Here is a 57,671-nt window from a genome sequence, read left to right on the forward strand (position 1 = left end):
CGGGAATTCCGGTTCGACGTCGAGCAGTTCGAGCGTGCCTTCGTGCAGTTCGCGCCCGATGATCGCAGGCGGCAGCGCAGCCACGCCGAGCCCGTCGGCGACGAGGCGGATCATCGCGGCGACCGACGTGATGCAGTTGATGCTGGCCGGCCGTTCGACCGCCGCGAACAGCCGCTCGATCGTCGCGTGCGGCGCCGAGTGACGCGAGAAGCTGATGATCGGAAACCCGGCCAGGCGCGCGACGTCGAGCGGCTGGCCGCCGAGCCCGAGGCGCGGGCTCGCGGCCCAGCGCACCGGGAATTCGCCCAGCGGCAGGTTCGTGAAGTCCGGGCCCGGCACCGGATCGGTCTGCAGGATCAGGTCGACGCCGTCGGTGCTGAGCAGCCGGATCAGGTGCAGCGTCGTGTCGCTCGTGATCTCGACGTCGAGGCGCGGATAGCGTTCGCGCAGTTGCGCCATCAGCGCGGGGAACCAGCTGTGCACGATCGATTCGATCACGCCGATCCGGATCAGGCCGGCGTCGCTCGCCGCATCGATGTCGCGCCGCATTTCGCCGTCGAGCCGCACGATCCGCTCCGCGTAGGCCAGCATGCGCCGGCCCGCGGGCGTGAGCGTGGCCGAGCGCGTGTTGCGGTCGAACAGGCGCACGTCGAACGCTTCCTCGAGCGAGGCGATGCGGCTCGACACGGCGGCCTGCGTCGTGTGCAGTTTCTCGGCCGTGAGCCGGAAGTTTTCCAGCTTCGCGAGCCAGACGAAAGTTTCCAGAAACCGGATGTTCATCGAATCCCGAACGGTGAGGCGGTGCCGCGCCAGGCGGCGGATCGGGACGATGTTAATGGATTCGGAAGCGGGCAGGCACGCGTGACGCCTTCCGGTGGCGTCAAAGCCGGTCGAACGCGAGCGTCGGCACGTCGACGACCATCGCGCCGCCGTCCGCGACGAGCGTCGCGCCGGTCACGAACGACGCGTCCGGCGACGCCAGGAACGCGCAGACGGCCGCGATCTCGTCGGGATCGGCCGCGCGCCGCAGCGGCACGTCGGCGCTCACGCGGGCGTACGCATCGTCGAGCGAATCGCCGTGCGTGGCCATCAGCGGTTCCATTTCCGCATCGGCCATCGGCGTGCGGACCCAGCCCGGGCAGACGGCGTTCGCGCGCACGCCGTGCGGGCCGTAGTCGCGTGCGAGCGATCGTGCCAGCCCCAGCAGCGCGTGCTTGCCGACCGTGTAGCCGCATACGCCGGGCCCGGCCGCGAGCGCCGCGATCGACGCGACCAGCACGATATTGCCGCGCTGCACGATCAGGTCGGGCAGGCATGCGCGTGCGCTGACGAATGCGGTATCGAGGTTCGCGTGCATCGCGTCGCGCCATTGCGCGTCGTCGGTTTCGTCCGCGCGGCCGATGCCGTGGCCGCCCGCGCAGGCGACGAGCGCATCGACGCGGCCGAAGCGTTCGGCGATGCGCGGCAGGAAGCCGGCCCAGTCGGCGGGGCTGGCGGCGTCGCCGGCCAGCGCGAGGCCGCCCGTTTCCGCAGCCAGTGCGTCGAGCGGTGCCTGGCGGCGACCGATCAGCACGACGCGGTTGCCGCGGTGGGCGAAGCGGCGCGCGCACGCGGCGCCGATGCCGGTGCCTGCGCCGGTAATCGCGATCGTGCGGGGTGGCGGGTGCGTCATGTCGTTCTCCGGGAGGATGCGTTCCAGCCACTTTAGGCGGCGCCGGCGCGCACCGGTATCCGCCTAAAGGATGAACGCGGGTCGTCCGGACGGCCGAGCCCAGCCGGCCGAGGCCCATTTTGCAAAGGCTGACGATGTCCGCCGCCGAATCGCTCTATCCTCCACATTTTTGCGATAAGCCGCGAAAGCCCGGCAAAATAGCGTGAGCGGGCGCGTGCAACGACGCGCGGCGCGTCGGCGGTCGATTCCGTCGTACGAATGGTGCGGCCAGCAAGGGTGCGGCCAGCAAGGGTGCGGCCGGCAAGGGTGCGGCCGGCAAGGGCGCGGCAGGCAAGGGCGCGGCAGGCCGGATCGGTGCGACCGGGCGCCCGAAGCGCAGGTATCGCGTCCGCCGACGGCTCGTGTCGCCACGGCATATCGCCCGGTTGCGCGCTGGCGCGGCCGGACCATCGACAAGAACAGGGAGGGGCCGGCAATGAGGCTGGACGACGAAAGAGAAAGCGCCAACGTCGAGGATCGACGCGGCGGCGGCGGGTTCGGCGGTGGGCGCGCGACGATCGGCATCGGCACGATCGTGGTCGCGCTGGCCGCATCGTATTTCTTCGGGATCGACCCGCGCGTCGTGCTCGAAGGCGCGTCGGCGCTGCAGGGCAGGCAGCAGCAGGCGCAGCCCGCGCCGACCCAGCATCAGGGCGCGCCGGCGAACGATCCCGGCGCGGTGTTCACGCGCAAGGTGCTCGGCAATATCGAACGCACGTGGACGGGCGTGTTCAACACGCAACTGCATGCGCAGTACCAACCGCCGAAGCTCGTGATGTTCACGAACTCGACGCCGACCGCGTGCGGCACCGGCCAGACCGCGATGGGGCCGTTCTACTGCCCGGGCGACCGCAACGTGTATATCGATCTCGGCTTCTACGACGAACTGCGCAAGCGTTTCGGCGCGGGCGGCGATTTCGCGCAGGCCTACGTGATTGCGCACGAAGTCGGCCATCACGTGCAGAACCTGCTCGGCATCGCCGACAAGGTCGACGCCGCGCGCCGGCGGTCGAGCCAGTCGCGTGCGAATGCGCTGTCGGTACGGATGGAGCTGCAAGCCGACTGCTTTGCCGGCGTGTGGGCGAACAACGCGCAGCGCGCGAACCAGCGGCTGATGGAGCCGGGCGATTTCGAGCAGGGGCTGAAGGCCGCAGCCGCGATCGGCGACGACCGGCTGCAGCAGCAAGGGCAAGGCTACGTCGTGCCCGAAAGCTTCACGCATGGCACCAGCGAGCAGCGCGTGTACTGGCTGCGGCGCGGGATGGAGTCGGGCGAGGTGAGCGCCTGCGACACGTTCGCCGCGAACGCGCGCTGAACCGAGGCGCGCGCCCCTTCGCGCGCCCGTATCGTCCCGGTTGAACCGGCCGCCCTGGCCGGCCCGGGACGAATTGCCGATTTGTGCTCACCGGCGCTGTTCGGCGTCGGTACGCTGGCCCGGACGTCCAGATTCGATGCATTCGCGCGCCAGCCGATTCCCATGTCTACCTTGTCCGCCCCCACCGACCACGCTCCCGCCGATTGGCGACGCGCGTTGCGCGCATGCGTGGATGCATTCGACGCGTTCGCGAGCCCGTCGGCGATCGTGTTCTACCGGCTCGACCAGAGCGGCGAGCCGGCCGATTTCGAGCTGTTCGGGATGCCGGAATCGATGCACCGCACCTATGTCGCCCGCTACCGGATGCTCGATCCGCTGCATCCGTCGCGCTGCGCGGCGGGCGAATGCGCGGTCGTCACGCTCGCGTCTCAATTGCCTGACGAACGACGCGCCGCGTCCGCGTACTGGACCCGTTTTCTGCGACGGCACGACGTGGCCGACGTCGTCGAGATCTGGCTGCGCGACGACGCGGGCCGGACGGTCGGCGCGTTCTCGCTGCTGCGCTTCGGCATCGGCGATGCGAACGGCAACGGCACCGCACGACGGTTCGCGCCCGGCGAGATCGACGCGCTCGCGCGGCTGCAGCCGGTCGCCGAAGCCGCGCTGAGTCCGCTGCTGCGTGCGCGGCGCGGCATCCACCGGATCGATTGCGCGGAGCGGCTCACCTATCGCGAGGAACAAATCGCGCGACTCGTGCGCGACGGCCGCTCGAACAAGGAGATCGCGCGCGATCTCGCGCTCGGGCCGCCGACGATCAAGACGCACCTGATGCGGATGTACCGCAAGCTCGGCGTGTCGAATCGCACGGAGCTGGTCGGGGCGTTGTTCCTGTAATCGGGATCGCGCGGCACGCTGCGCGATCGTCTTGCCGATCACGCGCTGCCAATTTGCGCTCACCCGGCGTGATTCCTCGTCGATACAGTGGTCCGACGCCCGCGTGCCTCAGCGGCACGCGGTCCAGCCACGACAATCAACGAGACGCCCATGAGCAACACGAACTTCGTCGCCGTCAGCGACACCGTGCGCACCTTCGTTGCGCGCGACTTCGGCCTCTTCATCGACGGTGCCATGCAGCCCGCGCACGCGGCTGCCCGGCTCGACGTGTACGACCCCGCCACGGGCGAGCGGCTCGCGACCGTCGCCGATGCAGATGAACACGACGTCGACCGAGCGGTCGCCAGCGCGAAACACGCGTTCGACACGCGCGTGTGGAGCGGGCTGCGGCCGGCCGACCGCGAACGCATCCTGCTGAAACTCGCGGACCTGATCGAAGCCGACGCCGAAACGCTCGCGCAACTCGAAACACTGAACCAGGGCAAGTCGATTCACGTGTCGCGCGCGGTCGAAGTCGGCGCGAGCGTCGAATACGTGCGCTACATGGCCGGCTGGGCGACCAAGATCACCGGCCAGACGCTCGACGTGTCGATCCCGTTCCCGCCCGGCGCGCGCTATACGGCCTATACGCGCAAGGAGCCTGTCGGCGTGGTCGCCGCGATCGTGCCGTGGAATTTCCCGCTGATGATCGCGGTGTGGAAGCTGATTCCCGCGCTCGCGGCCGGCTGCACGATCGTGCTGAAGCCGTCGCCGGAAACGCCGCTCACCGCGCTGCGCCTCGCCGAACTCGTGCGTGAAGCCGGCGTGCCGCCCGGTGTGTTCAACGTGGTCACGGGCGGGCGCGTCTGCGGTTCGGCGCTCGCGAGCCACCCGTCGATCGCGAAGATCTCGTTCACGGGGTCGACCGCGACCGGCAAGCTGGTTGGCGCGGCGGCCGTGCAGAACATGACGCGCTTCTCGCTCGAACTCGGCGGCAAGAACCCGCTCGTGATGCTCGACGACGTCGACGTCGCGCAGGCGCTCGATGGCGTCGCCGCCGGCGCGTTCTTCAACCAGGGGCAGGTGTGCGCGGCCGCGTCGCGCATCTATGTGCATCGCAGCAAGTTCGCGCAACTCGCGGACGGCCTCGCCGGCGTCGCCCAGTCGATGAAGCTCGGTGCGGGCCTCGATACGACCGCGCAGATCAATCCGCTGGTATCCGCGCACCATCGCGACAAGGTCGTCCAGCATATCGAGGGCGCGCGCCGGGCGGGCCTCACGTTCCTCGCGGGCGGCACGCCGGCCGACGATTTGCCCGGCTACTACGTGAAGCCGGCCGTGATCGCCGATCCGCACCCGGACAGCGCGATCGTCCACGACGAGGTGTTCGGCCCGGTGATCGTCGTCGTGCCGTTCGACGACGCGGCCGATGCGATACGCCTCGCGAATGCGTCGCCGTACGGCCTCGCCGCGAGCATCTGGAGCAACGACCTGAAGCGCGTGATGAACCTCGTGCCGCGGATCGAGGCCGGCACCGTCTGGGTGAACTGCCATATCCCGCTCGATCCGTCGATGCCGTTCGGCGGCTACAAGCAATCGGGCATCGGCCGCGAATTCGGCCAGTACGCGATCGAAGGCTTCACCGAAACCAAATCCGTCTGCATCGCGCATTGACGCGCGGGCCCATCCAAAAACCGCAAAAACCGATCCGACAGTGGAGATTGCAATGAGCTACAACGAAGCGAAATTCTGGCATCCGATGCTGCACCCGAACGAAATGAAACAGCGCAAGCCGATCCGCATCGTGCGCGGCGACGGCTGCTACGTGTTCGACGAACAGGGGCGCAAGCTCGTCGACGGCGTCGCGGGCCTGTGGAACGTGAACGTCGGCCACAACCGCCAGGAAGTGAAGGACGCGATCGTGCGTCAGCTCGATGAGCTCGAATACTTCCAGCTGTTCGACGGCATCTCGCATCCGCGTGCGGAGGAGTTGTCGAAGAAGGTGATCGACATGCTCGAACCGGAAGGGATGCGCCGCGTGCTGTACAGCTCGGGCGGCTCCGATTCGATCGAGACCGCGCTGAAGATCGCGCGCCAGTACTGGAAGGTGCGCGGCCAGGCCGATCGCACGAAGTTCATCTCGCTGAAGCAGGGCTATCACGGCACGCATTTCGGCGGCGCGTCGGTGAACGGCAACACGGTGTTCCGCCGCAACTACGAGCCGAACCTGCCCGGCTGCTTCCACGTCGAGACGCCGTGGCTGTACCGCAACCCGTTCACGCAGGACCCGGAGGAACTCGGCCGGATCTGCGCGGAAATGCTCGAACGCGAGATTCAGTTCCAGAGCCCGGACACCGTCGCCGCGTTCATCGCGGAACCGATCCAGGGCGCAGGCGGCGTGATCGTGCCGCCGGCCAATTACTGGCCGCTGGTGCGCGAGGTGTGCGACCGCTACGGCGTGCTGCTGATCGCCGACGAAGTCGTGACGGGCTTTGGCCGCAGCGGCAGCCTGTTCGGCAGCCGCGGCTGGGGCGTGCGCCCGGACATCATGTGTCTCGCGAAGGGGATTTCGTCGGGCTACGTGCCGCTCGGCGCGACGGTCGTGAACGCGCGGATCGAGGACGCGTTCGCCGCGAATGCCGATTTCGGTGGCGCGATCATGCACGGCTACACGTACGCCGGCCACCCGGTCGCATGCGCGGCCGCGATCGCGAGCCTCGACATCGTCGTGAAGGAGGACCTGCCGGCGAATGCGGCGAAGCAGGGCGCGTATCTGCTCGAAGCGCTGCAGCCGTTCGCGGAACGCTTCGCGGCGGTCGGCGAGGTGCGCGGCAAGGGGCTGATGCTCGCGCTCGATCTCGTCGCGAACAAGGACACACGCGAGCCGATCGATCCGCTGTCGGGCTATGCGAACGCGGTCGCGGAAGTCGCGCGCGAGAACGGCGTGCTGGTGCGCCCGGTCGGCACGAAGATCATCCTGTCGCCGCCGCTCGTGATCCAGCGCGAACAGCTCGACCGGATCGTCGACGCGCTCGCGGCCGGCTTCGAGGCCGTGCCGTTCGCGTGACGGCGTGAGCGCATGGCGGCCAGCCCGCGGCGGCGGGTAAACGCCAGCGCGGGTTTGCCGATTTGCGCTATGACCGGATTATTTTGCCTGCGTATTTTTTCGACATCGGATCACGCCGTGATCGACGAGGGGCCCCGGGAATCGACGCGCTGAAGCACCGCCCGGGGCCGACCGCACAGCATCTGGCCCCGGCCGCCGACGAAGCACCGGTTCGGGCCAACCCACGAAGGAGACAACGATGTCGGGATGGTCGGGAATGACCGGCGCCGCGGGCGATACGCCCGCCGGTGCGTCGGCTGAAGCAGGCGGCGGCGCCGCATTGAAGGCCGGTGCGGTCGGTTTCCCGACCGCGCTGGCGAGCGCGGTCGGGCTCATCATGGCGAGCCCGGTGATCCTCACCGCGACGTCGGGCTTCGGGATGGGCGGCTGGGCGTTCGCGGTCGCGATGATCATCGCGTTCGTGATGATGCAGGCGCAGGCCACCACGTTCTCCGAAGCCGCCGCGATGCTGCCGACGGCCGGCTCGGTTTACGATTACCTGTCGTGCGGGCTCGGCCGCTTCTGGGCGATCACCGGCACGATTTCCGCGTATTTCCTCGTGCACGTGTTCGCCGGCACCGCGGAGACGATCCTGAGCGGCATCATGGCGCTCGTGAACTTCGAGTCGCTGAACGCCGCGTTCGAGAAGCACAACAGTTCGTGGCTCGTCGGCGTCGGCCTCGTGGTCACGTTCGCGATCACCAACATCATCGGCATCAAGGTGTTCAGCAAGCTCGAGATCGTGCTGACGGCCGGCATGTGGCTGTCGCTGATGATCTTCGGGATCCTCGGGCTCGCGGCCGCGCCGGCCGTGCATCTCGACGGCTGGTTCGGCGGGTCGGAAGTCGGCACGTCGATCCCGGCCGTGCTGTCGCTGGTCGGGATGGCGATGTTCATGTTCGTCGGCTGCGAGTTCGTCACGCCGCTTGCGCCGGAAATGAAGGCGCCGGGCCGCACGATCCCGCGCGCGATGGCGCTCGGCCTCGTCGGCGTCGCGATCTGCATGTTCCTGTACGGCGCGGCGATCCGTCGGCAGGTCCCGAACGTGCCGGTGAGCCCCGACGGCCTCACGCATCTGCTCGACACGCCGGGCGCGATTCCCGCGTTCGCGCTGCAGGTGCTCGGGCCGTTCGGGCGGATCTGGTTCGGCATCGCGTTCCTGTGCGCGGGCGCCGCGACGATCAACACGCTGATGGCCGGGCTGCCGCGCATCCTGTACGGGATGGCGATCGACGGCGCGCTGCCGCGCTGCTTCGCGTACCTGCATCCGCGCTTCAAGACGCCGGTGGTCGGCATCGTCGCGTCGGCGATCGTGCCGATCTTCCATGCGTGGCTGATCAACGGCAATCTCGACAGCATCCTGCATCTCGTGCTCGCCGCGACCTGCGCATGGGGCACCGCGTACCTGCTCGTCACCGCGTCGGTCGTGATGCTGCGCATCCGCCGCCCGGACTTGCCGCGGCCGTACCGTTCGCCGCTGTTCCCGCTGCCGCAGATCGTGTCGAGCGTCGGCATCCTGCTCGCGATCTGGTACATCACGCCGCCCGGCATGAATCCGCGCGACATCTACGTGCCGTTCGGCGCGATGCTGGGGCTCACCGCGCTGTATGCGCTGTTCTGGACGCTCGTCGTGCAGCGCCGGCATCCGTTCAGGCCGGTGCCGGTCGAGGACGTGCTGCGCAACGAGCACGTCGCATCGTGAGGGCCGCGCTCGCCCGGTGGCGCGCGGCGCCCGATGCGCTGCCGCCCGGCCATCGGCCCGGCGCGATCGCCGCGCGCGTGCTCGCCGATCTGCGGGCCGTGCGCGATGCCGGTGGTGCCGATGGTGGTGGAGTCGGCTGCGTCACGGCGCGGCTGCCGAACGGCGTGCGCGTCAGCATCGACGAGCGCGTCGAGCGCCAGTTCCTGATGCATACGGTCAGCGTGACGGTGACGACGGCCGCCAACGGCCCGGCCGCGCGCGGCGGCGCGCGCGTGCGGCAGACCGGCTGGTTGCGCTGCACGGGCATCGATGCCGCGTCCATGTCCGGATGCGACCCCGTATTCATCGACACGCTGGCCGCGCTGCTTGCCGAGCCGTCGCTGGCCGACGCGCTGCGGCCGCTGCACTTCACCGACTGCGCGATCGACGCACGCGACGGCCGCTGGACGCTCGCGATCGTGCCGTTCGGCGGCAGCGAGGTCGTGAACCGGATGCCGTCGTTTCGCCGTTACGTCAGGCTGATCGACGCGCAGGCCGCCGCGCTGTCGGCGGCCTGTCTTGCATTCGAAACCGCACTACGCAGGATTTTGCGAGGGTAAGCTGTGGCGATGCGTGCCGCGCGAACCCGGCGGCCGCATCGAGCACCCCAGGGTTTTACCGGAGACGCCGATGCTGTTCCAGTCCCGCTCACACGAAGACGTGCACGATCACGGGCTCGCGATCGCGGGCTGGCATCAGGTCTACCGTCAGATGACGCCGGGCCGCTTCAAGGGCACCGTCACGCAGGTGCTGTACGACGATTTCCACTTCTTCCGCGAGACGACCAACCGCCGCGTCGCGCAAACCGGGCTCGCGCCGGTCGGGCGCACGTCGCTCGCGGTGCCGTTGTCCGTGCCGCTCGCGGGTACGTTCCAGGGCCAGCCCGTCGACGGCTATGCGCTGCTTGCGCTGCGGGCCGGCGAGGATTTCGAGTTCCACACGCCGGAAGGGATGGGGCTCGTCGGGATCAGCGCGGCGTCCGACATGATCGACGAGCTGTGCGAAGCCGAATTCGGCGCGGCCGCCGCGCGCAGGCTGCGGCACGTGACGCGGCTGTCCGACGCGCAGGGCGTCGCGCTCGGCGTGCGGCTGTCGGCGCTGATCGACGATGCGCAGCGCAACCCGGGCTGCCTCGAATATGCGGCGACCCGCAAGATGTTTCGCGACGCGATGCTCGGCATGTTCCTCGATGCGCTGGAACACGGTATCGGCGTCGAGCGCCCCGACATCACGCACGCCACCTATAGCGATATCGTGAGCCGCTGCGAGAAGCATCTGCGCGAGCGGCCCGAGGAACCCGTCACCGTGCTCGAACTGTGCCGTGCGCTGCGCTGCAGCCGCCGCACGCTGCAAACGAGCTTCCAGCGCGTGGCCGACGTCACGCCGGTCGGCTACCTGCGTACGATCCGGCTGAACGCGGTGCGTCGCCTGCTGCGCACGACGCCGGTGCAGCAGCTCGGCGTCGGCGAAGCCGCCGCGAGCTGGGGGTTCACGCATCTCGGCTATTTCGCGCGCGAGTATCGCGACCTGTTCGGCGAGTTGCCGTCGCAAACCTTGCGTCCCGAATGACGCCTTCCCGCCGTGGCGCCGCCGCCGGGCGCCGTCGTGTATTGCCCGTCCCCATCACCATTTGCTGATTTGGGATAGAGGTCCGGAATTTTCGCTGGATAAAGTCCTGCCACCCATATCGACAACACCATCGGTTTGCACTGCGAATCGATGACCATTGAGGGGCGGGACATGAAGAACGGACGACGACTGACCGCAGCCGCGGCCATGCTGGGTTGCATGCACGCACATGCGCAAACCTCCGGCAGCGTGACGCTGTACGGCACCGTGGACACCGGCATTATCTATTCGACGAACCAGCAGTTCACGCGCGCCGACGGCAGCACGGGCGGCGGCCATGCATGGCAGATGGGCGGCGGCAACCTCGTGCCGTCGCGCTTCGGCTTCCAGGGCGCCGAGCCGCTCGGCGGCGGGCTCAGCGCGGTGTTCTCGCTCGAGCAGCAGTTTCTGTCCGCGAACGGGCAGGCGCTGCAAGGCGGCGCGGCGTTCAGCCGGCAGGCATGGGTCGGGCTGCGCCAGGATTCGATCGGCACGCTCGGCCTCGGCCGGCAATACGACTCGTACACCGACATGCTTGGCGCGTATGTGTCGAGCAACAACTGGGCGACGCCGTACGGCTCGCATCTCGGCGACGTCGACAACCTGAATGCCGCATTCAACTTCAACAACGCGGTGAAGTTCACCAGCGCCGATTTCAACGGGCTGACGTTCGGCGGCACGTTCAGCTTCGGCGGGCAGGCCGGCGATTTTTCCGCGAAGCGCGGCTATGCGGTGGCCGCGACGTACACGCGTGCGCCGGTGGCGTTCTCGATCGGCTACCTCGATCTGCATCAGCCGCTCGACGCGGCGCTCGGCGGCGCGAGCGGCTATATCGGCGATTTCGCGTGCAGCAACCCGGGCGCGATGTACTGCCTGCTGCAGGATGCGGGCTCGATGCGCGCGTTCGGCGCGGGCGGGTCGGTCACGTTCGGCGCGGCGACGGTTGCGCTGACCTACACGCACACGCGCCTCGGCGACAGCCGCTATTTCTCGACCGCCGCGCAGCCGCGCACGCAGGCGTTCACGTTCGACGTCGGCGAGCTGAACGTCACGTACATGTTCACACCGGCGCTGCAAGGCGGCGTCGCGTACATCTTCAACGCCGCGCACACGGACGGGCGCGGCACGACGCGCTTCCACCAGCTGAACGTCGGCACGAACTACAGCCTGTCGAAGCGCACCGCGCTGTATGCGGTTGCGATCGGCCAGATCGCGAGCGGCACCGGGCTCGGCACCGACGCGGCGGGCAACGCGGCGAACTATGCGCAGATTCCGGTGCTCGCGAACAGCAATTCGAGCCGGCAACTGGCGGTGATGGGGGGGATTCGTGTGAACTTTTGATGTTGAATGCGGCTGGCGGCGGCACGTTGGTTGCGTGCCGCCGCGCGACCCTCACGCGCATGGCCCGGCGCCGGTCGATTGCTGGAAAGCGATGCTTGAAAAAAGCCGTCCGTATGCTTGACTGAATGGACCCGGATTGACGGAACGCGCGCGTCAGGTCGCCCGGCTTTGCGCGTTGCCACAATACCTTCACGGTCTGCGTGAACAATGGCGACGCTTCACGCGACCCGACGTGTCGCCGGCGTTGCACACGTGTGCAACGCATGACCGTTCCGCTCCATACGCCGATCGAGAGAGACCACATGACCTTGCTGAGCCGCCTGCGCGCGCTGTCCGCCGCCGTTGCGCTGTCCTTCGCCGCCACGCACGCTTTCGCGGCGGATCTCGTCATCGCAGGCCGCGACGACATCTACGGCAAGGGGCTCGCCGACGCCGTCGCCGGCTTCACCAAGCTGCATCCGGGCACCGAGATCGAGCTGCTCAAGCTGCCGAACGCGAACCTGTACCAGAAACTGAAGCTGTCGATGCGCGAAGGCACCGGCGCGTACGACCTCGTGATGATGGACGATACGTGGGCGCCCGAATTCATCGGCAACGGCTGGCTGAAGCCGCTGCCCGCATCGCTCGCCGATGCCGATCTCGTACCGTCCGCCGTCGCGCTCGGCCGCAACGCGGCCGGCGCGCTGTACGCGCTGCCGATCGTCGGCAACGTCGAGATGTTCGCGTATCGCAAGGACCTGCTCGCGAAGTACAAGCTGCAGCCGCCGCGCAACTGGGACGACGTGCTGAAGATCGCCCAGACCGTCGGCGGCGCGGACAAGAGCGTGTCGGGCGTCGTGTTCCGCGGCACGAAGGGCAACCCGGTGGTCACGGGCTTCCTGCCGATCCTGTGGGCATACGGCGGCGACGTGTTCGACCGTGCCGGCAACGTGACGATCGATTCGCGCGAAGCGCAGGCCGCGCTGAAGACGTTCCTCGCGCTGAAGGCGTTCGCGCCGAAGGACGTCGACGTGTACGGCGCGGCCGAAGTGCGCGACGCGCTGCAACGCGGCACGGCCGCGCAGTCGATCGAGGTATGGCCCGCGTGGGTGCCGGCGCTCGACGACGCGAAGCAGTCGCGCGTGGTCGGGCAGATCGCGCTGCAGCCGCCGCCGGGGCAGACCGCGGGCCCGGCCCCGATGCTCGGCATCTGGCAGATGGGCATTCCGAAGGACGCGCCGCACGCGAAGCTCGCGCAGGACTTCCTCGCTTACCTGACCGCACGCGATACGCAGACGCGCCTCGCCGGCATCGGCATTCCGCCGACCCGCCGCAGCGTGTTCAACGATCCGGCGCTGGTGCACCAGTACCGCTGGTATCCCGATCAACTGAAGGCGCTCGAGGCCGGCCGTGCGCGGCCGCGCGTGACGGACTGGCAGCAGGTCGAGAGCATTCTCGGCGACCAGTTGCAGCTGGCGCTGACGGGGCAGGCCACGCCCGACGCCGCGCTGCGCCAGGCGCAGCAGAAGATCGCGCAGGCGACGGCCGCGGCCGGCAAGTGACCGCGCGCGTCAACGTCGACCCGACGACCGGAGGCCGCGGATGAAAGCGTTCGGTCGCAGCCTGCCGTTCGTCGCGCTGCTCGGGCCCGCGTTGCTGGTGCTCGCCGCGCTCGCGCTGTATCCGGTCGCGCAGGTGCTGATCGACTCGTTCTGCCGGGTCGATTACTCGGCCGGCCGCCGCGCGTTCGCGGGGCTCGCGAACTATCGCACGGTGCTCGGCGACGACGCATTTACCGCCGGCTTCGGCAACACGCTGCGCTTCACGATCGTCGCGTCGCTCGCCGAAGTCGCGCTCGGCTTCGGCCTCGCGCTGCTGTTCGTGCGCGCGTTTCCGGGCCGGCGCATCGCGTTGCCGCTCGCGATCCTGCCGATGATGCTGTCCACGCTCGTGTGCTCGGCGATCTGGCGCAACTGGCTGAACTTCGACGGCTTCCTGAACGCGCTGCTCGCGGCGTTCGGCATCGAAGGCGTGCGCTGGCTGTCCGATCCGCATCTCGCGCTGTGGTCGCTCGCGCTCGTCGACGTATGGCAGTGGACGCCGATGGCGTTCCTGATCGTGCTGGCCGGGCTGCAGTCGATCCCGCAGGAACTGTACGAAGCCGCACGCACCGACGGTGCGAGCGAGTGGCAGTGCCTGCGCGACGTCACGCTGCCGCTCGCGGCGCCGCAGATCGGCCTCGCGCTGCTGTTGCGCTCGATCGACACGTTCAAGCTGTTCGACAAGGTCTATGCGCTGACGGGCGGCGGCCCCGGCAATGCGACGCAGACGCTGTCGACCTATATCTACGACACGGGCTTCCGCTTCTTCAACGTCGGGCCGGCGAGTGCCGCGTCGGTGCTGATGCTCGCGGCGTCCGCGCTGCTGGTCTCGGGGTACGTATGGCAGACGGTTCGCAAGCGGCGCGCATGACGACGCGATCGGCGGGCATCCCGCGCACACGATCGAGTGCTGCATTCGGTCACGCGATGCCATGGGCGCTGCGCGTCGTCGCGCTCGTGCTGTTGCTGCTGCCGTGCCTGTGGATGGCGGGCGCGGCCTTCATGCCGACGCTCGAACGTCTCGATCATCCGTTGCGGATCTGGCCGGCCGCGCCGACCTTCGCGCATTTTGCGTCGGTGTGGTCGAACGGCATCGGCGCGCCGCTGTTCAATTCGCTGCTGGTCGGCTTCGGCACGACGCTGCTCGCGCTGGTGCTCGCGTTTCCGGCCGCGTATGCGCTCGTACGGCTACGGTTTCCGGCGCGGCTCGACCTGCTGTTCCTGATGCTCGTGCTGGCGTTGAAGCTGATGCCGCCGATCACGATCGCGGTGCCGCTGTTCGCGCTCGCGAAGCGGCTGCATCTGCTCGATTCGACGCTCGGCCTGATGCTCGCGTACCAGATCTACGCATTGCCGATGGCGATCTGGATGCTGCTCGCGTTCGTGCGCGACGTGCCGATCGAATACGAGGAAGCGGCGTGCATCGACGGCGCGGGGCTCGCACGGCGGCTCGTGCAGATCGTGCTGCCGCTGTGCGCGCCGGGGCTGATCGCGACCGCGATCTTCGTGTTCATTGCGGCGTGGAACGAATTCCTGATCGCGCTGCTGTTCGTGTCGACGCCGAGCCGCTTCACGCTGCCGCTCGCGATTGCCGGCTATGTGACGGAGAACGGCATCGACTGGGGCGACCTGATGAGCGCGGGGCTGATGGCGTCGCTGCCGACGCTGGCCGTGGCCGGTTATGTGCAGCGCTACCTGTTGCGCGGGTTCGCGGGCGGGTTGAAGTGACGCGCGGCTTGGCCGCGCCCCGTCCTACGTCGTCACGCGCAACTGTTTCGCACCACCTGCGCGACCGGCACGACGCGCGTGCGCGACGGGCCGTCGAACGTCTGCATCCGGTCGGCGAGCAGGTCGATCGCCGCGTGCGCGAGGCCGCGTGTGTCCTGCCGCAGCGTCGTCAGCCGATACGCATCGTATTCGGCGGCGGGGATATCGTCGAAGCCGATCACGCGCAGGTCGTCCGGCACGCGCAAGCCGAATTCGCGGCGCGCGACGTCGATCACGCCGAGCGCAAGCAGGTCGGACGAGCAGAACACGCCGTCGGGCCGCTCGCCGGTCGCGAACAGTTGCCGCGCGGCGTCGATTCCGCAGGCGTGGGTGTCGGACGGCGTGTCGAGCACGCATACGAGCGTCGCGTCGAACGCGTCGCGTGGCCCGATCGCCTGCTCGAACGCCGCGGCGCGCGACCGCGCGCTGTAGCTCGTGCCGCGCGGCCCGACGAACGCGAGGCGGCGCGCGCCGGCCTGCATGAGCCGCTGCGCGGCGTGGGTGGCGCCCGCCGCGTTGTCGCTGACGACCACATCCGCGCCCGGCAGGTTCGCTTCGCGGTTGATCATCACGACCGGAATCCGGTGTTCGAGATACTGCTGCGCGACCGACAGCGGCGGCGATGCGGACGTCATCACGAGCCCCGCGATCCGGTAGCTGAGCAGTCGTTCGAGCGATTGCCGGATCTGGCGCGGATCTTCCGCATTGGTCACGAGCGGCGTGAGCGCGCGCTGCCCGAGCGCGGCCATCAGGTCCGACAGCAGCCGCGCGCGGAACGGGTTCTCGAAGCCGGCCGTGACGACGCCGATCATGCTGCTGCGCTGCGTGATCATGTCGCGCGCGATCAGGTTGACCTGGTAGCCCAGCGCACGCGCGGCGACCATCACGCGTTCGCGCGTTTGCGGCGCGATGCTTGCCGTCGGCGAGAACGCGCGCGACACTGCCGAGCGCGAGACGCCGGCCCGCGCCGCGACATCCGACGCCGTGACCCACGGTTTTCTTTCCTTGTCATTCATCGATTCATGATCCCTTCGCGCCACGATACGTGCATGCCGCCTGCCGACTGGATGTCCGCGCTCGACGACGCGCGGCCACTGCATACGCTGACCCTACCGGGCAGCCATGACACCTGTGCGTATACGGTCGACGATTCGCTGGTGCGCACGCAGCGTGCGCCGCTCGATGCGCAGCTCGCGCATGGCGTGCGGCTGCTCGACATCCGCTGCCGGCACGTGCGCGATGCGTTCGACATCCATCACGGCGGCATCGCGCTCGGCATGACGTTCGACGACGTGCTGGCAAGCTGCACGCGCTTTCTCGATGCGCATCCGCGCGAATGCATCGTGATGTCGGTGAAGGACGAGTGGCCGGCGCATGCGTGCACGCGCGGTTTCGATGCAACGTTCGACGCGCATCGCGCGCGGCACCCGCGGCTGCGCTGGCATGCCGGCGGCACGCTGCCCGCACTCGGCGACGTGCGCGGCGCGATCGTGCTGTTGCGGCGTTTCCGCAGCGGCCGGCCGCTCGGCATCGATCTGACCGCGTGGCCCGACAACGCGACGTTTACGATCGATCATCCGGACGGCGCGTTCGTGATCCAGGACGAGTATCGCGTGCCGGTGGCCGCGTCGATCGCGTGGAAGTGGCGCGCGATCGACGCGCTGCTGACGCATCTGCCGCTGCCGGACAGCGGCCGCTGGGCGCTCAATTTCTGCAGCGGAACGGGGATGGGCGCGAATCCGTCGGTGGTCGCACACGGCGATGGCCGCGTGCAGGGCATTCATGCGCGGCTCGCCGAGCGCTTGCGCGAGCAGCCCGGCCCGTACGGCGCGATGCTGCTCGATTTCTGCGATGACGACGACTGGGCGCTGGTGCGTGCGCTGATCGAATGCAACGACTACACGCCGGAGCAGGGCGTCTGGCGCAAGGCGTTTCGCTGCTAGTGAGTGGAGCGTTGCCGGGACTACCGCGTCGCGATCGCCACCGCCGCACCGGCCATCGCGGTCGCGCTCGTGCGGTTGGCGATCCGCTTCGCACGCGCCGATGTCAGGAAGGCCCGTGCGCGCGATGCGAGCAGCGACCAGAAGCAGTCGGCCAGGATCAATACCGCGAGCATCGTGCCGACCAGTTCGGCCCATGCGGCGACGCCGACGTGCGTAAGATCGACGATGGTCGGCAGCAGCGCGAGATAGAAGATCATGATTTTCGGATTACCGAGCGTGACCAGCATCCCCGCGACGAACATGCGCCACGGCGACTGGCCGCGCGGCAGGTCGTCCGCGCCCGTGCCGGTCGGCGCGGTCCACATCTTCCACGCGAGGAACAGCAGGTACGCGACGCCGAGCAGCTTCAGCACGATCAGGCCGGTCGCGAACGTGTGCGCGAACGCGGACAGCCCCGCGACCGCGAGCGTGAGCCACAGCGCCTCGCCGAGCCACATGGCCGCGAGGAACGGCAGCACGTCGCGCACGCCGTTCGTCAGCACGCGCGCGACGAGCGCGGCGACGCTCGGGCCGGGCGTGCCGGCGGTGACGAGTAGCGCGAAGGCGAAGACGGCGAGTGCGGACAGCGTCATGACGGACCTCGTGGATCGGGCGTTCGAAATCGTTCGAAACGATACGTATGAAGTTTCGATTATAGTGACGGCCGTTCCAGACTGCCTGCCCGAAATGCCGTCATGCCTGCCTCGATCCTGATTCGCCCCGCCACGCGGGAAGACGCGGCCGCGATGGCCGCCGTGGAAGTCGCCGCCGCGCAGCGGTTTCGCGAAATCGGCATGGCCGACATCGCCGATGCCGAGCCGACCGATGCGGCCGCCGTGCTCGAGCGGATCGATGACGGTCGCGCGTACGTCGCGGTCGATCCGCAACGCACGTGCGTGGGGTTCGCGTTCTACCGGCTGCTCGATGCGCGGCGGCTGTATCTGGAGGAACTGGATGTCGCGCCGTCGCACGCAGGGCAGCGGATCGGTGCGCGTCTCATCGAGCAGGTGATCGCGCGCGCGGCGCGGGAGCACGTCGAGCAGGTGGTGCTGTCGACGTTTCGCGATGCGCCGTGGAATGCGCCTTACTATGTGCGTCTCGGGTTCCGGATCATCGACGATGCGGCGCTCGACGACGCGCTGCGCGCGATCCGCGCGCACCACGTCGCGCTCGGCCTCGACGAAACGCGGCGCGTGTTCATGCGTGCGGACGTGCCCGCCTGAACCCGCGCCGTTCCACCGTCAGGCCGCGTCGCTCAGCGCCGGGTAGTCGGTGTAGCCCGTTTCGCCTTCCGCGTAGAACGTCTCCGGCACCGGCTGGTTGAGCGGCGCGCCGATTTCGAGGCGGCGCGGCAGGTCCGGGTTCGCGATGAACAGCTTGCCCCAGGCGATCGCGTCGGCGCTGCCGTTCGCGAGCGCGGCCTGCGCGGTGTCGAGCGTGAACTGCTCGTTCGCGATCAGCGGGCCGCCGAACGCTTCCTTCAGGCGCGGGCTCAACTGGTCGCCCGAATACGATTCGCGCGTGAAGATGAACGCGATCTTGCGGCGGCCGAGTTCGCGCGCGACGTAACCGAACGTTGCCGCCGGATCGGAATCGCCCATCGTGTGCGCGTCGCCGCGCGGGGCGAGGTGCACGCCGACCCGGCCGGCGCCCCACACATCGATCGCCGCGTCGACCACTTCGAGCAGCAGGCGTGCGCGATGCTCGATCGGGCCGCCGTATGCGTCGGTGCGGCGATTGGTGCTGTCCTGCAGGAACTGGTCGAGCAGGTAGCCGTTCGCGCCGTGGATCTCCACGCCGTCGAAGCTCGCCGCCTTCGCGTTCTCGGCGCCCTTGCGGTACGCGGCGACGATGCCCGGAATTTCGTCGAGTTCGAGTGCGCGCGGCGTCACGAACGGACGCGGCGGACGCACGAGGCTCACGGTGCCGCCCGCGGCGATCGCGCTCGGTGCGGCCGGCAGCTCGCCGTTCAGGAACATCGGATCGGAGATCCGGCCGACGTGCCACAGTTGCAGCACGATGCGCCCGCCGGCCGCGTGCACGGCCTGCGTGATCTGCTTCCAGCCCTCGACCTGCTCGTCGGACCAGATGCCCGGCGTGTCGGCATAGCCGACGCCTTGCGGCGTGACCGACGTCGCTTCGGTAATGATCAGGCCGGCCGACGCGCGCTCGGTGTAGTAGCGCGCCATCAGCGCATTCGGCACGCGCGCCGCGCCCGCACGGGAGCGGGTGAGCGGCGCCATCACGATGCGGTTCGGCAGGGTCAGGTCGCCGAGCGTAACGGGATCGAACAACGTGGGCATGGCAGATAACCTCTTCACGAAAAGCGGGGAAGCCTGCGCGTCATGCGCGACGGCGCCCCGGATGGCCGGTTCGGCCGTTGGCTAGAGTTCGCGGCGCAGGGCGTCGTGAAATGCGTCGATGACGGCCTCGTTGCGCCGAAAGAACGCCCACTGGCCGATCCGCGTCGACGTCACGAGCCCCGCGCGCTGCAGCGTCGCGAGGTGCGCGGAGACGGTCGACTGCGACAGCCCGCAGCGCGCGTCGATCTGGCCCGCGCAGACGCCGTGTTCGTACGGCAGCGTCTGCTGCGGAAAATGCTCGCCGGGCGTTTTCAGCCAGACGAGGATCTCCCGGCGCACGGGGTTCGAGAGCGCTTTCAGGATCGCGTCGATGTCGAGTTCGGTCGGCATGGAAGAGCTGGGTGTTTCGATCGGGCAAACGAGTATCGTCGATGGGCGAATCTTATATCGTATTTTGACGATATGTTTGAAAGCACTGCCGGCAATGGGGTTGATAGGGAGTCGTAATCTCGGGGTCGGATGCGCTGCGATCTGAGCGCTGTCGACGGAACTGCCGATTTCAGTTCGTCTTGTCGGCAATCTCACACCGCCGCACGCGTAACATACGTGGCGTCGCGCTTTGTTCACGGAGTCCTTTCATGTCTGTCCGGGCCGTCATATTCGATTTCGACCTGACGCTCGCGGATTCATCCGCCGCGATCGTCGCGTGTACCGAATACGCGTTGCATCAGCTCGGCGCCGCCCGCTCGACGCCTGCGCAGATCGGCGCCGTGATCGGGCTGCCGCTGCCGGACATGTTCCGCTCGTTGACGGGCGAAACCGGAACGGCGCGGGCCGATGCGTTCGCGCGGCACTTCGTCGCGCGCGCCGACGAGATCATGGTGCCCGGCACGCGCATCTATCCCGAAGTGCCGCCGCTGCTCGCGGCGTTGCGCGAGCGAGGGCTCGCCGTCGCGATCGTGTCGTCGAAGTTTCGCTACCGGATCGACGCGATTCTCGCGCGCAACGGCTTGCAATCGCTGGTCGACGTGCTGATCGGCGGGGAAGACGTGCAGCGCCACAAACCGGACCCGGAAGGGCTCGTGCAGGCGCTCGCGCGGCTGGGCTTGCCTGCCGCCGCGGCAATCTACGTCGGCGACCACGCGGTGGACGCACTGGCAGCCGAGCGTGCCGGCGTGCCGTTCGTCGGCGCGGTGAGCGGGATGACGTCGTTCGACGCGTGGGCGCGCGTCGGCAAGCGCGCGGTGCCGACGCATATCGGCGAACTGGTCGCGATCGTGCAGCAGATGCAGCGTCGCTCGGGCGAAGGGTGCGTCGGCGCGGAACGCGGTGCGCAACCGGCCGGCTGATCGGTCGTTCGCAACGGGCCGGCGGCGCGCGACGGATTCTGCGACCATCGCCGTTCAAGTCATATCTGCCTCCCGAGCCGCCGCCATGTCCGTCCTTTCCGTCGCGTTTGCCAGTCTCCGACGCTCGTGTGCGCTGCCGGCCGCGCGCGCCCGGTCTTACGCCGTTTCGCTCGCGGTAGCCAGCGCCGCCGCCGGCACGCTGGCCGGCGCGCTGCAGGCCGAAGCCACCACGCCCACGCAGCGCGAACGTCTCGAAGCGCCGGTCAAGGCCGTGGCCGACCAGCGCGTGGCCGTCGATACGCCGCAGGGCAGCGCGATGCTGCCGGTCTACGCCGATCATCCGCTCGACCGGGCCGCACCCGACGTCGCGCGCGTGTTCATCGTGATTCACGGCACGCTGCGTAATGCCGACGCGTACTACGCATCGGGACGCACAGTCGTCGAAAAAGCCGGTGCGGCCGGCGCGGGCACGATGGTCGTCGCGCCGCAATTCCTGACACGCGCCGACGTGCGCGCGTTTTCGCTACCCGCATCGACGCTCGCGTGGACGCAGGAAGGATGGAAGGGCGGCGAACCCGCGCGCCAGCCGGGTCCGATCAGCTCCTTCTCGGCGCTCGACGCATTGCTCGCGCATTTCGCCGACCGCGGCCTGTACCCGTCGTTGTCGACGGTTGTCTTGATTGGTCACTCTGCTGGCGCGCAGTTGCTGCAGCGTTATGCGGTCGCAGGGCGCGAGGGGGACGCGCTCGCGCGTACCGGCATTGCCGTGCGCTACGTGGTCGCGAATCCGTCGAGCTACCTGTATTTCGACGACGCGCGACCGAATGCCGACGTGCTGGCAGGCGGCGTCTGCCCGCGCGCGACCGAATGGAAGTACGGGCTGAAGTCGGCGCCGCCGTACGTTGCGTCGCAGGACGTGCGCGATCTTGAAACACGCTACGTCGCGCGCCATGTCGTGTACCTACTTGGGCAGGCCGACACGAATCCCTATACGCATTTCATCGACCGTTCATGCGCGGCGATGGCGCAGGGGCCGTACCGGCTGGCGCGCGGGCTTGCGTATTTCGATTACCTGAAAAAGCGGCATCCGGACGATCTCGCGCAGCAGGTCGTCGAAGTGCCGGGTGTCGGGCATGACGGTCTCGGCATGTTCGCGTCCGCTTGCGGGCTGGCCGTGCTGTTCGGGCATGCGTTGCCGCAGTCGTGTCCGGTCGTTGCGGGCACCGCAACGGACCTGCGCGCAGCGGGGCAGTGAGCCTGCATGCAAGGCCCACCCGCGACGAACGTCGATCGACCGGAAAACGCAGGAATCGTGTGCATTGCGGGCGAAGGGGCGACGGTCATTGGAAGCGGCAGCCGCCCGTCGTTCGCCCGCGCGTTGCGTGGCGAGCCGCGTCATTCGACGGTGATCGTCTCCTTCATGTACGGATGAATCCCGCAGAACACCTTGTAGACGCCCGGCTTGTCGAAGCGGAACGAATACGTCTCGTCCTGATCGAGCGCCTTCGAATGAAAGATGCCGGCGTCGTTGACGACGGTGTGCGGCTCCGCGTCGAGGTTCTTCCACGTGATCGTCGTGCCGGCCTTGATCGTGGTCGACATCGGCGAGAACATGAAATTGCGGATCGTCACGAGCGGGCCGTTCGGGCCCTGCGCGAACGCGGCCAGCGGCGTACCGGCAGCCGCGCCGAACAGCATCAGCACGGCGATGATTCGAGATGGCTTGAAGCGGATCATGTCGGTCTCCTTATTTTTGTCACGCGAGCGTCGCATCGCGCAGCGACGACGCAACCGGATGGCCGGCGAATTCGACGGTCGTCACGCCGAGCATCGACGGCAGCCGGTCGTGCGGCACCGTGAGCGGCACGGGGCCCGGCCCGTTGCCGGCCGTCGGCTGCGGGAACGCGGTCGAACGGGCGGTATGAAACGTCACGTTGCCCTCGACCTTCGACACGATCTGATGGATGTGCCCGTTCAGCACGGTGACCGAGCCGAAGCGGCGCAGCAGCGCCATCGTCTGCGGCGCGTCGCCGGTGCCCCAGCCCCACGGTTCGTAGATGGTCCACATCGGCATGTGCGAGAACACGACGATCGGCGTGCTCGACGAGCGGCCTTTCAGGTCCTGCGCGAGCCACGCGAGCTGTTCGTCGCCGAAGCTGCCGAGCCCGTTCGGCTTGAAGTGCATCACGTTGACGAGCCCGATGAAGTGCACGCCCGCGTGATCGAAGCTGTAATAGCCGCGGTTGTCCGACGCCTTGCCGAACCGGCCGAAATATTCGGCGCCCGAACCGTCGGTGACGTCGTGCTCGCCGGGCACCGTGTGCAGTTCCGGCACGCTTAGCGCGGACAGCAACTGCGACGCGTGGTCGAATTCCTCGGGCTTGGACAGATGCGTGATGTCGCCGGTGTGGATCGCCAGTGCGGGCAGCGCAGGCATCCCGTTGACGAGATCGATCGTCTGCTTCAGCGTGGCCGACACGTCGGGATTCGCGTCCTTGTTGAAGCCGATGTGCGTATCGCTGATCTGCACGAACAGCGGTCGCCCCGCGTTGGCCGGGCGCGCGTCGCCGGTCTGCGCGAGCGCGAGGTCGAACGGCGTGAGGATGCCGCCCGACAGCGTAAACAGCGTGCCGAGGCCGCCGAAGGCCATGCATTGCAAGGCCTTGCGGCGCGACGGGCAGGTGGGAGTCGATGAAGACATGTAAGCCTCGCATTCGTGTGACGAAACCGGACGGCCGGATCGTCCTGGAATAAGCCGGCGCCTTCGCATGCGATACCGGCGAAGCGGCGGATTTATTCCCGCGCGTGGCGAGATCGAATCCCCGTGCGCGCGGCCGACGGCGCGATGCGCGACGCCCGCCGGATGACCCGTCAATGTCCTGTAAGTGACACGTCACATTTGCGTCACGGCCGCCCGATAGCCTCCCACTCCGAATACCCTCTCCGGAGCCCTTCATGCCGAACCTCGCGGCAACGGAAACGGGCGGTGCGGTCGGTCACCGCATGCGCACCGCCAGCTTCGCGCTGTTTTTTTCGATCATTGCCGGCGGCATCGTCGATGCCGGCACTCATCTCGGCGTCGATCTACGCTTTGTCAAGGAAGGCTCGGCGCTGCCGTTCGCACTGCACGGGCTGTCCTGATTCGCCCCGCGGCTGCGAGCGGGCTGCGCGGCATGCGTCCGGCCCCATCGATTTTTAATTCAACACAAGACACAAGCCGCTACCGATGGATATCCGTTTCTTCGATCCGAATCGCACCGCCAACGCGTCCGCGTGGCGCGTGCTGCCCAACCGCTGGGACGCGGTCGCGTTTCCGCTGATCATCGGCATCCTTGCGATGGCGATCGTCGGCTTTCACGAGACGATGGCGCCGATCGGCGTGCTGCAGACGCAGAAGATCTCGCTCGATCCGTCGAACCTGCTCGAATATGCACTGCGCACCACGCTGCGGATGCTCGCCGCGATGGTCGCGTCGCTCGCGTTTACGCTCGTCTACGGCACGCTCGCCGCGAAAAGCCGCCGCGCGGGCATGGTGCTGATTCCGATCCTCGACATCCTGCAGTCGGTGCCGGTGCTCGGCTACATCTCGTTTACGGTCACGTTCTTCCTCGCGCTGTTTCCGGGCCGCGTGCTCGGTGCGGAGCTGGCCGCGATCTTCGCGATCTTCACGAGCCAGGCATGGAACATGACGTTCAGCTTCTATCAATCGCTGCGCACGGTGCCGCGCGACCTGAGCGAAGTGTCGCGCGGCTTTCATCTGACGCCGTGGCAGCGCTTCTGGAAGCTCGAAGTGCCGTTCTCGATGCCGGGCCTGATCTGGAACATGATGATGTCGATGTCGGGCGGCTGGTTCTTCGTCGTCGCGTCGGAGGCGATCACCGTCGGCAACCAGACGATCACGCTGCCGGGCATCGGCGCGTATCTCGCGCAGGCGATCTCCGACAAGAATCTCGGCGCGGTCGGCTGGGTGATCGTCGCGATGTCGGTCGTGATTCTTGCCTACGACCAGTTCCTGTTCCGCCCGCTCGTTGCGTGGGCCGACAAGTTCCGGATGGAGAACACCGCGTCGGGCGATGCGCCGCAATCGTGGCTGCTCGACATGATGCGTCGCACGCACCTGATTCATCAGTTGCTCGTACCGGCCGGCTGGCTGCTGTCGCAGGCCGCGCGGATTCCGCTGCGCGTGCCGTCGCTAGCGGGCACGCGCGCTCGCGGCGCATCGGCGCGCCGTTCGTCGCGCATCGGCGACATCGTGTGGGCCGCGTTCGTGATCCTGCTGACGGTGTACGTCGCGTGGCGCGTCGTCAGCTTCGTCGCGACCGGCGTGACGATGGCCGAGATCGGCCACGTGCTCGTGCTCGGGCTCATCACGCTGCTGCGCGTGCTGGTGCTGATCGCGATCGCATCGGTGATCTGGGTGCCGCTCGGCGTGCTGATCGGGCTGCGCCCGAAGCTGGCCGAGAAGATCCAGCCGCTCGCGCAGTTCCTCGCCGCGTTCCCGGCGAACCTGCTGTTTCCGGTGTTCGTGATCGTCATCGTCCATTTTCACCTGAACGCGGACATCTGGCTGTCGCCGCTGATCGTGCTCGGCACGCAGTGGTACATCCTGTTCAACGTGATCGCGGGCGCGATGTCCTATCCGAACGATTACAAGGAAGCGACGAAGAATTTCCGCATCCGCGGCTGGCAGTGGTGGCGCCAGGCGATGCTGCCCGGCATCTTCCCGTACTACGTGACGGGCGCGATCACCGCGTCGGGCGGCGCGTGGAACGCGAGCATCGTGTCCGAGTTCGTGCAGTGGGGCGACACGAAGGTCGTCGCGCACGGCCTTGGCTCGTATATCGCGCAAACGACCGCCGCCGGCGATTTCCCGAAGATCATCCTGGGCATCGCCGTGATGTCCCTGTTCGTTACCTTGTTCAACCGCCTGCTGTGGCGTCCGATGTACGCCTATGCGGAATCCCGGCTCCGTCTCGATTGAGAGTAAGCGCGATGCAAAATTCGACCGTTATCAACGCCCCCGTCAAGACGTCCCAGCCGCTGCAGCCGCCGCGGCTCGGCGAAGAAATCCTGCGCGTCGAGCACGTGAACCGCGGCTTCAACAAGTCGCAGGGCGAACTGCTCGTGCTCGACGATGCGAACCTGTCGCTGCGCGAAGGCGAGATTGTCGGCCTGCTCGGCCGGTCGGGGTCGGGCAAGTCGACGTTGTTGCGGATCATCGCCGGGCTGATCGAGCCGACCGGCGGCGAAGTGACCTATCTCGGCAAGCCGCTGCGCGGCCCGGCCGAAGGCGTGGCGATGGTGTTCCAGACCTTCGCGCTGTTCCCCTGGCTCACCGTGCTGCAGAACGTGGAAGCCGGGCTGGAAGCGCTTGGCGTCGGCGCGCGCGAGCGGCGCGAGCGTGCGCTCGCCGCGATCGACCTGATCGGCCTCGACGGCTTCGAGAATGCGTACCCGCGAGAATTGTCGGGCGGGATGCGCCAGCGTGTCGGTTTTGCACGTGCGCTTGTCGTCGATCCGACGATTCTGCTGATGGACGAGCCATTCTCCGCGCTCGACGTGCTGACGGCCGAGACGCTGCGTACCGACCTGCTTGATCTGTGGACGCAAGGCCGTATGCCGATCAAGTCCGTGCTGATCGTTACGCACAACATCGAGGAAGCGGTGTTCATGTGCGACCGGATCCTCGTGCTGTCGTCGAACCCGGGCCGGGTGATCGCCGAGATCAAGGTGCCGTTCAAGCACCCGCGCAACCGGCTCGACACCGATTTCCGCAAGCTCGTCGACGACATCTACGCGAAGATGACCGCCCGTCAGACCGGCGAAGCGACGAAGAAGGGGCTGGAACTGGGTAGCTGGATGCCGCGCGTGTCGACCAACCTGATGGCTGGCCTGATCGAGACGCTCGCGATGGCGCCGTACCACGGCCGCGCGGACATGCCGGAAATCGCGCGCTCACTGCATCTGGAAGTCGACGAACTGTTTCCGATCGCGGAAGTACTGCAGCACCTCGGCTTCGCGGACGTGCGCGAAGGCGACGTGTTCCTGACGCCGCCCGCACGCGTGTTCGCGGAATTCGGCACGCAGGAGCGCAAGCTGATGTTCGCGGATCATCTGCTGAAACATGTGCCGCTTGCCGCGCGGATTCGGAAGGTGCTCAACGAACGTCCGGGCCATCGCGCGCCGCGCGTGCGCTTCGAGCAGGAACTGGAGGATTTCTTGTCCGACGAAGCGGCGGAGGAGACGCTCGATGCGGTGATCGACTGGGGGCGGTACGGGGAGGTCTTTTCGTACAACGACAAGACGGAAGTGTTCAGTCTGGAGGATGTCGAGTCGTAAAGTCGAAAAGTAGATATGTAGGGCGCGACATTCCTCCGTCACCGATGTCGCGCCGACGTTGGGCGTGACAATTTTCTACATTTCAAAATTCGGTTATTTATCAGAATGGTGGCTTGATAGCGTTAGACGTGTCGAGGGTTTATAGGGGATTTTTAGGATATCGTCCTGTATGAAATCTACTTGCGTTTCGATAGGAGTAGCTGTCTCCTGTGGTGGCTGAGAGTCCTGATTATGGCACATGAAGACCTGTATTTTTCATTCGATTGTTATATTTTAACGATGCTTGTGGATATCGCGGTTTGAGGTAATAAGAGATAAGAAAAATAGAAATTTGATTAGAATTAAATAAAAATTTATAAAATAAACAAGTGATTTATATGATTCTGTAAAAATTCCGAATTTCCGGATATGTGACCGGTGCGTGTTCATTTTCGTGAACACATGCTTCACTGGCGAGAGCGTTGTGGCACTGCGTCCCTGAGCGTGAATGGGAGAACGTGCCGGTGTAAAACCTCTCGTTCAACGGCAACCATGCGAACCATTCAGGATGTACTGAAACACCCCAATTCGGTCGTTACCCAACCGCTGCATCTCGAGATCGCGGCGCTCGATGCGCCGGTCTCCGTTCTGTCATTCGTTCTGACCGAGGAAATGAATACGCGATTCCTCGCGGACATCATCGTGACCTCGCAGGACAAGCGGATCGACGGTGCGACGATTGTGGGCCAGCCGGCAGTCTTCACGATCGAGGAACACGCTTCCGTGCCCTCGATGGCGGCTGTGATCGATCCTGTTCGGCATGCGGCGCGTACCGTGCACGGTGTCGTAACGCAATGGACTCGCGTCAAGACGTCTCGCGACGAAGCGACCTACCAAGTCCATCTGAAGCCGCGTTTCTCGCTGCTTGAAGAGGTGCACGATTCGGCCGTATTGCTGGACAGGTCGTTTCGCGAGTTGCTGAGCGACATGATCGTCGATCGCAATCTGTTCCAATCCTTCGACGTCGAGTTCGAACTGGAAGGGCTCGACGGGAAGCTCGAGCAAACCGTGATGTACGAAGAGACGGTCGCGAACTTTATCGACCGGCATTGCCGTCGCGCGGGGGTCTATTACTACTTCAAGCAGGCGAAGAAAGAGGAAGGCCCGCAACGCGACACGTTAGTGTTCGGCAATACGCCTCGGGGCTATATGCGAGCGCTCGAGGTGCCGTTGATGCCGCATTCCGGTCTGACGAGTTGGCACGAGGCGATTCTGACGCTGGAAGTCACGCGCGCGCTGGTGCCGCAGACGGTGCGCGAATGGGATCGCAACTACCGCAGACCCGACGATCCGCTGCAGGTCGAATCGATCGTGGCCCATGACGACCGCTCGGTATACGGGAGCGTCAACTGCAGCATCGAGCATTTCCATTCGGTCGAGGAAGGGCAGGCGCTGGCTGACGCGCGGCGTGACGAACTGCTCACGCGGCAAGTGCGGCTCACGGGCACGAGTAACGTCATCGGCATGACGCCTGGCATGGTGGTGCGGATCACCAATGACGAGGTGCACGAGGCGCCGCACGGGATGGTGATCACGAAGCTCGTCACGACCGGTAGCCGGAGCCAGTCGGTGGTCAACACCTTCGAAGCGATCCCCGCGCATCAGACCTACCGGCCCGAATACGTTCCTGAAAAGCATTGGCGATGGATCGCCGGCATGCTGATCGGTGTGGTCGAGTCCGGCGATGACGAGCCGTACGCATGGATGGACGAATATGGCCGCTATCGCGTCAGGCTCCTGTTCACCCGGCACAGCGGCAAGCGCGGCACGAACAGCATGCCGTTGCGTGTGCTGCGTACGTCGGCGTCGTATCAGGGCGGCCTGCACATCCCCTTGCTGCCGCGGTCCGAAGTACGCGTCGTCGCGACCCAGGGAAATTGCGACCGCCTGCTGATCGCAGGGGCGCTGCATGACCATGCGCGTCGCGACCTCGTCCACGGCAAGGAAGGGTGGTACAGCCGCGCCGTGTTTCGCTCGCCATTGCTCGGCAACAAGTTGCGTTTCGAGGATCTGAAAGACCACGAGGGCATCCGGTTGGCGACGGTATTCGGGCAGTCGTCGCTCAACATGGGCCATCTGGTCGACCGGGACAAGAACAAGCGCGGCCAGGGTTTCGAATTGACCACGCAGAACTGGGGCACGTTGCGCGCGCCGAAGGGGCTGTTCGTTTCGGCAGACGCAGCAGGTGGATCCGAGACACCGCATCTCGACATGCCCGCCGCTATCGCGCAACTCAAGACAGCATTGCAGCGCGTAACGGACCTCGCGGCTGCGACGACGCAAGCCAAGGCCGACCCTGCGGACCGCGCGACGCAGACGGCGCTGCTCGAAGGCCTCGATCAGCTTCGCGACGCGGGGCTGCTTGCGAGTGCCCCCGGCGGCATCGCATTCGTGACACCGAAATCACTGCAGCAATCGACGGGCGAGAACGTGATCGTCACCGCAGGCCGGGACATGGACGTGAGCATCGTCAGGCGGCTGCGCATGGTGGCGGGTGACCTGATCTCGCTGTGTGCGCACAAGCTCGGGCTGAATTTTGTCGCAGCGAAGGGCAAGGTCATGATGGCGGCGCTTACGGACGGGATGGACTTGTTCGCGAAGCAGCAGTTGCGCGTCGCGAGCCAAAGTGCGGACGTCCAAGTGTCGGCCAAGTCGAAGATCACACTCAACAGCGGTGGAGCTTCGCTGGTAATCGAGAACGGCAACATGACATTTCACTGTCCCGGCGCCTTCACGATAAAGGCGGCGTCATTCTCGTTTCACGGGCCGAACAACGTCACGACACCATTGCCGTCGCTACCGCAGGCCAACCTGAAGATTTCTGACCGGTACTCGTCGTCCCACTGAAGCCATGATCATCAGCCCTCCCTTCCTTCCCGTATCGGGCGCGACGTCTGGTGATGCGTCAAAGACGGACCCTATGATGGACGTCGTCGATCAGTTCGAGATTGGTCATCATGGGGTCTATCCCGTTGCCTTCGACCGGCGCTTTCACTGTGGCATTCACCTGGATCCGGGCGAGCAGCACGAACCGGTGCGGGCAATTGCTGACGGCGAGGTGGTCGCGTATCGCGTTTGCAAAAGCGCTCTGTCTGATGGCGCGAAAGATCCGACTGGACAACCGGCGCTGAACTCGAATGCGGGATTTGTCTTACTCAGACATAAGACCGAGACAGGACATGGGCGAACGATCACGTTCTACTCACTATATATGCATTTGCTGGACATGACCGGACAGGAGTGGCTTGCTCCTCAGCCAACCGATCCGCCGGCCGAGGGATCGATGCATGTCCTCCCCAAATGGCTGCTCGATACGGCGGGCGGCAAAGACGGAGTCGTTCAGCCGGGCGGCACAAAGAAGGTGTACCGCAAGGACATGCTCGGGTACGTCGGTCAGCATCAGGGGGTGCGGCATCTGCATTTCGAAGTTTTCATGTCGGATGCTGACTTTACAGCCTGGTTTGATCAGGAGGGCCACCAGGTTCAATTGGGTGAGAAGGATCCTGTTCAGCCTGCGTCGAGTGACTACTGGGGACATTCCTATTTCATCATTAAGGGTCCGCAGGATTTTGTCGCGCAGCCGGCGGGTATGACGGACGACTGGTTTCCGCGACTGCCAGGCGGCTCAATTGGTGAGCAAGACATCCTTTATGTGGAAGCGTGGTTCAACAAGGGGCGGCGCTATACATGCGCGTGGATCGACCGTGGTAGCAGCGGCGACGTTATCCTGCTTACACAAGTTCCAGTTGCTGACCCGTACGACGGAGAAACGGAACAGTATGAATATGATCTGTATGATCGAGCGGTAGCACTCTATTCAGAGTGTCCGAGCGATGGTTACGAAATGCTGCGCTTTGGGCGAATTCTTTCAAGTACGGTGGTGCCGGGAGAGGCTCCTGCTACTTGGGTCGCAGTGCCAATCGATGAGAGTGGCACGCAAGGATATGTCAACATCGCTGCTGACGAGATCATCAAATTGTCGGACGCCGACTTTCCATTCTTCAAGGGCTGGAAAAAAGTTGATGAAAGCAATACACCGTTTAATCAGGATGGGTTATGCGGATACGATGAGCTTTGCCGTCTGACCGGCGTTGCTGATCCGCAGGCAACGTCCGGAATGATCCAGCCGCTCGAATACGACAATAACAACGACGATAATGCCAATCAGTTGCTCGCAGGCTATGTGCGGAATGCAGAGGGTGTGCGCACAAAGCTCAGAGGGTTGGTGTTCAACGCGCGCAGTGAGTGGGATCCGTCGCACAACGACGATCGCTATAAAGGTCTGAATGAACCAGATGGATTCTTTGGCAAGCAGAAAGATACCAACCCAGATGGCTATGCCTCGTTTATTAATTTTCTCGGAAACTTTCAGTTTCTGGACAAGTTGTCGTCCGAATCGTCGCTAGCAGATCAGAAGTTCTGGTATTTTCATCCGCTTGAATTTATCCGGCACTTCAGGAAATGCGGGTGGCTGAGTAAGAAGGAGATGCTTCGGCTTATACCGGATCGCGTTATTAGAAAGCCCGGGTCGCATAATTCGCCCTCTCAGGGAGTATGGGAATCGCCGAATCCAGATTATGCTTCATCTTTGCTTGATAGATTTGGACTGGGTTTGAACAATTCGATGAGGAAGTTCAAGCTTGATACCCCTGGCCGACAGGCGTGTTTTATGGCAAATGCTACACAGGAAACGGGGTGGTTCCGCTATCTTACGGAAGGGAATCGCAATGATGGCGCGACAGATCTGCACGGCGGTTGGTTTGGTCGGGGTTTTTTGCAATTGACAAATCCTAACGGAAATATGGGTGGTGGAAATAATAACTATTATAAATATTTTAAATTCATTGGTCGAAACCCGAGTTTGCCACCGGGGGAGCAGGAGTTGCGGTGGCGAAATGAGGTTGCAAGAGATGTTTGCCATGCGAGTCATAGTGCAGGTGCTTATTGGGTTTGGTCCGGAAAATCAATGCCAACGGCGAGCAATCCGTCGCGACCACGGGTGGATAATGCGAATAAATATGCGGATGAGATGAGTGTGAGCGAAAGAAGGACAATTCGAACAAATGCCGGTGTTAAGGTGTGGTATTACAACCAGTCCTTTGCGAATTGCGCTGCAGCAGTGAATTATCCGGGGGCTACTGGCAAAAATCCACCAAACATGAATGGTCTAGTAGATCGATCGACGTCGTTCACTAATGCGATAATGGTTCTGACTGATATTGCGGTTTTCAAGGGCCCAAATCAAGAGGATCTAACGTGGCCGGAAAATTTCACAAGGCGGAAGTTGTCGTGAGAAATTTATTTTTAGCGTTGGTGGCATTTTTGGGGCTCGATGGGGCTGCGATAGCTGAGTTGGCTCCTGATGGTCGATCCAATTATAGGGATAATATATTTCTGTTGGAGAGTCGGTGTGGGTATATTCTCGGTGAAAATATATCATCAAAAACCGTTGATTCGTCTGTGAATGTAAATAATGGGATTATATCGTTTGATTTTTATATTGTGATGAAGCTGGATAGGTCGGCTATACGCGGGAAGCTATCGTTTAGTTGCTTTGTGGCTGGGCCGAGTGTGTCAGGTTCGAGTGTTGCGAATAAAACTACCGCAGTCGACGAAATTGCTTTGGAAGATTCTGGTGGGCGATATGCGCGCAATATCGTATGGCAAAGGAAATATGAAGGAAAAGGATGGGATGGAACCGTTGCCTATGTTAATTCAGTATATGGCGATCGAGAAAGGGTGCGTGTTCCTGATTATTTTTTAATATGTCCTAATGCAATATATTTTCCGTGTTTCTCGTTTGAGGTTATAGGGAGGGGGCTTGCAAAAAAGGAAAGCGATCGAGTTCCTGTGGTGCTTGGCGGAATTGAAGTTGTTGCCTTGCGATCGACAGTTCCTGAAACAAATGAAGGGGGTCGATAGACTTTAATTCGCTATTAATTTGTCCGTGCGCTTGGGCGCGCGGTGTGCCGGGAATTCCAAAAAACCCTACTCAACTAGATAGCCGATATATGCAATCTCTCATTCGCAAAGGTGACAAGCTCGAACATGGCGGCGAAGTCACCAGCGGCTCGCCATGGACGATGTTCATGGACAGGCCACTTGCACGTAAAGGCGATAACGCGACCTGCGACTTGCATGGTCCGACCGTCATTGACGAGGGCGCCGACAAGTATTCCGATCGCGACGAGAAGCTGTTCGCGCTGGACGGCCATCGATGTGCATGTGGTTGTCGATTGATTTCGTCGCTAGCGAACGTCCACTTCGAGTAATGCCGGTCGATCTTTCTCCTGCCGGACGCCCCAGCGCGTATCCACTCAGGATGCGTTTCTGGCCGTGGGCATTAACTTGGTTCGTTTGTAATGTGTTGGGCCCGGTAGTCGTTTTGCTGGCATGGCCGAAAAGCGAGCCTGCGAGTGGCCTTAGGTTTTGGGGCTTGATTATTGGGGTGCCGAACGGGCTGTTTCTGGTCCTGCTCGGCTTTGGCCGCGCAGGCTACGAGGGGCTGTGGTATCGCGCATACTGGCGCAACCATCATCGTGACCGCTGGCTCGCTAAGAAGATCGGGTTCGCGCAGCGACCGCTTTATGTACTCGGCGCAGGCTATTGCCTGCCTCTTGGTGGGACATCTCTGTCCGACGTTCTGATGGGGAAACGCTCCCTCATGAAGGTGCAAGCCCCACGGCACGGCTCAGGAAAAGTTTTGTGCAATCGCTTTGAGGACAACGACCCGCTACTGGACGACCCGTCGAATGATCCGCCACTGGACGCTTCATTCATGGCGGATGAAGAGGAAACCCCAACTGACAATGCTGCCGTACCGAAGAAGGCCGATCCAGTTGTGCAGATGATCCGCGTTGCGCTTGAGCCTCTCGCTGGAAGCATTCACGCATTAACTCGATACGAAAGGGCATATTGGCCCCAAGTACGCGTATTGGCCGAGTCGGACGTCGCGAACATGCGTTTGACCCAGGTTCGTGCTGCGATGCATCTGGCGGCGCTTCCGCCCTTGGAAGTCCGGGCCGTTCCGGCTGCCGACGGGTTGCTTGTGGCCGATGTATGGCTCGATGTGCATGAATCCCGTCCGCTCCTCGTCATCGCTACGGCGTGGTACGACGATGATATCGATGAGAGCCTCGCCGAAGGATGTGTGGCTGCGTTGCTCGATGCCGGCTGTTTCGGGCTCCCGCACGAGGTCAGCCGAAAGGCTGCGCTACATAGGCCCGTTGCAGGTGATTCCGCCGAATCAGAATATGGTTTCGCGAACGCCGCGATCTGGGGCAAAGCCGATCCCGCGTCGGTGACGCGCGCGTGGATAACGCGGCCGGTTGAAAATTTCGACCGCGCTTTGAACGCTGCAGGGTTTGTGATTGCAGCAAAAGACGCTGCGCAGAGTCGGCTGGATCGTATTGTTGGCGACATGCGGGCAGCGAACGGTCTGCTGGCGATCGCTGCGGCGATCGAGTCCGGTGCCAGTGACGGACCGCAACTCGTCGTCGATGGTTCGCAGTCGGCCATCCTCCATGTCTTACCCCAAGATCAAACGGCTTCAACGCATGTCGATATCTAAAAATAACCTGCATAACGCGCAGCCTCAAGCGGCGTTAACCGAAGAAGCTCACAGCCGGGTCGCAGTCTGGGGGCTGCCTCTTGCCGCGTTGGTTATTGCCGTTGCAGCGCTTGTGCTGGCTTGGTTCCAGGGCGAGCGCCTCGGCGTCCCCGATGGCACGCCTCGCACACTGGCATTGATCGGTATTCCGGTATTGCTGGTTGTCATCGTGATCATTCATCTGATTGCGATATCGACTGGCGCATATGTGGGCGCTGCCAAACTATTTCGTCTGCAAACCGGCGAGAAGGAGGCTGCGACGGGACAGCAGATCAAACGCGATGCCCGTCTGCAACGCCTGTTCGAGGAACTACGGGTATCGCAGGGCCGGCGCTGGCGATACCGCTCACCGTGGCTGATGGTGCACGGCGCGGACACATTGCTCGATCAGGTTGCGCCGGGCCTGAAGCGCGCGGGCGCGATGCCGGTTGGCAATACGATCCTCGTGCACGCAGCACCGGACGGCATCGACGCGGGCGTGTGGCGCCGGCAGATCCGTAAGCTGCGGAGCAGACGGCCGGTCGACGGCGTGGTGCACGTCACGCACGTGGACGAGCGCGATATCGAATTGCCGCGCGTCCTCGCCGCGCTGGCCGCCGACATTGGCTGGGCCGCGCCTGTCACGGTGCTGCACGCCGTGCCGGCGCAGGGCGATCGACCCGAGACGTTCGAAGCGATCGGTGCATTTCCGCGGGCGGCATACAAGGGGGAGCAGCCGGCGCTGGTCCTGCGCGATCAACTTGCCGCGATCGAGCGTGGTACGGCGGACGCGGGCGTGCAGCAATGTACAGCGCCCACTCGGGTCAGCTATCTAGCCGAAATCTCGCAATACATCGGGACACAGCTCGAACACATCGTTACCGGCTGGCAAGCGCTTCGTGCATCGCAGTGGCTGCGCGCGCCGCTGGCGGACGTGATGTTCGCCCCCGTATTTACGGCGACAGCGGCGATGCCGACGCCAGTGCCGATCGCTGCGGACGCGAGCACAACGGTGACCAACATCCCGATCGAGGTCCCGCAGCAACCGCCTGCACTGCTACCCGCGTGGCGCGCAATCGCCAGCCGGCGACGCATTGGCCGGCGGGTCGGATTCTACTGGCCGGATGCGCTGGCGATGGGCGTGACCGTTGCGGCGATCGCGTGGTGCGCATGGATGACCGCATCGTTCGTCGGTAACCAGCAACTCATGCGCGAAGCGAAGGCGGCAGCGCGCGCGGCGGTCGATGCGCGGCCGCAGACCGCAGCCGCCTGGCGCGCGCAACTGGCGTTACAACAGTTGATGGAAAGGCTCGAATACCGGCAGCAGCATGGCGCACCGTGGCACCTGCGGGCGGCCCTGTCTCGCAATGACGATATCCTCGCCAGTCTCTGGCACCCGTACCGAATCGCTGCGACCCGCAACTTGCAGGCGCCTGTCGTCCAAACGATTGGCGAACTGTTGAAGGCAGCAGATCAGGCGCGCGCCGATAGCCTGCAATCGCAGGACACGCGACGTAGTACCTACAACGCGCTCAAGACTTATCTGATGCTCGGCGAGCCATTGCGCGCCGAACCCGCATTTCTGAAGCGCACGCTCGTCACCCTATGGGCGCGGCCGGTCGAGATGCCGCTCGGCGAGCGTGACGATACCGGCAGACGGCTTGCAGGCTTCTACGCCGATCACCTGAAAGCGCATCCCGAATGGCGGATAGCGACGGACGACCGCATCGTGACCTCGACCCGCAACATGCTGATCACGCAGATGGGACTCGCGTCGGCGGACGACACGGTGTACCAACGTATCCTCGACGAAGTCAAAAACAAATACGCCGACGCGTCGCTCGAAACGCTGCTGAATGGCGCAGATGTGCATGGAATGTTCAAGGCATCACAGACCGTCCCGGGGATCTATACGCGTGCGGCGTGGGACGGCATGGTTGCATCGGCAATCGACAAGGCGTCGCACGAACGCCGGATCAGCGGTGACTGGGTGTTGTCCGGTTCGCAGACTTCGCAGAGGATCGGCAATACGCTCGCGAACGGTATGACCCAAACCACGGCGATCGACGATGAGAAACGCGCGGCCGAGGAACTGAAGCAGCGATTGACGGCCCGGTATTTTGGCGAGTACACGGCGGCATGGCAGCGCATGCTCAACAGCATGCAGTGGCAACCGACGTCGAACCTCGGTGGCGCGGTCGAACAGCTTTCTCGACTGGCAGACGCGCAGACGTCCCCGTTGATCGCGTTGATGAAATCCGTGCAGTATCAGGCGCACACGGGCCGACCGTCGCAGGCGCTGGCCGCCACCCTGGTGAAAAAGGCGCAAAACCTGATCGGGGCTGACGAGCAGGCAGGTGCGACCGTCGTCAACCCGCTCGACAAGGCGTTTGGCCCGCTGCTGGTGCTGATGGGCGACACGGGCGCGTCGCCTGCCGCGGGAAATGGAAAGCGTGCCACGTCAGCCGACATCGCGCTAAGCGGTGTCAGCTTGTCGCGCTACCTGACGGCGGTCACGACGATGCGGCTGAAGCTGCAGCAGGTCGCCGGCAGTCCGGACGCTCAGGTAATGGCGCGCTCGCTCGCCCAGGCCGTGTTTCAAGGCAAGTTGTCGGAATTGTCCCAGGCGCGCAACGACGCGGCGCTCACGGCCGCGAGCCTGGGTACGGGGTGGGCGGGCTTCGGCGATACGGTGTTTGCGCAGCCGCTTGAAACCGCATGGCAGATGGTCTTGCAACCGGCCGCCGCGAGCTTGAATGACGCATGGCGAGCCGGTGTTGCCGCACCGTTCAACGCAGCGATGAGCGGCCGCTATCCGTTCTTCGATACGCAGGCCGATGCGTCCTTCGCCGAACTTGGCCGCTATGTACGACCCGATACCAGCTTGATTTCGCGCTTCATCACGACGCAACTGGCCGGCGTGATGAAACTCGAGGGCGATCGTTGGGCGCCCAGCGAACTTGCACCGCAGGCCTTGCAGTTTGATCCGACATTCCTGAGTGCCGTCCGGCAGTTGTCGACGGTTGGGGCACAGCTCTACCCGCAGGCCGATGCCGGGGAGAAATTCGACATGATGGCGCTGCCGACGCCGAACGTGACGCGATCGGAACTGTCGGTCGACGGCATGCAGATCGTCTATTTCAATCAGCAGGAGCGCTGGATCCCAGTGGCATGGCCCGGCAACGGCCTGAACGGGCACGCGAGGCTCACATGGCAGACGCGCGACGCAGGCGTGCGACAGGCATTTGATTCGGCCGGCGATTGGGCATTCCTGCGTCTGTTGAGCGAGGCTGAGATCAAGCCGCTCGATGGCACGCGCTATCGGCTCACGTGGAACACGGGGAGCAGCGAGCCGTTGTCGTACGTATTGCGTACGCGGGTCGGCGCCGGGCCGATCGACTTGCTGAAACTGCGCGGATTCCGCATGCCGGATCGCATTTTCGTCGTCGGCAAGGCGGGGGCCGTGCCGACGCCGCCGCTTCTGCCGCCGCTGCCACCGGATTTCCAGCCATGAGTGAAGACAAGAACAATCCGACGAAGCCTGCAGAGAGCGGTTTCGGTGCGGATGATGATCGATACCTGCGCTACTTCGATGCGGAGATGCGTTATCTGCGCGAGGCGGGGAGGGAATTCGCGCGGTCCCAGCCACAAGGCGCCCGCCGTGTGGGAATGACGATGCCTGGCGCGCGCCACGACAGTGTCGAGCAGACCTACGAGGGTTTCGCGTTTCTCACGAGCCGGCTGCGGATGAAGCTCGACGACGCAGCGCCGGAAATCACCGATCCACTGCTCGATCATCTGTGGCCGCATACAGGCCGCACGATTCCGTCGCTGACCATCCTCGAGTGTGTGCCGCGTACCGGCGAGGCACGGATACTCGATACGTTACCGCCCGGGTTGCAGGTACGTTCGACACCGGTCGGACCGGACGGGACGATATGCGTCTATCGAACCACTCGGGCGATACACTTGCTACCGCTCAACGTGCGCGAGGCGGGCGCGCGCATGCGCGAGGACGGCCGTACGGTAATCCGGCTCGCGTTCGACCTGCTGCACCGCGAGCAGCGATTGGTGGACGACCTGTCGCGTATCCGGCTATACCTGCATGGCGACCGCCCGACTGCATCGGCGCTGTACGCGGTTTTCACGCGCCAGGTGGAGTCGATCGGCGTGCGCATGCCGCGCCTGCTCGACGGCCAGCTACAACCGCGCCCGGCGATGACGATCGAGGCGGCGGGCTTCGGCGCGCAGGCGCGACTGTGGCCGACCGACCTCGATGTACGCGACGTCGATCTCGACCGCGAGCAGACGATGCTCGAATATTTCGCGTTCCCCGAAAAGTTCCACTTCGTGGATTTGTGCGGTTTCGACGCGGCCAGCGTGCCGCCGGGCGAAACACGTCTTGAATTCGAAATCGTGATTCGAGACCGGATCCCCGGTGACGTCACGTTCTGTGCGGACAACATCCGGTTGTTCTGCACGCCGGTGATCAATCTGCTCGAACTGGACGCGCAGGCAATCCGCCCCAATGCGCATGACCGCGACTATCCGGTGCACGCCCCGGCCTCCGCAGGCGAGCACGTCGAGCCCTACGATGTATTGTCGGTGGTGGCGACTGATCCGCGTACCGCGAGGCAATACCCGTATCAGTCGATCAAGGCATTCCGGCACCGCGGCGGGATGATCCGGCACGAGTCGCCGGATCGGTACTACCACGCTTCGATTCGGCAGGGCGTAACGGGCCAGCGCGAGATGGTCGTGACGTTGGGCGGGCATCTGTGGGCGGAACCGGGCAGCTTGCCGGACGGACACGTAACGGTCCGGGTGCTGGCAAACAACGGGCGCCTGCCGCGCATGGCGCTGCGTGAATCGATGGTTACCACGCCTGCTTCGACCTTCAATGGCGTCGAGCGCGTGCACAATTTGACGGCCCCGACGATGCCGCTGTATCCGCCGCGCGGCGGCGATTATGACTGGCGGGTGATTTCTCACTTCAATGGGGCCGGCACAACCGAGCTGAACATGATGGACGCGAATGTGCTGCGCGGCGCGCTGTCGTTGTACGACTGGACGCGAGATGACGATAACCGGCGACGCATCGACGCGATTCATTACGTTTGGCTCGATGAGGAAACGGAACGGGTGGGGGCGCGCGTCGACCGTATCGTGAATGTGAACGTGGGTATCGAGCCGTCGGGTTTTGCCGGGCCGGGTGACGTCGCGCTGTTCGGCGACGTACTCAGCCGTTTCGTCGGCCGCTATGCGTGCTTCCATTTTGCAGTGCGGCTCGTTCTGTATGAAGGCGTGGGCGGCCCGAGCCGGCGTTATCCATGCACGATCAAGACGGGAGATTGGCTGTGACGCCGCGAGCACATCCGATGATGCGAAGCATTCGATTGGCGGCTGCTATTGCGATGACGGCCGCGTTGCTGTCTGGCTGCGGGGTGTGGCAATCGACGAAAGAAACGGTCGGCGGCATGACACGCGCGATTTTCGTCACGAAGGTCAAGCAGATGAACCTCGTGATCGAAAGCCGCGCCGCGCTCAACGAGAACGAGCAGGGACAATCGCTACCGGTCGTGATGCGCGTTTATCAGTTGAAGGATGTGAAGGTCTTCGAGAACGCAGCTTACGTCTCGCTGCTCGATGACGACAGTGCGTTACTGAGGGCCGATCTGCTCGACAGCATGGAGACCACGCTCGTGCCTGGTGCCTCGGTGACGCTGTCCGCGCCAATGGCAGCCGACGCGCAAGCTGTGGGGGTGGCCGGGTTCTTCCGCGATCAGCGCGGTGCCGAATGGCAACTGGTGATTCCGAAGTCGACGTGGAAGAAGACGGATCCCGTCAAGTTGATCGTGACGGGCAACCGGATGGAGCTGGTGCCCTGAACGAGGGAACGCGACGGTGGCTGGCCCGACGCGTTACGTGTGCGAATTTGCCGTTCGGGATTCAAATTGCACACGCCACGAGGCCCAGCGCTGACGCCCAAGCCCGAATGACGATGCATCATCACTCCGGCAAATCCCGCTGACTCACATCCCACTCGATCCCGCCCGCATTGAGCTGCTCGATCTTCTCCATCCGCTGCCGCGCCAGTTCCGGCAGCCGGTTCGTCACGCCGATCACCAGCGCTTCGGCGAGCGCCAGCGCCGGCACGTTGGTCTGCAGCATCGCGAAAGGGCGACCCTGAATCCGCAGCACGATCTCCGCGAACTCGCCGATCGGCGAGCGCCATTCGTCGGTGATCAGCAGGATCCGCGCGCCGAGCCGGTGCGCGGCCTGCGCGAAGCGGATGCTGTCCTTCTGGTAGCGGCGAAAGTCGAAGATCACGAGCACGTCGTTGCGCCCCATGTCGGCCAGCGCGACGGACGCGAGATTCACGTTCGGCTCGACGGACTGCACGTGCGGCCGCGCATAGGCGAGCGTGAACGAGAACAAGGACGCGAGCGGCGCCGTATAACGACCGCCACCGCAGAACACGCGCACGTCCGGATCGGCCAGCACCGCCACGGCCGCATCGAACGCGGCGGCGTCGAGCCCATCGATCGTGGTCGCGAGCGATTCGGACAGCCGCTGGAAAATCGCCGCATGGTTGTCGCGCATGCCCGTTTCCGAATGAAACGCATCCATCCGCGCGAGCGGCGAATTCATCGCGGTGTCGATCTCGTCGTGCAGCGCCTGCTGGAACGACGAATAGTTCGGAAAGCCGATCCGGACGACGAAGCGGAACACGGTCGGGTCGCTGACTTCCGCCTGCTTCGCGAACTGCGCGATCGGGCCCAGCCCGAGACTGGGATAGCGATCCAGCAACGCGTGCGCGACCTTCTGTTCCGACGGCGTGAAGCTATCCATCTGGGATAACAACAACGCCCTGATGCTCGTCCCCATCGGCACTCCGGCTCTCTATCTGAATGGATTGACCAAACGGCAAGCGGGCGCCTGCCGGCAACTGCACGCATGTTAGCCGATTGACGTGCGGCAACCCGCGTGTGGCCCGAAATTAGAGGGACGCATCGCTCGGTCAGCCAATTCGTTCATGTGTGTAATAAATCGAACATACATCGGACCGAGCGTCGGCGTCCATTGGCACTCAATTCAGTGGTTACCCTAGTTTTTGGCGCAAAAATGTGAGTGTTATGATCGCGGCCTCGCTGAAATGTATCGTTTATTACATGTCGGATGGGCAGCGTCGATACGTAGTGGCGCACCGATGCAGCCCGGCATGGCCCGGTTTATTCGTCTGGAGGATCCCGTCATGAGGCGGCTGGTAATACTCACCCTGTTGTCGGCGATGAGCGTGTGCGCGTTCGCCGCGTCGGACCCGGCAGTCGAAGCGAAGAACGGCATGGTCGTGTCGTCGCAGCACTTCGCATCGCAGATCGGCGTCGACATCCTGAAGGCGGGCGGCAACGCGGTGGACGCGGCGGTGGCCGTCGGCTATGCGCAGGCCGTGACCAACGCGTGCTGCGGCAACATCGGCGGCGGCGGTTTCATGACGATCCACCTGGCCGACGGCCGCGACCGCTTCATCAATTTCCGCGAAACCGCGCCAGCCGCGGCGTCCGCGAACATGTATCTCGATGCGTCGGGCAACGTGATTCCGGAGCAGAGCCTGTACGGCTATCGCGCGGTCGGCGTGCCGGGCACCGTGGCCGGCCTCGATCTCGCGCAGCGCAAGTACGGGAAGCTGACGCGCAAGCAGGTGATGGCGCCGGCGATCCGGCTCGCGCGCGACGGCTTCGTGCTGACGCGCGGCGATACGGACATCCTCGATACGACGGTCGAGCGCTTCAAGAAGGATCCGGAAGCCGCGCGCATCTTCCTGCGCCCGGACGGCACCGCGTTGCAGCCGGGCGATCGCCTGGTGCAGAAGGATCTGGCCCGCACGCTCGAGCGCATCGCGGAGCAGGGGCCCGACGCGTTCTATCACGGCGAGATCCCGAAGATCGTGGAGGCAGCGGCCAAGCGCGGCGGCGGCGTGATCACGGCGGCCGATTTCGCGTCCTACCGCGCGCAGGACATGTCGCCGCTGACCTGCACGTATCGCGGCTACGAGTTCGTGTCGGCGCCGCCGCCGAGCTCGGGCGGCGTGACGATGTGCGAGACGCTGAACATCCTCGAAGGGTATGACCTGCGCAAGCTCGGCTACCACTCGGCCGCGGCGGTCCACTACATGACCGAAGCGATGCGCCACGCATACGAAGACCGCAACACGCTGCTCGGCGATCCGGACTTCATCGACAACCCGATCGCGAAGCTCACGAGCAAGGAATATGCGGCGCAGATCCGCAACAGCATCCATGCCGATACGGCGACGCCGTCGGTCGACGTGCAGCCCGGCGTCGGCGTGCACGAGAAGCCGGAAACGACGCATTACTCGATCGTCGACCACGACGGCAACGCGGTGTCGACGACCTATACGGTCAACGGCCGCTTCGGCGCCGTGGTCATCGCGCCGGGCACGGGTTTCTTCCTGAACGACGAGATGGACGATTTCACCGTGAAGGTCGGCGCGCAGAACCTGTTCGGCCTCGTGCAGGGCACGCGCAACTCGATCGCGCCCGGCAAGCGTCCGCTGTCGTCGATGGCGCCGACGATCGTGAAGAAGGACGGCAAGGTGTTCATGGTGGTCGGTTCGCCGGGCGGCTCGCGCATCATCACGATCACGCTGCAGACCGTGCTGAACGTGATCGACTACGGGATGACGCCGCAGGATGCGGTCGCCGCGCCGCGCATCCATCACCAGTGGCTGCCCGATGCGGTCTATTACGAAACCTACGGCCTGTCGCCCGACACGCTCGCGATCCTGCGCAACATGGGCTACAAGATGGTCGAGCAGACGCCGTGGGGCGCCGCCGAGCTGATCCTGGTCGGCCTGCCGGGCACCGAAGCGGCGAGCCGCCAGAGCTCCGGGAACGATTCGTCCGTGTCCGGCAACGTGCGGGTCGGCTTCATCTACGGCTACAACGACCCGCGCCGTCCGGCGGGCGCCGCGATCGGCTACTGATCCGATCGCTTCATGCCGAATCGCTGCTGCCGGCGTTCGCGTTGCCGCGAATGCCGGTGCGGCGGCGGCGCGTCCGTCGGCGGACATCCGCCAGCCTGAGCGGCCCGCGCGCCTTTTTTCCGTCAACTCCATCGCCATGCGGCGAATTCCCTCATGAACAAACGAATGTCTGCGGCAGGCTGGATCCTGCTCGCGATGGCAGCCGGCATCCTGATCGGCTACCTGATCTATACGCAGCTTCCGGACAAGCAGTCGGCCGCGGAAATCGCCGGCTACATCTCGCTCGTGTCCGACGTGTTCCTGCGGCTGATCAAGATGGTGATCGGCCCGCTGGTGTTCTCGACGCTGGTCGTCGGCATCGCGCACATGGGCGACGCGTCGTCGGTCGGGCGCGTGTTCGTGAAGGCGCTCGGCTGGTTCGTCACCGCGTCGCTGATCTCGCTGCTGCTCGGCCTGCTGATGGCGAACCTGCTGCGGCCCGGCGAGAACCTCGGCCTGCCGCTGCCGGATATCGGCGCGTCCGCGCATCTGGCGACGTCCAAGTTCACGCTGAAGGATTTCGTCGGCCACATGGTGCCGAAATCGATCGCCGAGGCGATGGCGAACAACGAGATCCTGCAGATCGTCGTGTTCTCGATGTTCTTCGGCGTCGCGCTGGCCGCACTCGGCGAGCGCGGCAAAATCCTCGTCGCCGCGATCGACCAGCTCGCGCACGTGATGCTGAAGATCACCGGCTACGTGATGAAGCTCGCGCCGCTCGCGGTGATGGCCGCGATGGCGTCGACCGTCGCGGTCAACGGGTTGTCGATCCTGCTGAAGTTCGCGGTGTTCATGGGCGACTTCTACGTGAGCCTCGTGCTGCTGTGGGCCACGCTCGTCGCGGCCGGGCTGCTGTTTCTCGGCCGCCGCGTGTTCAAGCTGCTCGTGCTGATCAAGGAAGCGTTCATGTTGTCGTTCGCGACCGCGAGCTCGGAAGCCGCGTATCCGAAGATCCTCGACGCGCTCGACCGTTTCGGCGTGCGCCGCAAGATCTCGAGCTTCGTGATGCCGATGGGCTATTCGTTCAACCTCGACGGCTCGATGATGTACTGCACGTTCGCGTCGCTGTTCATCGCGCAGGCGTACAACATCCACCTGTCGCTCGGCACGCAGATCACGATGCTGCTGATCCTGATGCTGACCTCGAAGGGGATGGCCGGCGTGCCGCGCGCGTCGCTCGTCGTGATCGCCGCGACGCTGCACCAGTTCGACATCCCGGAAGCCGGACTGCTGCTGATTCTCGGCGTCGACACGTTCCTCGACATGGGCCGCTCGGCCACGAACGCGGTAGGCAACTCGATCGCCAGCGCGGTGGTCGCGAAGTGGGAAGGCGAGCTGATGTCGGAGTCCGAAGCGAACGCGCATGCCGCGCATCTCGATGCCGAACTCGAACGGCAGAGCCGCGAGCCGGCCTATGGCGCTGGTCAGACCACGTCGACCTGACGCTCAGGCCGCCAATGCGTCGTCGATGCACGCCGCGAGCACCATCGCGGCGGCGTTGCCGGGCGTCGAGCCGAGCAGTTGCGGCGCATAGACGCTGTCGCCGATCTCGATCGGTCGCCCCGACAGCGCGCACACGCCGCGCTTGCGCGTCGTGAACAGGCGCCACTTCTGGTAGCCGTAGTGTCCGGTGCAGGCGTCGCACCACGAAATCATCACGGTGTCGGCCGTGGGCCGTTCGAGCACGCTGATGGTCGGCTTGCTCGTCGCGTCCCACGACGGCAGCCGGTCGCGCGTGACGCTGCGCCGCCGCGGCCCGCCCCACGAGACGGACGGCATGTCGAAGCTGCCGATTGCGGCGACGGTCATGAGCCAGGGCATTGCACGGTTGCTCATGTTTCTGTTCCTCGAAACGTTACGCGGTGCCGCGACGCGCGGCATCACGACAGGCGGATGCGCGGCTGCACCCAGCCGTTGATCCGTTCGGCGATCCACAGCAAGGTCGCCTTGCAGAAGCCGTGCAGCGCCTGCTGGTGCCGCCGGTAGAGCATCAGGTGGCTGAACTGCGCGAAACGCCCCTGGATGAAGCCACCGCGGAAGAACCCGAACTGCCCGAGCGTGCCGAACGCGTCGTAATCGCTGATCGACACCAGCGCGCCGAAATCGTGGAACGCGAACGGCGGAATCGGCGTGCCGTCGAGCCACGCGGGCAGGTGCTTCGCGAGATGCTCGGCCTGCTGCGTCGCGACCTGCGCGGTCGGCGGCAGCGGCCGTTCCTGGCCGTCGAGCTGCAGGCTCGCGCAATCGCCGATCGCGAACACGTGTTCGTCGCCGCTCGCCTGCAGCGTGGGGCCGACGACGATCTGGTTCGCGCGGTTCGTGTCGAGCCCGCCGAGCCCCTGCATGAAATCGGGCGCCTTCACGCCGGCCGCCCAGACCATCAGGTCCGCTTCGGCGAACGAGCCGTCGCCGTAGTGGAAACCGTTCGCGTCGGCCGACGTGACGCGCGTCGACGTCAGCACGCGAAAGCCGATCTGTTCGAGCCGCCGCTGGGCCGACGCGGAAATCCGCGGCGGAAATGCGTTGAGGATGCGCGGGCCGCTTTCGAGCAGCGTGAGCTGCAGCCGCTCGCGCACCGTTTCGTCACCGTACGCCTGCGCCACTTCCAGCAAGCGGCTGAGCTCTGCCGCGAGTTCCACGCCCGTCGCGCCCGCGCCGACGATCGCGACGCGAAACGGCTCGTCGCGCGCGATGCTGCGGAACACGCGCATTCGCAACGCTTCGTTGAAGGTCTCCGCCTGCTGCTGGCTGTCGATGAAATAGCAGTGCTCGCGCACGCCGGGCACGCCGAAATCGTTGGCCTGGCTGCCGAGCGCGAGGATCAGCACGTCGTAGTCGAGTTCGCGTGCGTCGATCACCACGTCGCCGTCCTGCGAGCGGATCTCGCCGAGCTGCACGCGGCGGCGCGCGCGATCGAGCCCCTTCAGTTCGCCGGGCTGGTACGTGTAGCCGTGGTCGCGGGCATGGGCGAGGAAGATCACCTGTTGCTGCTGGACGTCGCGCGTACCGGCCGCGATCGTGTGCAGCATCGGTTTCCAGATATGCGTCGGACTGCGGTCGACGATCGTGATCTGCGCCCGCCCGGACCGGCCGAGACGCTCGCCCAGACGGGTCGCGAGCTGCAGCCCGGCGATCCCGCCGCCGACGATGACGATACGTGTAGGGGTTGTCATGGATAAATCATCAGGTGATGAATAAGGTATGATCCTAGCGCTTCCCGGCTCCGCGTGTCAACGGAGCGGGGCAGGCCGCCCGATTCCGGGCCGGGAAACCGGCGCCGGACATGGGCATTCGAATCGTTCAAGGAGCAGGCAAAACGTGGCAGAAGTCACTGAGCGCGCGCCGTCGAAGCGGCGTACGCGCGGACGGCCGTCGGCGGATGCATCCGTCGGTCCGGACGTGATATTGCGGGCCGCGCGCCGCACGTTCGCGAAGCGCGGCTACGACGCGACGAGCGTGCGCGAAGTCGCGCGCGAGCTAGGGATCGACGCGGCGCTGATCGCGCATCACTTCGGTGCGAAGGAAACGTTGTGGCTGGCGGTCGTCGAGCAGATCGTCGAGCTGGCCGAACCGATGTTCGACGCGCTGCGCGCGTTGCGTACGTCGCCGCTGCCGCATCGCGACCGCGTGCGGCGCGCGCTCGAGCTGTGCGTCGATCACGAATTCGCGGAGCCGGATATCGGCATGTTCTTCTCGACCGCGGCGACCGAGGAGGGCGCGCGGCTCGATCGGCTGCAGGAGCGGATCGTGCGCCCGTATCACGATGCGATGTTTCCGCTGATCGCGGACGCGGTCGAGGCCGGCGCGATCCGTCCGGTCGATCCGAACGTGCTGTTCTTCATGATCGCGAGCGCGATCGGCACGACGGTGTCGTACAGCCACATGATGCTGGAGTACACGTCGCTGCCGACGCGGCCGGAGGCGTTCCGCGAGGCCGTGCTCGGCGTCGCGTTCAACTTCCTCGGCGACCGGGACTGAGCGCCGCGCGATGCGCGCGGTCACGTCGCCGCAACCAGGCCCAGTTCCCGCACCGCGTTCCGCGCGGTGTCGCGCAGCGCATCGACGAGCGGCGACGGCGTACGGTACGCGAGCGCCACTTCGTACGCGAGCGGGCTGCCCGCATCCTTCAGTTCGCAGAACGTAATGCCTTGCGGATGCATCGGCACGAACAGGCGCGGCATCAGCGCGACGCCGATGCCGCCGGCGACGAGCCCGGCCGTCGTCTGCATCTGGCGCGGCTGCTGGACCACGCGCGGCGCGAAGCCCGCCTGGGCGCACGCCGTCACGATCAGCGCGTGCATGCCGGGCCCGTGGTGCGCGGCAAACAGGACCCACGGTTCGTCCGCCAGCTCGGCCAGCGCGATGCGGCGGCGGCGCGCGAGCCGATGCCCGTCCGGCAGCGCGGCCACCATCCGGTCGCGCAGCAGCGGCTCGACATGCACGTCGCCGGCGTCGGCCACCGGCAGCACGACGAGGCCGACGTCGGTGCGGTCCTGACGCAGCGCAAGCACCTGCTCGGCGGTCGTGCCTTCTTCCAGCTGGAAATCGACGTCGGGATGCCGTTCCTGGAACGCGCGCAGGATCAGCGGCAACAGCGCGTTCACCGTGCTGTCGACGAAACGCAGCCGCAGCGTGCCGCCGAGGCCGGCGCCCGCCCGGCGGGCCACGGCCACCGCGCGCTCGGCCTGTTCGAGTGCGCGCCGTGCTTCGAGCAGGAACGCTTCGCCGGCCGGCGTGAGCCGCGCGCCGCGATTGTCGCGTTCGAGCAAGGCGACGCCCAGTTCGTCCTCGAGCTTGCGGATCGCCGCGCTGAGCGGTGGTTGAGCCATGTGCAGCCGTTCGGCCGCGCGGCGGAAGCTGAGCGTTTCGGCCACTGCGATGAATTGCCGGAACTGGCGCAGATCGATCATGCGATACCTTCCATGTATCAGTAGATCATCGAATTCGTATTTTACCTATCACTCCGAGCTGTCCAGAATGTCCCTGTCGTCAACCGTCGATACTCAGGAGGACAGATCATGACGGGCAATGAACAGCAACGCACGGCAATCGTCACGGGCGGGTCGAGCGGGATCGGTTTCGCGATCGCGAGCCGGCTGGTGCAGGACGGGTATCGCGTCGCGATCGTCGGGCGCGATGCGGCGAGGCTGGAGGCCGCCGTCGAGCGTCTCGGCGGCGCAGCGATCGGGCAGGCCGGCGATCTGAGCGTCCGGCGCGACGCGCAAGCGGTGGTCGCCGCGATCGTCGCGCGATGGCCGCGTATCGACGTGCTGGTCAACAATGCGGGGCGGACCGGGCGCGTCGGCGCGGATACCGAAGCAGGGGAGGCCGAGGCCGTATGGGATGCGGTGCTCCATGCGAACCTGAAAAGCCTGTTCCTGACGACGATGGCCGTGCTGCCGCATCTGGCCGACCGTGCCGCGCGAATCGTCAACATCGGCTCGATCGCGGCGCGCGCCGGCAGCCTGTTGCCGGGCGGCCTCGCGTATGCGGCCGCGAAGGCCGGCGTCGAAGGCTTCACCGTCGCGCTGGCGCGCGAACTCGGGCTGCGCGGCGCGACGGTCAATACGGTCGCGCCCGGCTATATCGCCGGCACGCGCTTGTTCGGCGACAGTGGGGTCGCGCCGGCCGTCGCGGCGATGATCCGCGCGCAGACGCCGGCCGGCCGCGCCGGGCAGCCGGACGACGTCGCCGATGCGGTCGCGTGGCTCGCCGGGCCGCGCGCATCGTTCGTCACGGGCGCGACGATCGCGGTGAACGGCGGCTGGCGCGTCGGATGATGCATGGCGCGCGCGGCCTGCGCGTCATTCGGAATCGATCGGCGGCTTGTCGCCGAGCCAGCGCCGCGCGCCGGGCCCGTTGCGGCCCGCGCGGTCTTCCGGGTTGGTCAGCTTGCAGCGTTTCAGGGACAGGCAGCCGCAGCCGATGCATTCGTCGAGGTTGATGTAGAGCCGCTGGAGCTCCTCGATGCGGCTCGCGACACGCTGCTTCCACCCGCGCGACAGCCGCTGCCAGTCCTTGTTGCTCGGCGCGGTGTCCTCGGGCAGGCTGACGAGCTGCTCGGCGATCTCGTCGAGCGAATAGCCGATCTTCTGCGCGAACACGATGAATGCGATCAGTCGCAGCACCGCGCGCGAATAGTGGCGATGGCTCGAGCCGTTGCGGTGCGACTTGATCAACCCGCGCATCTCGTAGAAACGCAGCGTCGACGCCGGCACGCCGCTGCGCGCGGCCACTTCGCGGATCGACATCAGCGGCCATTGCGGGGTTTCCTGGATACCCATGACACCCTCCGGGAAAGCTTGACTTGAAGTTAACTTCAACTTTTATGCTACGCGGCAGTTTAACCCGTCGCGAGGCATCATGCTCTCCTTTTCCCTACGCAGGACGCCGCCTTTGGGCGCCGCCTGCGCCCTGTTGCTGGCGTTGTCGGGTTGTCACGACGGCAAAGGCACATCGTCAGCCCAGCCCCTTCCCGAAGTCGGCGTCGCTACCGTCGCGCCGCGTACCGTCCGCCTCGCGGACGAATTCAACGGACGCGTCGAAGCGGTCGACGCGGTCGAACTGCGGCCGCGCGTGAGCGGCTATCTGCAGCGTGTCGCGTACAAGGAGGGCGACGTGGTCGCGCAGGGCGCGCTACTGTTCGAGATCGATCCGCGCCCGTATCGCATCGCGCTCGACCGTGCGAATGCGCAGCAGCAGCGCGCCCGCGCGGCCGCAAGCCTCGCGAACGTGCAGCTCAAGCGCGTGCAGACGCTGATCGATGCGCATGCGACGTCGCAGGAAGAGCTCGACAATGCGCGCGCCACCGCCGAGCAGGCGCGTGCCGATCTGCAGGCGGCCGATGCGGCCGTGGCCGACGCGAAGCTCAATCTCGGCTTCACCGAAGTGCGCGCGCCGATCGCGGGCCGCGTCGGCCGCGCGGTCGCGACCGTCGGCAACCTCGCGCGCGCGGACGACACGCTGCTGACGACCGTCGTGTCGCAGGATCCCGTCTACGTGTATTTCGATTGCGACGAGCAGAGTTACCTGCGCTACAACGCGCGGCGCGCCGATCCGGCGCATCGCGCGATCGGCGCCGATCCGGTGCGCGTCGGACTCGCGAACGAGACGGGCTTCCCGCATGCGGGCACCGTCGATTTCCTCGACAATCGGCTCGATTCGCAGACAGGCACGATCCGCGCCCGCGTGCGGCTGCCGAATGCGGACCATACGTTTACGCCGGGCCTGTATGCGCGCGTGCAGCTCGTGAGCGGCCGCGACCAGGATGCATTGCTGGTCGACGACAAGGCCGTGCTGACCGACCAGGATCGCAAGTACGTGTACGTGCTCGGCCCCGGCGACAAGGCGCTGCGCCGCGACGTGACGATCGGCCGCGAACTCGACGGCGAGCGGATCGTCGAGAAGGGGTTGCAGGCGGGCGATCGCGTGGTGGTCGACGGCGTGCAGCGCATCTACTATCCGGGCGCGCAGGTGAAGCCGAAGGCGCTGCCCGTGCGGGCGGCGCCGGACTCCGGCGCCGGTACGCAGGCCGTGGCCGATGCCGGCGCGCCTGCCGCGCGATAACGGGAGCCACGTGATGGATTTCTCCCGATTCTTCATCGACCGGCCGATCTTCGCGGTCGTGCTGTCGATCGTCATCTTCGCGCTCGGCCTGATCTCGATTCCGATGCTGCCGGCCGGCGAATATCCGGAGGTCGTGCCGCCGAGCGTCGTCGTGCGCGCGACGTATCCGGGCGCGAACCCGAAGGAAATCGCCGAATCGGTCGCCGAACCGCTGGAAGAGGCGATCAACGGCGTCGAAGGCATCATGTACATGAAGTCGGTCGCCGGTTCGGACGGCAGCCTGCAGGTCGTCGTCACGTTCCTGCAGGGTGTCGATCCCGATACGGCCGCCGTGCGCGTGCAGAACCGCGTGAGCCAGGCGCTGTCGCGCCTGCCCGACGAGGTGCGCCAGTACGGCGTGACCACGCAGAAGCAGTCGCCCACGCCGCTGATGTACGTGAGTCTCTACTCGCCGGACAACAGCCGCGATTCGCTGTATCTGCGCAATTACCTGACGCTGCACGTGAAGGACGAGTTGTCGCGCCTGACCGGCATCGGCGACGTCGGCGTGTACGGCTCCGGCGACTACGCGATGCGGCTGTGGCTCGACCCGAATCGACTTGCGTCGCGCGGGCTCACCGCGAGCGACGTGATCGCGGCCGTGCGCGAGCAGAACGTGCAGGTGTCGGCCGGTCAGCTGGGTGCGGAGCCGTCGCCGAAGAAGAACGACTTCCTCGTGTCGATCAACGTGCGCGGCCGCCTGCGCACGGTGCAGGAATTCAGCGACATCGTGCTGCGCAACGGCGACGACGGCCAGGTCGTGAAGCTGTCCGACGTCGCGCGCATCGAGCTCGGCGCGGGCGACTACACGCTTCGCTCGTATTTCAACGACAGGCATTCGGCCGTGGTCGGCATCTTCCTGTCGCCGGGCGCGAACGCGCTCGACGTCGCGAAAGCCGTGTATGCGAAGCTCGACGAGCTGTCGAAGCGCTTCCCGCCGGGCGTCGCGTATCGCGCCCGTGTGGGACCCGACCGTGTTCGTGCGCGAATCGATCCGCGCGGTGCAGCACACGCTGATCGAGGCCGTCGTGCTGGTCGTGCTCGTCGTGATCCTGTTCCTGCAGACGTGGCGCGCGTCGATCATTCCGCTCGTCGCGGTGCCGGTGTCGGTGGTCGGCACGTTCGCATGGCTGTACCTGCTCGGCTATTCGATCAACACGTTGACGCTGTTCGGGCTCGTGCTCGCGATCGGGATCGTCGTCGACGATGCGATCGTTGTCGTCGAAAACGTCGAGCGCAACATCGCACGGGGCCTGAGCCCGCGCGATGCCGCGCACCAGGCGATGCGCGAGGTGTCGGGGCCGATCGTCGCGATCGCGCTCGTGCTGTGCGCGGTGTTCGTGCCGATGGCGTTCATGTCGGGCGTCACCGGCCAGTTCTACAAGCAGTTCGCGGTGACGATCGCGATCTCGACGGTGATCTCCGCGATCAACTCGCTGACGCTGTCGCCCGCGCTCGCCGCGAAGCTGTTGCGTCCGCACGGCGCGCCGAAGGATGCGTTGACGCGCGCGCTCGATCGCGCGTTCGGCTGGCTGTTTCATCCGTTCAATCGCTTCTTCGAGCGCAGCTCCGATCGCTATCACGGCGTCGTCGGTCGCACGCTGAAGCGGCGCGGCGTGGTGTTCGCGGTCTATGCGGTGCTGCTCGCGGCGACCGCGCTATTGTTCAATGCGGTGCCCGGCGGTTTCATCCCGGTGCAGGACAAGCTGTACCTGTTCGCGGGCGCGAAGTTGCCGGAAGGCGCGTCGCTCGCGCGCACCAGTGCGGTGACCGAGCAGATGACGAAGATTGCGCTCGGCACCGACGGCGTCGAGATGGTGCCGGCGTTCGCGGGGCTGAATGCGCTGCAGGGCGTGAACACGCCGAACATCACGAACTCGTACGTGATCCTGAAGCCGTTCGACCAGCGTCACCGCAGCGCCGCGCAGATCAACGCGGACCTGAACGCGCGCTTCGCGGCGATCGATGGCGGCATCACCTATGCGCTGATGCCGCCGCCGATCCAGGGTCTCGGCAACGGTTCGGGCTACTCGCTGTATCTGGAGGATCGCGGCGGGCTCGGCTACGGCGAATTGCAGAAGGCGCTCAGCGCGTTCCAGGCCGCGGTCGCGAAGACGCCGGGAATGAGCTATCCCGTCAGCTCGTACCAGGCGAACATCCCGCAGCTCGAGGTGAAGGTCGACCGGCTGAAGGCGAAGGCGCAGGGCGTTGCGCTGACCGATCTGTTCAATACGTTGCAGGTGTATCTCGGCTCGATGTACGTGAACGACTTCAACGTGTTCGGCCGCGTGTATCGCGTGATGGCGCAAGCGGATGCCGGCCACCGGCAGACGGCCGCCGACATCGCGAACCTGCGCACGCGCAACGCGAAGGGCGAGATGGTGCCGATCGGCTCGATGGTGACGGTCGGGCCCGCGTACGGACCCGACCCGGTCGTCCGCTACAACGGCTATCCGGCCGCGGACCTGATCGGCGACGCCGATCCGAAGACGATGTCGTCGTCGCAGGCGATCGCGAAGCTGCAGCAGATCGCGAAGGACGTGCTGCCGCCGGGCATCACGCTCGAATGGACCGACCTCAGCTATCAGCAGGTCACGCAGAGCAACGCGGCGATCGTCGTGTTCCCGCTCGCGGTGATGCTGGTGTTTCTGGTGCTCGCGTCGCTGTACGAGAGCTGGACGCTGCCGCTCGCGGTGATCCTAATCGTGCCCGTGTGCATGTGCGCGGCGCTGTTCGGCGTGTGGCTGTCCGGCGGCGACAACAACGTGTTCGTGCAGGTCGGACTCGTCGTGCTGATGGGGTTGGCGTGCAAGAACGCGATCCTGATCGTCGAATTCGCACGCGAGCTTGAGATCCAGGGCAAGGGCACGGTCGAAGCGGCGCTCGAAGCGTGCAAGCTGCGGCTGCGTCCGATCGTGATGACGTCGGTCGCGTTCATCGCGGGCTCGGTGCCGCTGCTGATCGGCAGCGGCGCGGGCAGCGAGGTGCGGGCGGCCACCGGCGTCACCGTGTTCGCCGGGATGCTGGGCGTCACGCTGTTCGGGCTGTTCCTGACACCCGTGTTCTACGTGGCGATCCGCAAGCTCGCGGGCGGCACGCCGGCCGTCTGGAGCGAACAGCACGGCACCCTCGAAGGAGAAAACCGATGAGCGCCGCTTTCCGTCTTTCCGCGCTCGCGATGTCGGTGACGCTCGCCGCCTGCGCAGTGGGCCCCGATTTCAAACGGCCGGATACGGCCACCGCCGCGCGGTTCGCGCGCGACGCTCACCCGGCGACGCAGCGCGACGCGGCGCCGGCCGATACACAGCCCGATACGCAGCGCGATGCATCGGCGGCCGCCGATGCCGCGTTCTGGCGCAGCTTCGGCGATCCGGCGCTCACGCAGTTGATCGATGCGGCGCTCGCGGCGAACCAGGATCTACAGGTCGCCGTGTCGCGCTACGACGCGTCGAACGCACTGCTGTCGCAGGCGACGTTCGACCGCTATCCGACGCTCACCGCGAGCGGTCAGATCGGCCATCAGCTGATGAGCAAGGATCAGGCGTTCGGCGCGCCGCGCAGCCAGCGCGATATGCCGACGTCGAGCGTGGGCATCAACGCCGCGTGGGAACTCGACCTGTTCGGCCGTGTGCGTCGCTCGATCGAATCGCAGCGCGCGGAGACGGCGGCCAGCGCGGCCGACGTGCGCGCGGTGCGCGTCGCGATCGCGGGCGAGGCTGCGAGCACGTATGTCGACCTGCGCGGCTCGCAGGAGCGGTTGCGGATCGCCCGCGAGAACGCCGACAACCAGAAGCAGACGCTCGCGCTGATCAATGCGCGCGTCGGCGCGGGACGCGGCTCCGAGCTCGATGCGGCGCGAGCACGCGCGCAGTACGAATCGACGACATCGCGGATCGCCGTGTACGAAGCCGCGATCGGCGTCGACGAGCATCGGCTCGCGGTGCTGACCGGGCAGACGCCGGATGCGTTGATCGGCCGGTTCGACTGGCCGAAGACGGGCACGCCGGTGCCGTTGCCGGCGCTTGCCGCCGATATCGATCCCGGTACGCCGGGCGACCTGCTGCGCCGCCGTCCCGATGTCGCGGCCGCCGAGGCGCGGCTGCATGCGGCGACCGCGCGCGTCGGCGTAGCGACCGCCGACCTGTTTCCGCGCTTCACGCTGTCCGGGCTGCTCGGCAGCGCGACGAGCAGCTACGGGTTCTTTCGCGCGGGCAGCGACACGAACCTGATCGCGCTCGGCATCGACTGGTCGTTCCTCGACGTCGGCCGCGTGCGTGCGCGGATCGCCGCGAGCGACGCGGAAGCGGCCGGCCAGCTTGCGCAGTACCGGCAAACCGTGCTCGGCGCGCTCGAGGAAACCGAGAACGCGTTGCTGCGTGTCGCCCGAACGCGTGACGAGACCGCGCACCTCGTGCGCGCGGCCGACGACAGCGCGCGTGCCGCACAGCTCGCGCAGGCCCGCTTCTCCGCCGGCGCGATCGACTACTACGAAGTGCTCGACGCGCAGCGGACGCTGCTGCAGGCGCAGGATGCGGCGGCCGACGGGCGGATGCGCAGCGCGGCGTCGACGGTCGCGCTGTACAAGGCGCTCGCGGGCGGCTGGCCGGCCGGCATGGGGCAGGGCCCACAAGGCCCGCTCGCTCGGTCGGGGAAGTGACGCGAGCAGTGCGGCGCGGCGGTCGTGGCGCCGCGTCGCGCGATGAAACGCTTGCCTTGCCGATCGGTGGGCAACGCCTAGGCGATTGCAGGCGCATGAAAGCGCCGTCGTTCTCGCGGTAAAATTTAATTGCAACTGCAATTAAGCGAGAGAAACGACCTGACTTGACGTCCTCCACCGCCTAAAGGCGGCGGATTCCCACACCTGGCGATGCACGTCCGCATCGGAGAATGTTCACGGCAGCGTTGATATCACGATCATGCACGACACCACATCCACTGCAGGCCCACTCTCTTATTCTCAGTCCCGCGATACCTTTCGGCCGCGTCGTGCTGTCTTTCGACCCGCACGCCGAACAGGACTGGGTGGAACTCCTTTCGTCGACTTCCTCGAACGTGGCCCCATGCGCGATCGCTTTGTAGCGGAGCTTGTTTCGGAAGGACGACCAGGATGCGTCGTAGACGCTCTTCGCCATCCTGGTTCTGACGAGTTTTGCGGCCGACACGTTGCCAACCGCGATGTAATCGAAGCGCCGCACCAGATCGAGCGCGAGCTTGTGTTGAAAATCGGCTCGGGCATTCGCGATCTTTGCGTGCAACTTCGCGATATGTCGCTTGTGCTTTCGCGCTCGCTGCGCTTTCGCCAGCTTTTCCGCCGCTCGTCGACCGAACTGGTCATTGGGCAGCTTTTCTCCGGTCGAAAGTGTGGCGAAGTCTTTCAGGCCGAGATCGATGCCAACACCGGAACGGATCGGGCGGGCCTGCACATCGGGCATCTCGATCACGATGTTGAGAAACCAGTTGCCGCGTGCATCCTGCGCAAAGTTGGTTCCGTCCTTGATCTTCCCTTCGGGAAGCGCTCGGCTGTTGAACACGCGAAACGTGTTGCCGGCGAAACGGAACGCGTCCCCCTGGCGCTTCAGGTCGCGGCCCTTCAGCGGCACCCAGCCCAGCGATTTCCTGCCGCGATAGCGCAGGTAGGGCCGACGGTGCTGACTGCGCGACTTCGCATATTGCTCGCACGTCGCGTTAATCGTGCCGGAGTGGATGTCGAGTTCCTTGCTGCTGCCGGTCGTCAGCACGTTCAGGTCGAATCCTGTAGGCCACTTCTTGCCCCACTTGAGCGCGTGCTTCTGCGTGTCATTGCAGAAGTTCCAGACGTAGTTCACCACGCGGCTCTGCTTGTTGAGCAGTCCGTTGAGCGATTTCACCCGGTAGCGATAGACAAGGATCATGCAGGTGATCCTAACCCGTGGAAGAAGCTGTCTGTCAAAAGCACTCCTTTCCTTCCCGTCCTGAAGGACGGGGTTTCTCGGAGCAAATTCTGATGAACGCAACCGAACCAGATCTGTGGTTCTCGTTCGTCCGCGCGCACCGGACGATGATCCGCGAGATCGAGCGTCGCCTCGCGGCGGCCCGCCTGCCTGCGTATGCGTGGTACGACGCGCTGTGGGGGCTCGAAAGCGGCCCCGACGGTACGCGCCGCATGCACGAACTGGCCGACGTGCTCGCGATCGAGCGCTACAACCTGACGCGGCTCGTCGACCGGCTCGAACAGGAGGGGCTCGTCACGCGCACGCGTTCGGCGGACGATGGCCGTGCCGCGTTCGCGAGCATCACCGACAAGGGGCGGACGCTGCGCAAAAAGATGTGGAAGGTGTACCAGTCGACGGTCGCCGAGCTTTTTCTCGACCAGTTCGCCGGCAAGGAGCGGGCGGCGAT

47 protein-coding genes and 1 pseudogene (2 of these 48 running past the window's edge) are annotated in these 57,671 nt (G+C 65.5%); 34 read left to right on the plus strand and 14 right to left on the minus strand.

The window, feature by feature from the left end; genetic code table 11:
- Positions 1–780: the 5' portion of a LysR family transcriptional regulator gene (locus HWX55_RS15830; protein WP_175976401.1), read on the minus strand. It extends 264 nt beyond the left edge of the window; 780 of the gene's 1,044 nt are visible here — the first part of the coding sequence; it begins with the start codon at positions 778–780; its stop codon lies off the left edge, out of view.
- A 100-nt stretch (positions 781–880) separates the two neighbouring features.
- Positions 881–1,672: an SDR family oxidoreductase gene (locus tag HWX55_RS15835; protein ID WP_175976402.1), complete on the minus strand. Its 792-nt coding sequence runs from the start codon at positions 1,670–1,672 to the stop codon at positions 881–883.
- Positions 1,673–2,147: 475 nt separating this feature from the next.
- Between HWX55_RS15835 and HWX55_RS15840 the strand changes: the two genes are divergently transcribed.
- The 11 genes from HWX55_RS15840 (at position 2,148) to HWX55_RS15890 (ending at position 15,003) form a co-directional block, all read left to right on the plus strand.
- Entirely contained in the window at positions 2,148–3,026 is an 879-nt protein-coding gene (locus HWX55_RS15840; RefSeq protein WP_175976403.1) for a neutral zinc metallopeptidase, read from the plus strand.
- 162 nt (positions 3,027–3,188) lie between these two features.
- The gene (locus HWX55_RS15845) at positions 3,189–3,920 is read left to right on the plus strand and encodes a helix-turn-helix transcriptional regulator (RefSeq protein ID WP_175976404.1); all 732 of its coding nucleotides are present in this window, start codon (positions 3,189–3,191) and stop codon (positions 3,918–3,920) included.
- 150 nt (positions 3,921–4,070) lie between these two features.
- The gene (locus HWX55_RS15850; protein ID WP_175976405.1) at positions 4,071–5,573 is read left to right on the plus strand and encodes an aldehyde dehydrogenase family protein; all 1,503 of its coding nucleotides are present in this window, start codon (positions 4,071–4,073) and stop codon (positions 5,571–5,573) included.
- A gap of 52 nt (positions 5,574–5,625) precedes the next feature.
- Complete coding sequence (locus HWX55_RS15855; protein ID WP_053524879.1) at positions 5,626–6,966, plus strand: aspartate aminotransferase family protein; 1,341 nt, start codon at positions 5,626–5,628, stop codon at positions 6,964–6,966.
- A 238-nt stretch (positions 6,967–7,204) separates the two neighbouring features.
- Positions 7,205–8,707: an APC family permease gene (locus HWX55_RS15860; RefSeq protein WP_175976406.1), complete on the plus strand. Its 1,503-nt coding sequence runs from the start codon at positions 7,205–7,207 to the stop codon at positions 8,705–8,707.
- A complete protein-coding gene (locus tag HWX55_RS15865) occupies positions 8,704–9,306 on the plus strand; it encodes a DUF3156 family protein (protein ID WP_175976407.1) in 603 nt (200 codons plus the stop codon). The genes HWX55_RS15860 and HWX55_RS15865 overlap by 4 nt, the downstream gene beginning before the upstream one ends.
- A gap of 70 nt (positions 9,307–9,376) precedes the next feature.
- Positions 9,377–10,315: a helix-turn-helix domain-containing protein gene (locus HWX55_RS15870; RefSeq protein WP_175976408.1), complete on the plus strand. Its 939-nt coding sequence runs from the start codon at positions 9,377–9,379 to the stop codon at positions 10,313–10,315.
- 171 nt (positions 10,316–10,486) lie between these two features.
- A complete protein-coding gene (locus tag HWX55_RS15875; protein ID WP_175976409.1) occupies positions 10,487–11,695 on the plus strand; it encodes a porin in 1,209 nt (402 codons plus the stop codon).
- Between the two features lie 302 nt (positions 11,696–11,997).
- Positions 11,998–13,236 (plus strand): ABC transporter substrate-binding protein, encoded by a 1,239-nt coding sequence (locus HWX55_RS15880; protein ID WP_175976410.1) that lies wholly within the window; start codon positions 11,998–12,000, stop codon positions 13,234–13,236.
- Between the two features lie 40 nt (positions 13,237–13,276).
- Positions 13,277–14,146, plus strand: a complete 870-nt coding sequence (locus HWX55_RS15885) for a sugar ABC transporter permease (protein WP_175976411.1) — start codon at positions 13,277–13,279, stop codon at positions 14,144–14,146.
- Positions 14,143–15,003, plus strand: a complete 861-nt coding sequence (locus HWX55_RS15890) for a carbohydrate ABC transporter permease (protein WP_175976412.1) — start codon at positions 14,143–14,145, stop codon at positions 15,001–15,003. The genes HWX55_RS15885 and HWX55_RS15890 overlap by 4 nt, the downstream gene beginning before the upstream one ends.
- Positions 15,004–15,035: 32 nt before the next feature.
- Here HWX55_RS15890 and HWX55_RS15895 read toward each other — a convergent pair whose 3' ends face one another.
- Positions 15,036–16,058 (minus strand): LacI family DNA-binding transcriptional regulator, encoded by a 1,023-nt coding sequence (locus HWX55_RS15895; RefSeq protein ID WP_175976413.1) that lies wholly within the window; start codon positions 16,056–16,058, stop codon positions 15,036–15,038.
- Between the two features lie 6 nt (positions 16,059–16,064).
- Here HWX55_RS15895 and HWX55_RS15900 point away from each other — a divergent pair, with 6 nt between their 5' ends.
- The gene (locus HWX55_RS15900; protein WP_175976414.1) at positions 16,065–16,985 is read left to right on the plus strand and encodes a phosphatidylinositol-specific phospholipase C; all 921 of its coding nucleotides are present in this window, start codon (positions 16,065–16,067) and stop codon (positions 16,983–16,985) included.
- Positions 16,986–17,005: 20 nt separating this feature from the next.
- On the opposite strand, the gene HWX55_RS15905 is transcribed toward HWX55_RS15900, so the two are convergent.
- Entirely contained in the window at positions 17,006–17,617 is a 612-nt protein-coding gene (locus HWX55_RS15905; protein ID WP_050017450.1) for a LysE family translocator, read from the minus strand.
- A 102-nt stretch (positions 17,618–17,719) separates the two neighbouring features.
- Between HWX55_RS15905 and HWX55_RS15910 the strand changes: the two genes are divergently transcribed.
- Positions 17,720–18,247, plus strand: coding sequence for a GNAT family N-acetyltransferase (locus HWX55_RS15910; RefSeq protein ID WP_175976415.1), 528 nt, complete (start codon positions 17,720–17,722; stop codon positions 18,245–18,247).
- Positions 18,248–18,265: 18 nt separating this feature from the next.
- Here the strand turns inward: HWX55_RS15910 and HWX55_RS15915 are convergent, their stop codons facing one another.
- Together HWX55_RS15915 and HWX55_RS15920 are read right to left on the minus strand one after the other, a co-directional pair.
- Positions 18,266–19,327 (minus strand): alkene reductase, encoded by a 1,062-nt coding sequence (locus HWX55_RS15915; protein ID WP_175976416.1) that lies wholly within the window; start codon positions 19,325–19,327, stop codon positions 18,266–18,268.
- 81 nt (positions 19,328–19,408) lie between these two features.
- The gene (locus tag HWX55_RS15920) at positions 19,409–19,717 is read right to left on the minus strand and encodes a helix-turn-helix transcriptional regulator (RefSeq protein ID WP_050017453.1); all 309 of its coding nucleotides are present in this window, start codon (positions 19,715–19,717) and stop codon (positions 19,409–19,411) included.
- 248 nt (positions 19,718–19,965) lie between these two features.
- On the opposite strand from HWX55_RS15920, the gene HWX55_RS15925 reads away from it, so the two are divergent.
- On the plus strand, positions 19,966–20,676 hold the full coding sequence (locus HWX55_RS15925) for an HAD-IA family hydrolase (RefSeq protein ID WP_175976417.1): 711 nt from the start codon (positions 19,966–19,968) through the stop codon (positions 20,674–20,676).
- An 85-nt stretch (positions 20,677–20,761) separates the two neighbouring features.
- Positions 20,762–21,931, plus strand: coding sequence for an alpha/beta hydrolase (locus tag HWX55_RS15930; RefSeq protein WP_175976418.1), 1,170 nt, complete (start codon positions 20,762–20,764; stop codon positions 21,929–21,931).
- A gap of 140 nt (positions 21,932–22,071) precedes the next feature.
- Here HWX55_RS15930 and HWX55_RS15935 read toward each other — a convergent pair whose 3' ends face one another.
- Complete coding sequence (locus tag HWX55_RS15935) at positions 22,072–22,413, minus strand: cupredoxin family copper-binding protein (RefSeq protein ID WP_175976419.1); 342 nt, start codon at positions 22,411–22,413, stop codon at positions 22,072–22,074.
- 19 nt (positions 22,414–22,432) lie between these two features.
- Positions 22,433–23,377, minus strand: a complete 945-nt coding sequence (locus HWX55_RS15940; RefSeq protein WP_175976420.1) for a metallophosphoesterase — start codon at positions 23,375–23,377, stop codon at positions 22,433–22,435.
- A gap of 254 nt (positions 23,378–23,631) precedes the next feature.
- Here HWX55_RS15940 and HWX55_RS15945 point away from each other — a divergent pair, with 254 nt between their 5' ends.
- The 11 genes from HWX55_RS15945 to tssJ all read left to right on the plus strand — a co-directional run bounded on the left by HWX55_RS15945 (position 23,632) and on the right by tssJ (position 40,530).
- Complete coding sequence (locus HWX55_RS15945) at positions 23,632–23,817, plus strand: phosphate transporter (protein ID WP_175976421.1); 186 nt, start codon at positions 23,632–23,634, stop codon at positions 23,815–23,817.
- An 85-nt stretch (positions 23,818–23,902) separates the two neighbouring features.
- Positions 23,903–25,657, plus strand: a complete 1,755-nt coding sequence (locus HWX55_RS15950) for an ABC transporter permease subunit (RefSeq protein WP_175976422.1) — start codon at positions 23,903–23,905, stop codon at positions 25,655–25,657.
- 11 nt (positions 25,658–25,668) lie between these two features.
- Positions 25,669–27,015: a nitrate/sulfonate/bicarbonate ABC transporter ATP-binding protein gene (locus HWX55_RS15955; RefSeq protein ID WP_175882703.1), complete on the plus strand. Its 1,347-nt coding sequence runs from the start codon at positions 25,669–25,671 to the stop codon at positions 27,013–27,015.
- Between the two features lie 531 nt (positions 27,016–27,546).
- Positions 27,547–29,901, plus strand: a complete 2,355-nt coding sequence (locus HWX55_RS15960; protein WP_175976423.1) for a type VI secretion system tip protein VgrG — start codon at positions 27,547–27,549, stop codon at positions 29,899–29,901.
- A 73-nt stretch (positions 29,902–29,974) separates the two neighbouring features.
- Positions 29,975–32,347: a hypothetical protein gene (locus HWX55_RS15965; protein WP_244140583.1), complete on the plus strand. Its 2,373-nt coding sequence runs from the start codon at positions 29,975–29,977 to the stop codon at positions 32,345–32,347.
- Positions 32,311–32,976, plus strand: coding sequence for a hypothetical protein (locus HWX55_RS15970; RefSeq protein WP_175976425.1), 666 nt, complete (start codon positions 32,311–32,313; stop codon positions 32,974–32,976). Before HWX55_RS15965 ends, HWX55_RS15970 begins: the two co-directional genes overlap by 37 nt.
- An 89-nt stretch (positions 32,977–33,065) precedes the next feature.
- Complete coding sequence (locus HWX55_RS15975) at positions 33,066–33,326, plus strand: PAAR domain-containing protein (RefSeq protein ID WP_175976426.1); 261 nt, start codon at positions 33,066–33,068, stop codon at positions 33,324–33,326.
- Positions 33,326–34,624 (plus strand): hypothetical protein, encoded by a 1,299-nt coding sequence (locus HWX55_RS15980; RefSeq protein ID WP_175976427.1) that lies wholly within the window; start codon positions 33,326–33,328, stop codon positions 34,622–34,624. Before HWX55_RS15975 ends, HWX55_RS15980 begins: the two co-directional genes overlap by 1 nt.
- Positions 34,578–38,156: an ImcF-related family protein gene (locus HWX55_RS15985; RefSeq protein WP_244140584.1), complete on the plus strand. Its 3,579-nt coding sequence runs from the start codon at positions 34,578–34,580 to the stop codon at positions 38,154–38,156. Before HWX55_RS15980 ends, HWX55_RS15985 begins: the two co-directional genes overlap by 47 nt.
- Positions 38,153–40,003: a type VI secretion system baseplate subunit TssF gene (gene tssF, locus HWX55_RS15990; protein ID WP_175976428.1), complete on the plus strand. Its 1,851-nt coding sequence runs from the start codon at positions 38,153–38,155 to the stop codon at positions 40,001–40,003. Before HWX55_RS15985 ends, tssF begins: the two co-directional genes overlap by 4 nt.
- Positions 39,973–40,530: a type VI secretion system lipoprotein TssJ gene (gene tssJ / locus HWX55_RS15995; RefSeq protein WP_244140585.1), complete on the plus strand. Its 558-nt coding sequence runs from the start codon at positions 39,973–39,975 to the stop codon at positions 40,528–40,530. The genes tssF and tssJ overlap by 31 nt, the downstream gene beginning before the upstream one ends.
- A gap of 121 nt (positions 40,531–40,651) precedes the next feature.
- Here the strand turns inward: tssJ and HWX55_RS16000 are convergent, their stop codons facing one another.
- The gene (locus tag HWX55_RS16000) at positions 40,652–41,530 is read right to left on the minus strand and encodes a MurR/RpiR family transcriptional regulator (protein WP_175976429.1); all 879 of its coding nucleotides are present in this window, start codon (positions 41,528–41,530) and stop codon (positions 40,652–40,654) included.
- Positions 41,531–41,897: 367 nt separating this feature from the next.
- Here HWX55_RS16000 and ggt point away from each other — a divergent pair, with 367 nt between their 5' ends.
- Together ggt and HWX55_RS16010 are read left to right on the plus strand one after the other, a co-directional pair.
- A complete protein-coding gene (ggt, locus tag HWX55_RS16005; RefSeq protein ID WP_175976430.1) occupies positions 41,898–43,649 on the plus strand; it encodes a gamma-glutamyltransferase in 1,752 nt (583 codons plus the stop codon).
- Between the two features lie 153 nt (positions 43,650–43,802).
- Positions 43,803–45,131: a dicarboxylate/amino acid:cation symporter gene (locus HWX55_RS16010; RefSeq protein WP_175976431.1), complete on the plus strand. Its 1,329-nt coding sequence runs from the start codon at positions 43,803–43,805 to the stop codon at positions 45,129–45,131.
- A 3-nt stretch (positions 45,132–45,134) separates the two neighbouring features.
- Here HWX55_RS16010 and HWX55_RS16015 read toward each other — a convergent pair whose 3' ends face one another.
- Positions 45,135–45,524: a DUF3331 domain-containing protein gene (locus HWX55_RS16015; RefSeq protein ID WP_175976433.1), complete on the minus strand. Its 390-nt coding sequence runs from the start codon at positions 45,522–45,524 to the stop codon at positions 45,135–45,137.
- 44 nt (positions 45,525–45,568) lie between these two features.
- Entirely contained in the window at positions 45,569–46,861 is a 1,293-nt protein-coding gene (locus tag HWX55_RS16020; RefSeq protein ID WP_175976434.1) for an NAD(P)/FAD-dependent oxidoreductase, read from the minus strand.
- A 145-nt stretch (positions 46,862–47,006) separates the two neighbouring features.
- Between HWX55_RS16020 and HWX55_RS16025 the strand changes: the two genes are divergently transcribed.
- Positions 47,007–47,666, plus strand: a complete 660-nt coding sequence (locus tag HWX55_RS16025) for a TetR/AcrR family transcriptional regulator (RefSeq protein WP_175976435.1) — start codon at positions 47,007–47,009, stop codon at positions 47,664–47,666.
- 20 nt (positions 47,667–47,686) lie between these two features.
- Here HWX55_RS16025 and HWX55_RS16030 read toward each other — a convergent pair whose 3' ends face one another.
- On the minus strand, positions 47,687–48,598 hold the full coding sequence (locus HWX55_RS16030; RefSeq protein WP_175976436.1) for a LysR family transcriptional regulator: 912 nt from the start codon (positions 48,596–48,598) through the stop codon (positions 47,687–47,689).
- 108 nt (positions 48,599–48,706) lie between these two features.
- Here HWX55_RS16030 and HWX55_RS16035 point away from each other — a divergent pair, with 108 nt between their 5' ends.
- Positions 48,707–49,468 (plus strand): SDR family NAD(P)-dependent oxidoreductase, encoded by a 762-nt coding sequence (locus HWX55_RS16035; RefSeq protein ID WP_175976437.1) that lies wholly within the window; start codon positions 48,707–48,709, stop codon positions 49,466–49,468.
- Between the two features lie 24 nt (positions 49,469–49,492).
- On the opposite strand, the gene soxR is transcribed toward HWX55_RS16035, so the two are convergent.
- Positions 49,493–49,972: a redox-sensitive transcriptional activator SoxR gene (gene soxR, locus HWX55_RS16040; RefSeq protein ID WP_050011996.1), complete on the minus strand. Its 480-nt coding sequence runs from the start codon at positions 49,970–49,972 to the stop codon at positions 49,493–49,495.
- Between the two features lie 79 nt (positions 49,973–50,051).
- Between soxR and HWX55_RS16045 the strand changes: the two genes are divergently transcribed.
- From HWX55_RS16045 to HWX55_RS16055, 3 genes and pseudogenes are all read left to right on the plus strand, one after another.
- On the plus strand, positions 50,052–51,254 hold the full coding sequence (locus HWX55_RS16045) for an efflux RND transporter periplasmic adaptor subunit (protein ID WP_175976438.1): 1,203 nt from the start codon (positions 50,052–50,054) through the stop codon (positions 51,252–51,254).
- 13 nt (positions 51,255–51,267) lie between these two features.
- Positions 51,268–54,442, plus strand: a pseudogene (locus HWX55_RS16050) (multidrug efflux RND transporter permease subunit).
- Positions 54,439–55,950: an efflux transporter outer membrane subunit gene (locus tag HWX55_RS16055; protein WP_175976439.1), complete on the plus strand. Its 1,512-nt coding sequence runs from the start codon at positions 54,439–54,441 to the stop codon at positions 55,948–55,950. The pseudogene HWX55_RS16050 and the gene HWX55_RS16055 overlap by 4 nt, the downstream one beginning before the upstream one ends.
- Before the next feature lie 181 nt (positions 55,951–56,131).
- Here the strand turns inward: HWX55_RS16055 and HWX55_RS16060 are convergent, their stop codons facing one another.
- Positions 56,132–57,184: an RNA-guided endonuclease TnpB family protein gene (locus HWX55_RS16060; RefSeq protein WP_175976440.1), complete on the minus strand. Its 1,053-nt coding sequence runs from the start codon at positions 57,182–57,184 to the stop codon at positions 56,132–56,134.
- A gap of 92 nt (positions 57,185–57,276) precedes the next feature.
- On the opposite strand from HWX55_RS16060, the gene HWX55_RS16065 reads away from it, so the two are divergent.
- Positions 57,277–57,671, plus strand: the 5' portion of a protein-coding gene (locus HWX55_RS16065) for a MarR family transcriptional regulator (protein ID WP_175976450.1). The gene runs 61 nt beyond the window's last position; 395 of the gene's 456 nt are visible here — the first part of the coding sequence; its start codon is at positions 57,277–57,279; the stop codon falls past the right edge of the window.

Source organism: Burkholderia sp. BCC1047, from assembly GCF_902833155.1.
Classification (GTDB): Bacteria; Pseudomonadota; Gammaproteobacteria; order Burkholderiales; family Burkholderiaceae; genus Burkholderia; species Burkholderia sola.

What these genes read in the sequence shown, in the direction of transcription:
- HWX55_RS15855 (WP_053524879.1), top strand. Translation starts at nt 5,626, where the DNA reads ATGAGCTACAACGAAGCGAAATTCTGGCATCCGATGCTGCACCCGAAC.
- HWX55_RS16000 (WP_175976429.1), bottom strand. Translation starts at nt 41,530, where the DNA reads ATGGGGACGAGCATCAGGGCGTTGTTGTTATCCCAGATGGATAGCTTC.
- HWX55_RS15875 (WP_175976409.1), top strand. Translation starts at nt 10,487, where the DNA reads ATGAAGAACGGACGACGACTGACCGCAGCCGCGGCCATGCTGGGTTGC.
- HWX55_RS16055 (WP_175976439.1), top strand. Translation starts at nt 54,439, where the DNA reads ATGAGCGCCGCTTTCCGTCTTTCCGCGCTCGCGATGTCGGTGACGCTC.
- HWX55_RS15960 (WP_175976423.1), top strand. Translation starts at nt 27,547, where the DNA reads ATGCGAACCATTCAGGATGTACTGAAACACCCCAATTCGGTCGTTACC.
- HWX55_RS15870 (WP_175976408.1), top strand. Translation starts at nt 9,377, where the DNA reads ATGCTGTTCCAGTCCCGCTCACACGAAGACGTGCACGATCACGGGCTC.
- HWX55_RS15885 (WP_175976411.1), top strand. Translation starts at nt 13,277, where the DNA reads ATGAAAGCGTTCGGTCGCAGCCTGCCGTTCGTCGCGCTGCTCGGGCCC.
- HWX55_RS15930 (WP_175976418.1), top strand. Translation starts at nt 20,762, where the DNA reads ATGTCCGTCCTTTCCGTCGCGTTTGCCAGTCTCCGACGCTCGTGTGCG.
- HWX55_RS15915 (WP_175976416.1), bottom strand. Translation starts at nt 19,327, where the DNA reads ATGCCCACGTTGTTCGATCCCGTTACGCTCGGCGACCTGACCCTGCCG.
- HWX55_RS15920 (WP_050017453.1), bottom strand. Translation starts at nt 19,717, where the DNA reads ATGCCGACCGAACTCGACATCGACGCGATCCTGAAAGCGCTCTCGAAC.
- HWX55_RS15945 (WP_175976421.1), top strand. Translation starts at nt 23,632, where the DNA reads ATGCCGAACCTCGCGGCAACGGAAACGGGCGGTGCGGTCGGTCACCGC.
- HWX55_RS15895 (WP_175976413.1), bottom strand. Translation starts at nt 16,058, where the DNA reads ATGAATGACAAGGAAAGAAAACCGTGGGTCACGGCGTCGGATGTCGCG.
- HWX55_RS16045 (WP_175976438.1), top strand. Translation starts at nt 50,052, where the DNA reads ATGCTCTCCTTTTCCCTACGCAGGACGCCGCCTTTGGGCGCCGCCTGC.
- HWX55_RS15980 (WP_175976427.1), top strand. Translation starts at nt 33,326, where the DNA reads ATGCCGGTCGATCTTTCTCCTGCCGGACGCCCCAGCGCGTATCCACTC.
- HWX55_RS15975 (WP_175976426.1), top strand. Translation starts at nt 33,066, where the DNA reads ATGCAATCTCTCATTCGCAAAGGTGACAAGCTCGAACATGGCGGCGAA.
- HWX55_RS16015 (WP_175976433.1), bottom strand. Translation starts at nt 45,524, where the DNA reads ATGAGCAACCGTGCAATGCCCTGGCTCATGACCGTCGCCGCAATCGGC.
- HWX55_RS15940 (WP_175976420.1), bottom strand. Translation starts at nt 23,377, where the DNA reads ATGTCTTCATCGACTCCCACCTGCCCGTCGCGCCGCAAGGCCTTGCAA.
- HWX55_RS15950 (WP_175976422.1), top strand. Translation starts at nt 23,903, where the DNA reads ATGGATATCCGTTTCTTCGATCCGAATCGCACCGCCAACGCGTCCGCG.
- HWX55_RS16020 (WP_175976434.1), bottom strand. Translation starts at nt 46,861, where the DNA reads ATGACAACCCCTACACGTATCGTCATCGTCGGCGGCGGGATCGCCGGG.
- HWX55_RS16010 (WP_175976431.1), top strand. Translation starts at nt 43,803, where the DNA reads ATGAACAAACGAATGTCTGCGGCAGGCTGGATCCTGCTCGCGATGGCA.
- HWX55_RS15835 (WP_175976402.1), bottom strand. Translation starts at nt 1,672, where the DNA reads ATGACGCACCCGCCACCCCGCACGATCGCGATTACCGGCGCAGGCACC.
- HWX55_RS15925 (WP_175976417.1), top strand. Translation starts at nt 19,966, where the DNA reads ATGTCTGTCCGGGCCGTCATATTCGATTTCGACCTGACGCTCGCGGAT.
- HWX55_RS16030 (WP_175976436.1), bottom strand. Translation starts at nt 48,598, where the DNA reads ATGATCGATCTGCGCCAGTTCCGGCAATTCATCGCAGTGGCCGAAACG.
- HWX55_RS15890 (WP_175976412.1), top strand. Translation starts at nt 14,143, where the DNA reads ATGACGACGCGATCGGCGGGCATCCCGCGCACACGATCGAGTGCTGCA.
- tssF (WP_175976428.1), top strand. Translation starts at nt 38,153, where the DNA reads ATGAGTGAAGACAAGAACAATCCGACGAAGCCTGCAGAGAGCGGTTTC.
- HWX55_RS15840 (WP_175976403.1), top strand. Translation starts at nt 2,148, where the DNA reads ATGAGGCTGGACGACGAAAGAGAAAGCGCCAACGTCGAGGATCGACGC.
- HWX55_RS15955 (WP_175882703.1), top strand. Translation starts at nt 25,669, where the DNA reads ATGCAAAATTCGACCGTTATCAACGCCCCCGTCAAGACGTCCCAGCCG.
- HWX55_RS16035 (WP_175976437.1), top strand. Translation starts at nt 48,707, where the DNA reads ATGACGGGCAATGAACAGCAACGCACGGCAATCGTCACGGGCGGGTCG.
- ggt (WP_175976430.1), top strand. Translation starts at nt 41,898, where the DNA reads ATGAGGCGGCTGGTAATACTCACCCTGTTGTCGGCGATGAGCGTGTGC.
- HWX55_RS15935 (WP_175976419.1), bottom strand. Translation starts at nt 22,413, where the DNA reads ATGATCCGCTTCAAGCCATCTCGAATCATCGCCGTGCTGATGCTGTTC.
- soxR (WP_050011996.1), bottom strand. Translation starts at nt 49,972, where the DNA reads ATGGGTATCCAGGAAACCCCGCAATGGCCGCTGATGTCGATCCGCGAA.
- HWX55_RS15880 (WP_175976410.1), top strand. Translation starts at nt 11,998, where the DNA reads ATGACCTTGCTGAGCCGCCTGCGCGCGCTGTCCGCCGCCGTTGCGCTG.
- HWX55_RS15965 (WP_244140583.1), top strand. Translation starts at nt 29,975, where the DNA reads ATGATGGACGTCGTCGATCAGTTCGAGATTGGTCATCATGGGGTCTAT.
- HWX55_RS15900 (WP_175976414.1), top strand. Translation starts at nt 16,065, where the DNA reads ATGATCCCTTCGCGCCACGATACGTGCATGCCGCCTGCCGACTGGATG.
- HWX55_RS16060 (WP_175976440.1), bottom strand. Translation starts at nt 57,184, where the DNA reads ATGATCCTTGTCTATCGCTACCGGGTGAAATCGCTCAACGGACTGCTC.
- tssJ (WP_244140585.1), top strand. Translation starts at nt 39,973, where the DNA reads ATGCACGATCAAGACGGGAGATTGGCTGTGACGCCGCGAGCACATCCG.
- HWX55_RS15905 (WP_050017450.1), bottom strand. Translation starts at nt 17,617, where the DNA reads ATGACGCTGTCCGCACTCGCCGTCTTCGCCTTCGCGCTACTCGTCACC.
- HWX55_RS15860 (WP_175976406.1), top strand. Translation starts at nt 7,205, where the DNA reads ATGTCGGGATGGTCGGGAATGACCGGCGCCGCGGGCGATACGCCCGCC.
- HWX55_RS15845 (WP_175976404.1), top strand. Translation starts at nt 3,189, where the DNA reads ATGTCTACCTTGTCCGCCCCCACCGACCACGCTCCCGCCGATTGGCGA.
- HWX55_RS15850 (WP_175976405.1), top strand. Translation starts at nt 4,071, where the DNA reads ATGAGCAACACGAACTTCGTCGCCGTCAGCGACACCGTGCGCACCTTC.
- HWX55_RS15985 (WP_244140584.1), top strand. Translation starts at nt 34,578, where the DNA reads ATGTCTTACCCCAAGATCAAACGGCTTCAACGCATGTCGATATCTAAA.
- HWX55_RS15910 (WP_175976415.1), top strand. Translation starts at nt 17,720, where the DNA reads ATGCCTGCCTCGATCCTGATTCGCCCCGCCACGCGGGAAGACGCGGCC.